56 protein-coding genes (2 of these 56 running past the window's edge) are annotated in these 55,959 nt (G+C 63.0%); 30 read left to right on the top strand and 26 right to left on the bottom strand.

Annotated features, from left to right (window positions below; genetic code table 11):
* The 5 genes from araH to QEN71_RS16815 all read right to left on the bottom strand — a co-directional run.
* Positions 1–287: the beginning of an L-arabinose ABC transporter permease AraH gene (gene araH, locus QEN71_RS16835; protein WP_201648383.1), read on the bottom strand. The gene continues 730 nt to the left of window position 1, outside the view; the window shows 287 of its 1,017 coding nt (coding positions 1–287); the start codon lies at positions 285–287; its stop codon lies off the left edge, out of view.
* A gap of 77 nt (positions 288–364) precedes the next feature.
* Positions 365–1,915, bottom strand: a complete 1,551-nt coding sequence (araG, locus tag QEN71_RS16830) for an L-arabinose ABC transporter ATP-binding protein AraG (protein WP_223960163.1) — start codon at positions 1,913–1,915, stop codon at positions 365–367.
* 25 nt (positions 1,916–1,940) lie between these two features.
* Positions 1,941–2,945, bottom strand: coding sequence for an arabinose ABC transporter substrate-binding protein (locus tag QEN71_RS16825; RefSeq protein ID WP_201648384.1), 1,005 nt, complete (start codon positions 2,943–2,945; stop codon positions 1,941–1,943).
* Between the two features lie 90 nt (positions 2,946–3,035).
* Positions 3,036–3,965 carry a Gfo/Idh/MocA family protein gene (locus tag QEN71_RS16820; RefSeq protein WP_201648385.1) on the bottom strand — a complete coding sequence of 310 codons (930 nt, stop codon included), beginning with the start codon at positions 3,963–3,965 and terminating at the stop codon, positions 3,036–3,038.
* A gap of 37 nt (positions 3,966–4,002) precedes the next feature.
* Positions 4,003–4,146 (bottom strand): hypothetical protein, encoded by a 144-nt coding sequence (locus tag QEN71_RS16815; RefSeq protein ID WP_201648386.1) that lies wholly within the window; start codon positions 4,144–4,146, stop codon positions 4,003–4,005.
* Between the two features lie 299 nt (positions 4,147–4,445).
* Here QEN71_RS16815 and QEN71_RS16810 point away from each other — a divergent pair, with 299 nt between their 5' ends.
* On the top strand, positions 4,446–6,188 hold the full coding sequence (locus QEN71_RS16810; protein WP_201648387.1) for an IlvD/Edd family dehydratase: 1,743 nt from the start codon (positions 4,446–4,448) through the stop codon (positions 6,186–6,188).
* Between the two features lie 27 nt (positions 6,189–6,215).
* Here QEN71_RS16810 and QEN71_RS16805 read toward each other — a convergent pair whose 3' ends face one another.
* Positions 6,216–6,944: a FadR/GntR family transcriptional regulator gene (locus QEN71_RS16805; RefSeq protein WP_201648669.1), complete on the bottom strand. Its 729-nt coding sequence runs from the start codon at positions 6,942–6,944 to the stop codon at positions 6,216–6,218.
* A gap of 255 nt (positions 6,945–7,199) precedes the next feature.
* On the opposite strand from QEN71_RS16805, the gene QEN71_RS16800 reads away from it, so the two are divergent.
* Positions 7,200–7,439 carry a hypothetical protein gene (locus QEN71_RS16800; protein WP_201648388.1) on the top strand — a complete coding sequence of 80 codons (240 nt, stop codon included), beginning with the start codon at positions 7,200–7,202 and terminating at the stop codon, positions 7,437–7,439.
* On the opposite strand, the gene QEN71_RS16795 is transcribed toward QEN71_RS16800, so the two are convergent.
* On the bottom strand, positions 7,436–8,494 hold the full coding sequence (locus QEN71_RS16795; protein WP_201648389.1) for an asparaginase: 1,059 nt from the start codon (positions 8,492–8,494) through the stop codon (positions 7,436–7,438). The two genes, QEN71_RS16800 and QEN71_RS16795, sit on opposite strands and share 4 nt — an antisense overlap.
* Positions 8,495–8,698: 204 nt before the next feature.
* Here QEN71_RS16795 and QEN71_RS16790 point away from each other — a divergent pair, with 204 nt between their 5' ends.
* The 6 genes from QEN71_RS16790 (at position 8,699) to QEN71_RS16765 (ending at position 16,481) form a co-directional block, all read left to right on the top strand.
* Positions 8,699–9,013, top strand: a complete 315-nt coding sequence (locus QEN71_RS16790) for a DUF4148 domain-containing protein (protein ID WP_201648390.1) — start codon at positions 8,699–8,701, stop codon at positions 9,011–9,013.
* Positions 9,014–9,317: 304 nt separating this feature from the next.
* Positions 9,318–12,797, top strand: a complete 3,480-nt coding sequence (locus QEN71_RS16785) for a response regulator (RefSeq protein ID WP_201648391.1) — start codon at positions 9,318–9,320, stop codon at positions 12,795–12,797.
* 19 nt (positions 12,798–12,816) lie between these two features.
* Positions 12,817–13,665 (top strand): CheR family methyltransferase, encoded by an 849-nt coding sequence (locus QEN71_RS16780; protein ID WP_201648392.1) that lies wholly within the window; start codon positions 12,817–12,819, stop codon positions 13,663–13,665.
* Between the two features lie 85 nt (positions 13,666–13,750).
* Positions 13,751–14,341 (top strand): chemotaxis protein CheB, encoded by a 591-nt coding sequence (locus QEN71_RS16775; protein ID WP_201648670.1) that lies wholly within the window; start codon positions 13,751–13,753, stop codon positions 14,339–14,341.
* Entirely contained in the window at positions 14,338–15,450 is a 1,113-nt protein-coding gene (locus tag QEN71_RS16770; RefSeq protein WP_201648393.1) for a hybrid sensor histidine kinase/response regulator, read from the top strand. The genes QEN71_RS16775 and QEN71_RS16770 overlap by 4 nt, the downstream gene beginning before the upstream one ends.
* A 176-nt stretch (positions 15,451–15,626) precedes the next feature.
* Positions 15,627–16,481, top strand: coding sequence for a DUF2242 domain-containing protein (locus QEN71_RS16765; RefSeq protein WP_201648394.1), 855 nt, complete (start codon positions 15,627–15,629; stop codon positions 16,479–16,481).
* Positions 16,482–16,518: 37 nt separating this feature from the next.
* Here QEN71_RS16765 and QEN71_RS16760 read toward each other — a convergent pair whose 3' ends face one another.
* The gene (locus QEN71_RS16760) at positions 16,519–17,691 is read right to left on the bottom strand and encodes a Fic family protein (protein WP_201648395.1); all 1,173 of its coding nucleotides are present in this window, start codon (positions 17,689–17,691) and stop codon (positions 16,519–16,521) included.
* A gap of 469 nt (positions 17,692–18,160) precedes the next feature.
* On the opposite strand from QEN71_RS16760, the gene motA reads away from it, so the two are divergent.
* From motA to QEN71_RS16745, 3 genes are all read left to right on the top strand, one after another.
* Positions 18,161–19,030 (top strand): flagellar motor stator protein MotA, encoded by an 870-nt coding sequence (gene motA / locus QEN71_RS16755; protein WP_201648396.1) that lies wholly within the window; start codon positions 18,161–18,163, stop codon positions 19,028–19,030.
* Between the two features lie 27 nt (positions 19,031–19,057).
* Positions 19,058–20,041, top strand: a complete 984-nt coding sequence (gene motB / locus QEN71_RS16750; protein WP_201648397.1) for a flagellar motor protein MotB — start codon at positions 19,058–19,060, stop codon at positions 20,039–20,041.
* A 334-nt stretch (positions 20,042–20,375) separates the two neighbouring features.
* A complete protein-coding gene (locus tag QEN71_RS16745) occupies positions 20,376–20,963 on the top strand; it encodes a BPSL1445 family SYLF domain-containing lipoprotein (protein ID WP_201648398.1) in 588 nt (195 codons plus the stop codon).
* A gap of 71 nt (positions 20,964–21,034) precedes the next feature.
* Here the strand turns inward: QEN71_RS16745 and QEN71_RS16740 are convergent, their stop codons facing one another.
* Positions 21,035–21,685, bottom strand: coding sequence for a hypothetical protein (locus QEN71_RS16740; protein ID WP_201648399.1), 651 nt, complete (start codon positions 21,683–21,685; stop codon positions 21,035–21,037).
* A 251-nt stretch (positions 21,686–21,936) separates the two neighbouring features.
* Positions 21,937–22,875 carry a GlxA family transcriptional regulator gene (locus QEN71_RS16735; RefSeq protein ID WP_201648400.1) on the bottom strand — a complete coding sequence of 313 codons (939 nt, stop codon included), beginning with the start codon at positions 22,873–22,875 and terminating at the stop codon, positions 21,937–21,939.
* Positions 22,876–23,002: 127 nt separating this feature from the next.
* On the opposite strand from QEN71_RS16735, the gene QEN71_RS16730 reads away from it, so the two are divergent.
* Positions 23,003–23,821: an SDR family NAD(P)-dependent oxidoreductase gene (locus QEN71_RS16730; protein ID WP_201648401.1), complete on the top strand. Its 819-nt coding sequence runs from the start codon at positions 23,003–23,005 to the stop codon at positions 23,819–23,821.
* A gap of 150 nt (positions 23,822–23,971) precedes the next feature.
* On the opposite strand, the gene QEN71_RS16725 is transcribed toward QEN71_RS16730, so the two are convergent.
* Both QEN71_RS16725 and QEN71_RS16720 read right to left on the bottom strand, forming a co-directional pair.
* Positions 23,972–25,087: a succinylglutamate desuccinylase/aspartoacylase family protein gene (locus tag QEN71_RS16725; protein WP_201648402.1), complete on the bottom strand. Its 1,116-nt coding sequence runs from the start codon at positions 25,085–25,087 to the stop codon at positions 23,972–23,974.
* A gap of 50 nt (positions 25,088–25,137) precedes the next feature.
* Positions 25,138–25,911 carry a transporter substrate-binding domain-containing protein gene (locus tag QEN71_RS16720; RefSeq protein WP_201648403.1) on the bottom strand — a complete coding sequence of 258 codons (774 nt, stop codon included), beginning with the start codon at positions 25,909–25,911 and terminating at the stop codon, positions 25,138–25,140.
* A gap of 137 nt (positions 25,912–26,048) precedes the next feature.
* Between QEN71_RS16720 and QEN71_RS16715 the strand changes: the two genes are divergently transcribed.
* Together QEN71_RS16715 and QEN71_RS16710 are read left to right on the top strand one after the other, a co-directional pair.
* Positions 26,049–26,981, top strand: a complete 933-nt coding sequence (locus tag QEN71_RS16715; RefSeq protein ID WP_201648404.1) for a LysR substrate-binding domain-containing protein — start codon at positions 26,049–26,051, stop codon at positions 26,979–26,981.
* Between the two features lie 199 nt (positions 26,982–27,180).
* A complete protein-coding gene (locus QEN71_RS16710) occupies positions 27,181–27,870 on the top strand; it encodes an HD domain-containing protein (RefSeq protein WP_201648405.1) in 690 nt (229 codons plus the stop codon).
* A gap of 140 nt (positions 27,871–28,010) precedes the next feature.
* Here QEN71_RS16710 and QEN71_RS16705 read toward each other — a convergent pair whose 3' ends face one another.
* Entirely contained in the window at positions 28,011–28,973 is a 963-nt protein-coding gene (locus QEN71_RS16705) for a helix-turn-helix domain-containing protein (protein WP_201648406.1), read from the bottom strand.
* 292 nt (positions 28,974–29,265) lie between these two features.
* Between QEN71_RS16705 and hpaR the strand changes: the two genes are divergently transcribed.
* Positions 29,266–29,739 (top strand): homoprotocatechuate degradation operon regulator HpaR, encoded by a 474-nt coding sequence (hpaR, locus tag QEN71_RS16700; RefSeq protein ID WP_201648407.1) that lies wholly within the window; start codon positions 29,266–29,268, stop codon positions 29,737–29,739.
* A gap of 8 nt (positions 29,740–29,747) precedes the next feature.
* Here hpaR and QEN71_RS16695 read toward each other — a convergent pair whose 3' ends face one another.
* The 4 genes from QEN71_RS16695 to QEN71_RS16680 all read right to left on the bottom strand — a co-directional run bounded on the left by QEN71_RS16695 (position 29,748) and on the right by QEN71_RS16680 (position 34,009).
* Positions 29,748–29,927: a DUF2783 domain-containing protein gene (locus tag QEN71_RS16695; protein ID WP_201648408.1), complete on the bottom strand. Its 180-nt coding sequence runs from the start codon at positions 29,925–29,927 to the stop codon at positions 29,748–29,750.
* A gap of 27 nt (positions 29,928–29,954) precedes the next feature.
* Positions 29,955–31,649 (bottom strand): FAD-dependent oxidoreductase, encoded by a 1,695-nt coding sequence (locus QEN71_RS16690; RefSeq protein ID WP_201648409.1) that lies wholly within the window; start codon positions 31,647–31,649, stop codon positions 29,955–29,957.
* Positions 31,650–31,672: 23 nt separating this feature from the next.
* A complete protein-coding gene (locus QEN71_RS16685; protein WP_201648410.1) occupies positions 31,673–33,034 on the bottom strand; it encodes an MFS transporter in 1,362 nt (453 codons plus the stop codon).
* 156 nt (positions 33,035–33,190) lie between these two features.
* Complete coding sequence (locus QEN71_RS16680; protein WP_201648411.1) at positions 33,191–34,009, bottom strand: helix-turn-helix transcriptional regulator; 819 nt, start codon at positions 34,007–34,009, stop codon at positions 33,191–33,193.
* A gap of 282 nt (positions 34,010–34,291) precedes the next feature.
* On the opposite strand from QEN71_RS16680, the gene QEN71_RS16675 reads away from it, so the two are divergent.
* From QEN71_RS16675 to QEN71_RS16655, 5 genes are all read left to right on the top strand, one after another.
* Positions 34,292–35,686 carry a selenium-binding family protein gene (locus tag QEN71_RS16675; protein ID WP_201648412.1) on the top strand — a complete coding sequence of 465 codons (1,395 nt, stop codon included), beginning with the start codon at positions 34,292–34,294 and terminating at the stop codon, positions 35,684–35,686.
* Between the two features lie 8 nt (positions 35,687–35,694).
* Positions 35,695–36,306 (top strand): hypothetical protein, encoded by a 612-nt coding sequence (locus tag QEN71_RS16670; RefSeq protein WP_201648413.1) that lies wholly within the window; start codon positions 35,695–35,697, stop codon positions 36,304–36,306.
* A 365-nt stretch (positions 36,307–36,671) separates the two neighbouring features.
* Positions 36,672–37,220, top strand: coding sequence for a cytochrome b (locus tag QEN71_RS16665; RefSeq protein WP_201648414.1), 549 nt, complete (start codon positions 36,672–36,674; stop codon positions 37,218–37,220).
* A gap of 42 nt (positions 37,221–37,262) precedes the next feature.
* Positions 37,263–37,826: a YceI family protein gene (locus QEN71_RS16660; RefSeq protein ID WP_201648415.1), complete on the top strand. Its 564-nt coding sequence runs from the start codon at positions 37,263–37,265 to the stop codon at positions 37,824–37,826.
* Positions 37,827–37,862: 36 nt separating this feature from the next.
* A complete protein-coding gene (locus QEN71_RS16655; protein WP_201648416.1) occupies positions 37,863–38,441 on the top strand; it encodes a YceI family protein in 579 nt (192 codons plus the stop codon).
* A gap of 102 nt (positions 38,442–38,543) precedes the next feature.
* On the opposite strand, the gene QEN71_RS16650 is transcribed toward QEN71_RS16655, so the two are convergent.
* Both QEN71_RS16650 and QEN71_RS16645 read right to left on the bottom strand, forming a co-directional pair.
* Positions 38,544–38,924, bottom strand: a complete 381-nt coding sequence (locus tag QEN71_RS16650) for a nucleotide pyrophosphohydrolase (protein ID WP_201648417.1) — start codon at positions 38,922–38,924, stop codon at positions 38,544–38,546.
* A 28-nt stretch (positions 38,925–38,952) separates the two neighbouring features.
* The gene (locus QEN71_RS16645; protein WP_201648418.1) at positions 38,953–41,445 is read right to left on the bottom strand and encodes a penicillin acylase family protein; all 2,493 of its coding nucleotides are present in this window, start codon (positions 41,443–41,445) and stop codon (positions 38,953–38,955) included.
* A 145-nt stretch (positions 41,446–41,590) separates the two neighbouring features.
* Between QEN71_RS16645 and QEN71_RS16640 the strand changes: the two genes are divergently transcribed.
* The 5 genes from QEN71_RS16640 to QEN71_RS16620 all read left to right on the top strand — a co-directional run bounded on the left by QEN71_RS16640 (position 41,591) and on the right by QEN71_RS16620 (position 44,889).
* On the top strand, positions 41,591–42,181 hold the full coding sequence (locus QEN71_RS16640; RefSeq protein WP_201648419.1) for a helix-turn-helix domain-containing protein: 591 nt from the start codon (positions 41,591–41,593) through the stop codon (positions 42,179–42,181).
* Positions 42,178–42,705: a GNAT family N-acetyltransferase gene (locus QEN71_RS16635; RefSeq protein ID WP_201648420.1), complete on the top strand. Its 528-nt coding sequence runs from the start codon at positions 42,178–42,180 to the stop codon at positions 42,703–42,705. The genes QEN71_RS16640 and QEN71_RS16635 overlap by 4 nt, the downstream gene beginning before the upstream one ends.
* 104 nt (positions 42,706–42,809) lie before the next feature.
* A complete protein-coding gene (locus tag QEN71_RS16630; protein WP_201648421.1) occupies positions 42,810–43,274 on the top strand; it encodes a hypothetical protein in 465 nt (154 codons plus the stop codon).
* 218 nt (positions 43,275–43,492) lie between these two features.
* A complete protein-coding gene (locus QEN71_RS16625; protein WP_201648422.1) occupies positions 43,493–44,020 on the top strand; it encodes an ankyrin repeat domain-containing protein in 528 nt (175 codons plus the stop codon).
* On the top strand, positions 44,017–44,889 hold the full coding sequence (locus tag QEN71_RS16620) for an LD-carboxypeptidase (protein ID WP_201648423.1): 873 nt from the start codon (positions 44,017–44,019) through the stop codon (positions 44,887–44,889). Before QEN71_RS16625 ends, QEN71_RS16620 begins: the two co-directional genes overlap by 4 nt.
* On the opposite strand, the gene QEN71_RS16615 is transcribed toward QEN71_RS16620, so the two are convergent.
* Positions 44,890–45,420: a hypothetical protein gene (locus tag QEN71_RS16615; RefSeq protein ID WP_201648424.1), complete on the bottom strand. Its 531-nt coding sequence runs from the start codon at positions 45,418–45,420 to the stop codon at positions 44,890–44,892. It abuts the gene before it with no gap.
* A gap of 231 nt (positions 45,421–45,651) precedes the next feature.
* Here QEN71_RS16615 and QEN71_RS16610 point away from each other — a divergent pair, with 231 nt between their 5' ends.
* Both QEN71_RS16610 and hpnR read left to right on the top strand, forming a co-directional pair.
* Entirely contained in the window at positions 45,652–46,953 is a 1,302-nt protein-coding gene (locus QEN71_RS16610) for a sugar efflux transporter (RefSeq protein ID WP_201648425.1), read from the top strand.
* A gap of 273 nt (positions 46,954–47,226) precedes the next feature.
* Positions 47,227–48,768 (top strand): hopanoid C-3 methylase HpnR, encoded by a 1,542-nt coding sequence (hpnR, locus tag QEN71_RS16605; RefSeq protein ID WP_201648426.1) that lies wholly within the window; start codon positions 47,227–47,229, stop codon positions 48,766–48,768.
* A gap of 22 nt (positions 48,769–48,790) precedes the next feature.
* Here the strand turns inward: hpnR and QEN71_RS16600 are convergent, their stop codons facing one another.
* The 3 genes from QEN71_RS16600 to QEN71_RS16590 form a co-directional block, all read right to left on the bottom strand.
* Entirely contained in the window at positions 48,791–49,531 is a 741-nt protein-coding gene (locus tag QEN71_RS16600; protein WP_201648427.1) for an SDR family NAD(P)-dependent oxidoreductase, read from the bottom strand.
* Between the two features lie 97 nt (positions 49,532–49,628).
* Entirely contained in the window at positions 49,629–49,910 is a 282-nt protein-coding gene (locus QEN71_RS16595; protein WP_201648428.1) for a DUF6723 family protein, read from the bottom strand.
* Between the two features lie 112 nt (positions 49,911–50,022).
* Positions 50,023–50,337, bottom strand: a complete 315-nt coding sequence (locus QEN71_RS16590) for a hypothetical protein (protein WP_201648429.1) — start codon at positions 50,335–50,337, stop codon at positions 50,023–50,025.
* Positions 50,338–50,575: 238 nt separating this feature from the next.
* Here QEN71_RS16590 and QEN71_RS16585 point away from each other — a divergent pair, with 238 nt between their 5' ends.
* Positions 50,576–50,728 carry a DUF6496 domain-containing protein gene (locus tag QEN71_RS16585; protein ID WP_167538882.1) on the top strand — a complete coding sequence of 51 codons (153 nt, stop codon included), beginning with the start codon at positions 50,576–50,578 and terminating at the stop codon, positions 50,726–50,728.
* A gap of 84 nt (positions 50,729–50,812) precedes the next feature.
* Here the strand turns inward: QEN71_RS16585 and QEN71_RS16580 are convergent, their stop codons facing one another.
* On the bottom strand, positions 50,813–51,214 hold the full coding sequence (locus QEN71_RS16580) for a GFA family protein (protein WP_201648430.1): 402 nt from the start codon (positions 51,212–51,214) through the stop codon (positions 50,813–50,815).
* Positions 51,215–51,392: 178 nt separating this feature from the next.
* Between QEN71_RS16580 and QEN71_RS16575 the strand changes: the two genes are divergently transcribed.
* Both QEN71_RS16575 and QEN71_RS16570 read left to right on the top strand, forming a co-directional pair.
* On the top strand, positions 51,393–53,171 hold the full coding sequence (locus QEN71_RS16575) for a hybrid sensor histidine kinase/response regulator (protein ID WP_201648431.1): 1,779 nt from the start codon (positions 51,393–51,395) through the stop codon (positions 53,169–53,171).
* A 383-nt stretch (positions 53,172–53,554) separates the two neighbouring features.
* On the top strand, positions 53,555–54,541 hold the full coding sequence (locus QEN71_RS16570; RefSeq protein ID WP_201648432.1) for a zinc-dependent alcohol dehydrogenase family protein: 987 nt from the start codon (positions 53,555–53,557) through the stop codon (positions 54,539–54,541).
* A gap of 15 nt (positions 54,542–54,556) precedes the next feature.
* Here the strand turns inward: QEN71_RS16570 and QEN71_RS16565 are convergent, their stop codons facing one another.
* Together QEN71_RS16565 and QEN71_RS16560 are read right to left on the bottom strand one after the other, a co-directional pair.
* Entirely contained in the window at positions 54,557–55,426 is an 870-nt protein-coding gene (locus QEN71_RS16565; RefSeq protein WP_201648433.1) for a LysR family transcriptional regulator, read from the bottom strand.
* Positions 55,427–55,783: 357 nt separating this feature from the next.
* Positions 55,784–55,959: the final stretch of a hypothetical protein gene (locus tag QEN71_RS16560; protein WP_201648434.1), read on the bottom strand. It continues 352 nt past the right edge of the window; 176 of the gene's 528 nt are visible here — the last part of the coding sequence; its start codon lies off the right edge, out of view — the gene reads right to left on this strand; the stop codon is at positions 55,784–55,786.

The raw sequence follows: 55,959 nt of genomic DNA, 5'->3' as shown, positions 1-55,959 counted from the left end.
ACGATCGACGCCACCGACAAATCCACTTCGCCGAGCGCGAGCACGAACATCATCGTCACGGAGATCGAGCCGATCAGGGTGACGGAGAGCAGCAGGCCCTGCATGTTGCGGCTCGTCAGAAAGTCGGGCACCGCGAACGACAGCACCGCGAACAGAATGACGAACACCATCACGATGCCCGACTTGTTGATCAGATCCCAAGTGCGTGCCGCGTGCGCGGCCGCGCCGGGCGATGCGGCGTGTTTGGCTGCCGGCTCGGTCGCCGGACGTGTGCTCGGTGTTTGCATGGTCTTCCAGTTCCGTGGTCTACGTGGTGCGTTGTTGCATCCGCCGTGGCTTCATTGCGCGCGCCAGAACGCGCGCTTCATTGCGGCAAAGCGAGTTTGATCAGTTGATCGGGCGTGGCCTGCGCCTTGGGCAGATCGCCGACGATGCGTCCTTCCTTCATCACCAGCACGCGATCCGCGACGCCGATCACTTCCGCCAGATCGCTCGATACGACGATCACCGTCCGTCCCGCTTCCGCGAGGTCGTACAGCAGGTCATAGATTTCCGCACGCGCGCCGACATCGATGCCGCGCGTCGGCTCGTCGAGCAGAAACACGTCGATGCGCTCGGCCAGCCAGCGCGACAGAATCACCTTCTGCTGATTGCCGCCCGACAACGTGCCGATCACCGTTTCGGTGTTGCGCGTCTTGATCGACAGCTTGTCGATGTATTCGCGCGTGAGGTCGCGTTCGCGCTTGCCGTTCAGCAGAAAACTCAACGGACTGAAGTGCCGGCGCGCGCTGATGTTCAGGTTGTCGGCCACCGACGCAATCGCGACGATGCCTTCCTGCTTGCGGTCTTCCGGGCACAGCGCGATGCCCGCGCGCACGGCGTCGCGCGGCGTCGAGAACGATACGGGCTTGCCGTTCAGTTCGACGTGACCTTGAGTCGGCTGCGTCGCGCCATACAGCAGCTTCATCAGCTCGGAACGCCCCGCGCCCACGAGTCCGAAGAAGCCGACAATTTCGCCCTTGCGCGCAGTGAAGGAGACCGGAGCGGAGAGCCCCGGCCCCATCAACTGCTTCGCTTCAAGCTGTACCTCGCCCGCTTCGCGCGGACGATACCCATACACATCGCGAATCGAGCGGCCGACCATGCAGCTGATCAGCCGGTCGCGATCGAGGTCCGCAACGGAGTCGAACGTTTCGATCCGGCGGCCGTCGCGGAACACGGTGACGCGGTCGCACAGTTCGTACACCTCGTCCATCCGGTGCGTGACGTAAATCACTGCGTGCCCTTGAGCGCGCAATGCATTGATGATCTTGAAGAGCCGTTCCGTTTCGCGCGCGGACAACGAACTGGTCGGTTCGTCGAACGCAATGACGCGCGCGTCGCGCATCAGCGCCTTGCCGATTTCGATCATCTGCCGCTGACCGATCGACAGGCTCTTCACCTGCGCGTTCGGATCGATCGATTCGCCGAGGCGCTCGAGTTCCGTCATCGCCCGCTTGACGAGCGCCTTCTCGTCGAGCACGCCGAAACGGTTCGGCAACTGCCCGAGCATCAGGTTTTCCGCGACCGTCAGCTCGGGCACGAGATGCAGTTCCTGATAGATGATCGCGATGCCCGCTTCGATCGCGGCCTTCGTCGTCGTGAACTTGTGTTCGACGCCGGCGAGACGCAACGCGCCCGACTGCGTCTGGTTCACGCCCGACAGCACCTTCAGCAGCGTCGATTTGCCTGCGCCGTTCTCGCCCATCAGGCCGTGCACTTCACCGCCGCGCACTTCGAACGACACGTTATCGAGCGCCACCACGCCCGGGAACGCGACGGTGATGCCGTCGAGTTCGAGATGCGTGGCGGCCGCCGTCAACGGCTGTTCAGGAGGCGCCACGTAGGCTGCCGTCGTGGCGTCATTCGCGTTCATCGTGTTTTGCATCCGTTCTACCGCGTCAGATTCCGAGTTCCGTACGCACGTCCTTCCAGTTTTCGCGCGTCATCAGCTTGCCCGTCGTCTGCGTATCGGCGGGCGGCTGCTTGCCTTGCTTGATCCAGTCGACGAGGTTCTGCGTGCTCTGCTTGCCGTGGTTCGTCGAGCTGACGGCGATCGTGCCGTAGAAGCCCGTCGGTTCCTTCTTCTGGAACTCGGCGAACGCTTCGCCTGCGCCGTTGATGCCGACGCCGATCACGTCCGAACCGGGGATATGCAGCTGCTCGGTAGCGCGCACGCCGCCCAGCACGGTTTCTTCGTTCAGCGCGAAGATCACCCACTTCTTGATGTTCGGGTGCTTCGACAGCACGGGCGACGCTGCGTTGAAGCCGCCTTCGTCGTCGGTGGTCTTTTGCGGCGCGTCGAAAATGTTGTCCTTCTTGAAGCCGTTCGCGAGCAGCGTTTCCGTCGCGCCGTCGGTGCGCAGCTTGGCCGTCGGCAGTTCGTAGTCGGTGATGCGGATCGCGCCGACTTCTTCCGGCTTCCAGCCGCGCTTCTTCATTTCATCGGAGATTGCCTGACCGACCTGATTGCCGATCTTGAACGCCGACATGCCCAGGTGCGGCACGCCCGACAGCGGCTTGCCCGTCGAGTCGACCAGCTGGTCATCCACAGTGACGAACTTCATGTTGTAGCGCTTCGCGCGAGCCTGAATAGCCGGTCCGAGACGCACGTCCGGCGGGCAGATCACGAAGCCTTGCGCGCCTTGTGCGCCGAGGTTGTCGATCGCGGCCAGCACCTTCTCGCCGTCGGGCGCGCCGATGTTCACCACCGAGAAGCCTTCCTTCTGGCCCAGAGCCGTCGCCGCCTTCTGCTCGTTGATGAACCATGCCTGTTCGGGCATCTTCACGAGCACGCCGATTTTCAGCGGCGTGTCTGCGTGCGCGGTCATCTGCATGGCGAACGGGGTAGCCAGCAGTGCTGCGGCCATCGCGGACAAAGTAAGGCGTCGAAGCTTGCGGGTCATGCTTGTCTCCTTGAACAGTCGTTGCTTGTGGTTGTTCGAATCAGCGTTAATGGTCTGAATGGGCGACCAGGTCCGGGTGTCTCTCAGGCTCTAGTCGTGAAACGGCTCGACCTCATGACGACGGCCAAGCAGGAAAGCATCGGCCACCAGCCGCAGCGGGCGCACGTCGACATCGTGTTCGCCATGCGTGATCAGCCAGTGGAACCGCTCATATAGCGACGGATATTCGCGCTCGGGTCCGATTTCGACGGGCTTGCCCGCAATCGAGAGCTTCTTGCCGCCTTCGCTCAGATGCAGCACGCCGTCCGTCGTCTTCACTTCGATTTCCCATTGCTCGACGGGACCATGACGCCAGTCGAACTCGGCGCGCACGGGCACGCCCGCTTCGTCGATGAAATCCAGATCAGCGGCAATCGGCGTCTGCACGTTCGCGGGCACCGAGAGCGCTGCCTCGCGCAGCACGATTTCGCGCGGCAGCATGTGCGTGATGATCGACAGCGCATTGATGCCCGGATCGAACACGCCGAGGCCCCCCGGCGTCCAGATCCACGCCTGGCCCGGATGCCAGCGGCGCACGTCTTCCTTCCAGCGCACCTGCACTTCCTGCAGCGTGCGCGACGCGAGCCATTCGCGCGCCGTTTCGACTGCGGGCGCATAGCGCGAATGCCACGTCGCGAACAGCGTGCGGCCAGCGGCGCGCGCCATGGAACGCAACACTTCCACTTCATGCACGCTCGCGCCAGGCGGCTTTTCGAGCATCACGTGCTTGCCGGCCGCGAGCGCAGCGCGCGCCTGATCGAAGCGCACTTGCGGCGTCGCACACAGCGAAATTGCGTCGAGTTGCGGCTCGGCTGCGAGCATCTCTTCGATCGTCTTGTAGTTGCGCACGCCCTCGACCTGCGCATTGCGGCTCGCGCACGCAACGAGTTCGAAGCCGTCGAGCCCGGCGATAGCGGGCAGATGCTGGTCGCGCGCAATCTTGCCGACGCCGACGATGCCGATAGAAAGTTTGGTGTTCATATAGTGGGCGATATAGCTTCGAGGGACTAACGGATTGTTAGCGGCCCCAGCGTAACGCAAGCGCATGTGCTTCGCGCGTGAGTTCGCATGAATCGACGCGAGCGGTATCCGGCATCGTGTCGACCTGCAGACCGAGCCGCGCCGCGAGCGATCCGAAGAAGCTTGTGCCCGAATTTGCCACTATTTGAGACTCCTCAGTTTCACCGCGCAGCCGATACGCCAATCGACGAATTAGCCAAACTATATGCGTGCCGAAGAAACGTTGTGATTGGTGTTTTCCCCCATGCAAAGCGTCCAAAAGTCATTCTATTTGTCGTCCTCAGTGTCACGAACGGCTGATGACGGCGCACTACGTACCCGCTATTTAAGACATTCGCCGCGCGATAGGATTTTCAAAAGTTTGCTTGTAAGTCCCAATAGACATTGCCAGATGCGACGCATATAGTCTTACTATATTTGAACAAAACTGAACGAGACATCATGAGCGACCAACCCCGCAAGCTGCGCTCCGCCGCCTGGTTCGGCACCGCCGACAAGAACGGCTTCATGTACCGCAGCTGGATGAAGAATCAGGGCATCCCCGATCACGAATTCGCCGGCAAGCCGATCATCGGCATCTGCAACACGTGGTCCGAACTGACGCCGTGCAACGCGCACTTCCGCAAGCTCGCCGAGCATGTGAAGCGCGGCGTGTTCGAAGCGGGCGGCTTTCCCGTCGAATTCCCCGTGTTCTCGAACGGCGAATCGAATCTGCGACCCACGGCCATGTTCACGCGCAACCTCGCGAGCATGGACGTCGAGGAATCGATTCGCGGCAATCCGATCGATGCCGTCGTGCTGCTCGCCGGCTGCGACAAGACCACGCCCGCACTGCTGATGGGCGCGGCCAGTTGCGACGTGCCCGCGATCGTCGTGAGCGGCGGACCGATGCTCAACGGCAAGCACGAAGGGCGCGACATCGGCTCGGGCACCGTCGTGTGGCAGCTGAGCGAACAGGTGAAGGCGGGCAAGATTTCGATTCACGAGTTCATGTCGGCGGAAGCAGGCATGTCGCGTTCGGCGGGTACATGCAACACGATGGGCACGGCGTCAACGATGGCCTGCATGGCGGAAGCGCTCGGCGTCACGCTGCCGCACAACGCGGCGATTCCCGCCGTCGATTCGCGCCGCTACGTGCTCGCGCATCTGTCGGGTATGCGTATCGTCGAAATGGCGCTGCAAGACGTGCGGCTCTCGAAACTGCTCACGCGCGAAGCGTTCGAAAACGCGATCCGCGCGAATGCGGCGATCGGCGGTTCGACGAATGCGGCGATTCATTTGAAGGCGATTGCGGGGCGCATCGGCGTGAACCTCGAACTCGACGACTGGACGCGCATCGGGCGCGGCACGCCGACCATCGTCGATCTGCAGCCGTCGGGCCGCTTCCTGATGGAAGAGTTCTATTACGCGGGCGGTCTGCCCGCCGTGCTGCGCCGGCTCGGCGAAGCGGGGCTGCTGCCGCATCCCGATGCGCTGACGGCAAACGGCAAGTCGCTGTGGGAGAACTGCATCGACGCGCCACTCTACAACGACGAAGTGATCCGTCCGCTGGATAAACCGCTGCGCGAAGACGGCGGCCTGTGCGTGCTGCGCGGTAATCTCGCGCCGAACGGCGCGGTGCTCAAGCCGTCGGCGGCGACGCCTGCGCTGTTGAAGCATCGCGGCCGCGCCGTCGTGTTCGAGAACTTCGACGACTACAAGAAGCGCATCGCGGATCCCGAACTCGACGTCACGGCCGATTCCGTGCTCGTGATGAAGAACTGCGGCCCGAAGGGTTATCCCGGCATGGCCGAAGTCGGCAACATGGGGTTGCCGCCGAAGCTGCTCGCGCAAGGCGTGACGGACATGGTGCGCGTGTCGGACGCGCGCATGAGCGGCACGGCTTACGGCACGGTGGTGCTGCACGTGGCGCCCGAAGCGCGCGCAGGCGGACCGCTCGCTGTCGTGCGCAACGGCGACTGGATCGAGCTGGATTGCGACTCAGGCCGCCTGCACGTCGATATCGACGAGAAGGAAATGACAGCGCGTCTCGCCGAATGGAAGGAAGCGCAGCAGCGCAATCCCGCCGACGCGAGCGGCTATCGCAACCTCTACATCGACCATGTGATGCAGGCCGATCAGGGCTGCGACTTCGACTTTCTGGTGGGTTGCCGCGGCGCGGAAGTGCCGCCGCATTCGCACTGAACGCGAGGCCGTTTTAGACGCGGCCGATCAGGTCAGACTGTGCGAGCCGATGCCGAGAATCGTATCGGCGTCGGCTCGCGCGTGTTCGAGCTGCACGAGGCTTGCCTGACGCGCCGCTAGCGCATCGCGATTCAGGATCGCGGTGAGAATGGCCTTATGGCGCGGCAGCGACAGCGCGTGCGTGTCGGGATGGCGGCTGGTCAGTTTGATCGACTCCGATAGCGCCAGCGACATCATGTTGCCGATATACGCGAGCATGTCGTTATGCGTCGCGGCCATGATCGCGCGGTGAAATTCCAGGTCCGGTTCGAGCAGATCGCCGGCGCTTTGCGCGTGCTCCATGCGGTCGTACGCGGAGCCGATGCGCGCGAGGTCTTCATCCGTTGCCGCCGTTGCGGCAAGCGCGGCCGCCGCCGGTTCGATGATGCGGCGCACCGTCATCAGCGACAGAAAGAACTCGCCTTCGGGAATGCTGTTGAGCGTCCAGTAGAGCACATCGGGATCGAGCATGTGCCACTCTTCCCGCGGCCGCACGACACTGCCCACGCGCGGCTTCGACACCACCAGCCCTTTTGCCACCAGCACGCGCGTCGCTTCGCGCAACACGGGACGGCTTACACCATACTTTTCGCACAGCGTCGCTTCGGCGGGCAGACGCTCGCCCGGCATCAGCCTGCCGCTGACGATTTCGATACCGAGTTCCTGCACGATCCGCGCATGCAGGCTTTTGCGTTTCTGAAGATGCCGGTAGTCCATGATGTATTTGTTGTGGCCGTGCGAATGCGGATAGCTGTACCGTTGCGGGCTGTGCAAGCATAGCATGTGGCGCACGCGCCGCCTCGCCCTTTAGCGCAGCACCCAACGCCGGCATTATCGCGCTTGTCTCATGTCGCAAAGGGTGCGCTGCGCCGCAATGGGTTCGCTTTTTGCTTGATCGCCGACGAGTTGGCTGCTTTACTCGAAACGAACCCGGAACACCCCGCGCATTCACTTCGACATGGACCAACGGCAATGAAGCTCAAACCGCTACTTTTGCTGGTCGTATGCGTGGCGGCGGTGAACGTCGGAACGGCCGCCACGCGCGACGAACAGACCAGGGCGTGCAAGCACGACGCGATCAAGTTCTGCGCGATCCATATCCCGAACAAGGAGAAGATCGAAGCCTGCATGAAAGAACACTACGACAAGCTGTCGCCGAAGTGTCAGGCGATGTTCGATCCTCCCGACAGCGACAGCCAGTCGTCCAGCTAGCGCGCCTCGTTCACCTTGACGAGCGGCACGGCGACGTCGACGCGGCCGGTTTTCAGGCCGACCGTGTTGCGCATGTCACGCAGACGGAAGGCATCGAGCGCGCGATGCTCGGCTTCTCCGCCGATACCGAGTTGCGTCAGCAGTTGCGAAACGATCGCATAGAGGATCGACGTGTTGCCGTCTTCCACCTTCACCGCAATCCCGAGCGCGCCCCGCGCGCCGAGCTTCGCAGTCTGCGCCGACGCGCGCACGCCGATCGCGTAGCTCGCATCTGCGCCGAGCTTGCCCACCAGCGCGCCTTTGTATGCGCTCATCAGCGCCGTGCAGAAGCGCCCTTCGCCCGCGACCATCTCGGGATGCGCCGTCATCGCGCGATAGATGCGCGCGAGCGCAGCGTCTCGTTGCGCGTCGGCGGAAGCGTGTCCGTCGGCGGCACGCGCGAGCTTCATGTAGAGGCGCGCGAGACGATCGAGCGGGAAGGCGGGCGTCGGCAGATTGCAGCCGTCGACGGCCCATTGCACGTCGTCGGCGGGCAGATCGCAGGCTTCTGCGACCGCGCGCTTCACGCGCTGCTGCAACGGATGCTCCGGCAGATGATAGTCGGCGAGCGTCACGCCGAGCGCTCGCGCACCCGCCAGCATTCCCGCATGCTTGCCCGAGCAGTTGCTGCACACAGGGCCCGGCAGGAAATCGCGTTTGATCCACTCGCGGTAGACGGCATCGGAGATGGGCGGATGACCGCCGCAACGCAGATCGCCTTCAGTAGACTGGGACTTCGCGAGCATGCTGCGCGCGCGTTCGATATGCCGCGCTTCGCTGCTATGCGAGGCGCACATCAGCGCGAGATCTGCGTCGTCGAAACCGAAACGTTCGAGCGCGCCCGTCTCGACGACGGCGAGCGCCTGCGCCGGCTTGGCCGCCGATCTGACCAGCGTGACGCGCGACGGCTCGCCGCACGCGTACAGCAGCCGCCCCTCCGTATCGACGACGGCCACGTGCGCGATATGCGTGTTCTCGACGACATCGCCGCGATAAACGGTTGCAGCAACGGACATCCGAGTCTCCTTTCCAGTCGTGTTTCGATTCTGTATGCGGAAATTGCAGTACATGTCCGCCGGATTCTACAACCCTGGCAGGCGCGATCCGTGCGTGTCGGGTACATTGGACTTCCCGGCACAGTTTGCAGAAAGCCGGGTTGAATCCGACTCAGGCCGCGCAAGCGGAATCGATCGCAAAGCTTCTACGACAGGAGAACGGAAATGCATATCGCCAGAAAACTGATCGTCCTTCTCGCCGCGGCCTCGCTAGGCATCGGCGCGGCTGCGCCGGCGTTTGCGCAGAACTCGGACACGTCAGGCGGTACGGACGCAACGGGCGCCGCCACGACGCCCGCAAAGCCGACCAAGCAGCAGAAAAAGCAGGCCCGCAAGGAAGCACGTGCGAAGAAGAACGCCGAGTTGAAGAAGCTCGAAGACGCGGGCTATCAGCCTGGTCGCTCGAATGACCCGAACTACCCGCAGGATTTGCAAAACGCGCAGAAAAAGGCAGGCGTCGGACAAGGCGCGAGCCAGTAAAGCATCGTTCGATTTTCGGTTCGACCGGCCGCACGCAGGCATTTTCGGCGTGCGGCTTTTTGTTGTTTGCTGCTTTTTCTCCGCGCGTCTTCGTCGCTGCTCACAGCCCGCTACTTCAGCGTCCATTTACACGAATCCATGACGCTGTGTGATACTTCCAACGCTTGTCCATACAACGAATTGCAGCGCCACGTATGGACATCGCCGTGCAATCGCACATTCCGGCTACAACTACAGACGCCAACGCTTTTTCAAGTCAAAAATGCCGAATCCATCGCTTGATTCACGCGACAGCGCAGAAAAAATGACCGCTGTCGCCGCTGTCGATCAGATCAGTTTTCGCCGCATCATTCGCCGCAATATCGCGTTGCCGCTGACGCTCGGTGTCGTCACGATGGCAGTGTTCGTCGGCTTGATTGCGTATCTCGTCAACACGATGAGCTGGGTCGAGCACTCGGAGCGCGTGATCGGCAACGCGAACGAAATGCTGCGCCTGGCCGTCGACCGCGAGTCCGCGCTGCGCGGCTTTCTGATCACGGGCGACGAGACGTTCCTCGCGCCGTATCAGCTTGGCCAGCCGCGTTTCGAAACGGAAGTCGATACGCTGATGGAGCTGGTCTCCGATAACCCCTCGCAGGCCGATCAGCTCAAGCGAATTCGCGGCGTGCAGCAGCGCTGGGACCAGTTCGCGCAGGAGATGATCGATCTGCGCCGGCGCAATCTCGACTACACCGACGCAGTGAAGAGCGGGCGCGGCAAGATCGAATTCGACGAAACGCGGCGGCTGTTCGGGCAGTTTCTGACCGTCGAAGAATCGCTGCGCCAACAGCGCTCCAGCGACACGCGCAACGTCACGGCCATTCTTGTCGGCGTGTTTCTGCTCGTCAGTCTGTCGATCAGCGGTGTGATCGCGTGGCGCGGCCGGCGCGATCTGCTGAACCTGTCCGAATCGTATGACGGCGTGCTCGGGCGTCAGGCCGAGCACACGGAAGTGCTGCAGCAGCAGGTGTGGCTGCGCTCGGGGCAACGCCTGCTGGCAGAGAAGATTGTCGGCCAGTCGAGCCCGCCTCTCGTCGGCCGCGCGATCCTCGATTTTCTCGCGCAATATCTCGACGTCGTGGTCGCGGCTCTGTACGTGCGCGACCGTGCGACGAGCAGCCTGAAGCGCATCGCCACCTATGGCTTCAGCGAGGAAAGCGAACAGGCCACACGTTCGTTTCGCGAAGCCGAAAGCCTGGTCGGCCAGGCAGCCGCATCGCGCCGCACGCTCGTGTTGCACGACGTCCCCGACGACTACGTGAAAGTCGTGTCGGGCACGGGCATGAGCCCGCCGCGCAATCTCGTCGTGCTGCCCATCGAAAACGACGGCATCGTGAACGGTGTCGTCGAAATGGGCTTCATGCGCAATATCGCGCCGCGCGATCACGAGTTCCTGCAACTGGTCGCCAACAGCATGGGCGACTTCATCGAAGCGGCGCTGTATCGCGAGCGCCTGCAGGATGCGCTCTCCGAAACGCAGCAATTGAATGAAGAGCTTCAGGTGCAGCAGGAAGAACTGCGTGTATCGAACGAAGGTCTCGAAGAACGCGGGCGCGCGCTCGTCGAATCGCAATCGCGCCTCGAAGCGCAACAGGCCGAACTCGAACAGACGAACGTGCAGCTCGAAGACTACGCGAAGCGTCTGGAGCGTCAGAAGTCCGACCTGATCACCGCGCAGAACGAACTCGAAGCGAATGCCGCGCGGCTGGAGCAGTCGAGCCGCTACAAGTCCGAGTTTCTTGCGAACATGTCGCACGAACTGCGCACGCCGCTGAACAGTTCGCTGATCCTCGCGCGTTTGTTGCAGGAGAACCGCACGGGCAATCTGAGCGACGAGCAGGTGCGCTACGCGGAAACGATTCACGCGTCGAACAGCGATCTGCTGGTGCTGATCAACGACATTCTCGATCTGTCGAAAGTGGAAGCCGGACAGATCACGATCGACAGCGAACTGGTGCCCGTCGATTCGATGCTGCAATCGTTGCGCGAAATGTTCGAGCCAATGGCCGCGACGAAGCATTTGCAATTTACGGTTGAACGCGCGCCCGGCGTGCCCGAGACGATTTTCACCGATGGTCAGCGCGTCGCGCAGATCCTGCGCAATCTGCTGTCGAATGCGCTGAAGTTCACCGAGCACGGCGAAGTCGCGCTGACGGTTGCAGCCAGCGACGCCGACACGCTGCGCTTCGACGTGCGCGATACGGGCATCGGCATCGCCGCCGACAAGCTCGAACTGATCTTCGAAGCGTTCCAGCAGGCCGACGGTTCGACGAGCCGCCACTACGGCGGCAGCGGCCTCGGCCTGTCGATCTCGCGCGAATTCGCGCGGCTGCTCGGCGGCCGCGTGAGCGTGGCGAGCGAACCCGGCAAGGGCAGCGTGTTCACGCTCTGGCTGCCGTTGCAAGGCATCACTGAAGCACCTGTGCACACGCCGCCGGCACAGACACATTCGCATGCGCCGCTGACGCAACCCGCGCGCACGCCGTCGCCCGTGATCGAACCCATGCCCGCGGCTACGGGCAGCGCGCCCGCTTCGATCGCCGACGACCGCGACACGCGCAGCCACGAAAACCGCCTGATTCTCGCGATCGAAGACGACATCGCCTTCGCCGAAATCCTGCGCGATCTCACGCATGAACTCGACTTCGATTTCGTCCATGCCGCCGACGGCACGACGGGTCTGACGCTCGTGCGCGACATGCAGCCGACGGCCGTGCTGCTCGACGTCGGCCTGCCCGACCGTTCGGGGCTGACGGTGCTCGAATGGCTGAAGAACGATCCCGCGACGCGCCACATCCCGATTCACATCGTCTCCGCGACGGACCACGCCGAAAAGGCGCTGCATCTGGGCGCCGTCGGCTACACGCTGAAACCGACCGCGCGCACCACGCTCGAAGCGGCGATCCGGCGGCTCGAAAGCCGTCTGCAGCAGCGCATGAAGCGCGTACTGGTGATCGAGGACGACGCCGCGATGCGCGAGAGCATCCGCGCGCTGCTGCAAGGCGAGACCACGGAGATCGTCGCCGTCGCGACGCTCGCGGGCGCGCTCGAACAGCTATCGTCGACGCTCTTCGACTGCGTCGTGACGGACCTCGCGCTGCCCGATGGCACGGGTTACGATCTGCTCGAACAGCTTGCCGCCGACGTCACGCATCAGGCGATGCCCGTCATCGTCTACACGGGCCGCATGTTGTCGGGCGACGAAGAGCACCGGCTGCGCCGCTACTCGAAATCGATCATCATCAAGGGGGCGAAGTCGCCGGAACGTCTGCTCGATGAAGTGACGCTGTTCCTGCATAGCGTCGAGTCGTCGCTCGCGCCCGAACAGCAGCGCATGCTGCGCACGGTACGACAACGCGACAACCAGTTCGAAGGGCGCACCATCCTGCTCGCGGAAGACGACGTGCGCAATATCTTCGCGCTGTCGCACGTGATCGAGCCGCTCGGTGCGACGCTCGAAATCGCGCGCAACGGGCGCGAGGCGCTCGAAACGCTGAACAGCGGACGTGAGGTGGATCTCGTGCTGATGGACATCATGATGCCGGAGATGGACGGCCTGACGGCAATCTCGCACATTCGCCGCGACCCGAGCTTTGCGCATCTGCCCATCATCGCGCTGACGGCGAAGGCGATGGCGCAGGACCGCATGCGCTGCCTCGAAGCGGGTGCCGACGACTACATCTCGAAGCCGATCGACGTCGACAAGCTGATCTCGCTGTGCCGCGTCTGGCTGCGGCAGCGCTAGCCGCGAGGAACCGCACGTCATGGGCCGTTTCACGTACGACGATTCGCCGCAACGTCTGCACGATTTCGACATCGAGCTGAAGCTGCTGCTGGAAGCGATCTACCTGAAGTACCAGCACGACTTCCGCCATTACTCGATGTCGTCGTTGCGGCGGCGTCTCGGGCAGGCGCTCGAAGAATTCAGCGTCACGACGCTGTCGCAACTTCAGGACAGGATCATGCGCAACGAGACGGACTTCGTGCGCCTGTTCCACTACCTGACGGTGCAGGTCAGCGACATGTTCCGCGATCCGGCTTACTTTCTCGCGCTGCGCACGCATGTGCTGCCCGTGCTGCAAACCTATCCGTCGATCAAGGTATGGGTGGCGGGATGCAGCACGGGCGAAGAACTGTGGTCGCTGAAAATCCTGTTCGACGAAGCAGGTCTCACCGAACGCACGCTGTTCTACGCCACCGACATCAATCCCGACGCGCTCGCGCGCGCCGAAGCGGGCATTTACGCGCTCGACCGGATCGCGGGCTTCACGCGCAACTATCTGGCCGCGGGCGGCACGCGTTCGCTCGCGGATTACTATCACGCGGCGTATAGCGGCGCGCGTTTTGCGGGCTCGCTGAAAGAGCGTGTGGTGTTCGCGGATCACAGCCTGTCGACAGACGAAGTGTTTCTCGAAGCGCATCTCGTGTCGTGCCGCAATGTTCTGATCTATTTCGACCGCGGCTTGCAGGACCGCGCGCTGGGACTGTTCAAAGACACGCTGGTGCGGCGCGGCTTTTTGGGGCTCGGCAGCAAGGAGAGCCTGCGTTTTTCGACGCAATACGATGCGTTCGACGAGTTTCGCGAGCGCGAGCGCATTTACCAGAAACGCTAGACTGCACGCACTTTCAACATCGAACGATCGATCGACGCGTATGGACACATCCAGCCGACCTTCTCCAACGGGCGACGTCACGCCGATGGAAGCGCGCGCGTTCGAAGCGATCGCGATCGGTGCGTCGGCGGGCGGCATCGAATCGTTGAGCGTGCTGCTGCCCGCGCTGCCCGCGTCGTTCGACATCGCCGTGCTGATCGTTACGCACGTTCCGCCCCATTCGCCAAGCTGTCTCGCCGAAACGCTCGGCTATCGCTGCGCGCTGACCGTCGCCGAGCCGGATGCGGGCGAGCCCGTCTTGCCGGGCCGCGTGCATCTCGCGCCGCCCGGCTATCACATGCTGATCGACGACGACCGCACGATCGCGCTGTCGATCGACACGTCGGTGCGCTATTCGCGGCCGTCCATCGATGTGCTGTTCGCATCGGCGGCGCACGTCTACCGCGAGCGGCTGCTCGGCATTCTGCTGTCGGGCGCCAACGGCGACGGCGCGCACGGCCTCGAAGTGATCCGCGCGCTGGGCGGCCTCGCGTGGGTGCAGGATCCGCAAACCGCTATCTCCGCGACGATGCCGCGCGCGGCCATCGCACGCGGCGCCGCCGATGAAGTGCTTTCTCCAACCCAGATGGCCCGGCGCCTCGCCGGTTTGCCGCCTCACACTAGAACCATGACATGAGGAATTCACCCGTCAACATTCTGATCGTCGACGACATCGCGCATAACATCACGGCGCTCGAAGCGCTGCTGGCGCGCCCCGGTGTCGAACTGCTGGTCGCGAACTCTGGGACGGCCGCGCTCGACCTGCTGCTAAAGCACGAAGCCGCGCTCGCGATTCTCGACGTCAACATGCCCGGCATGAACGGCTTCGAACTCGCGTCGCTGATGCGCGGCAGTCCGCGCACGTCGCACGTGCCCATCATCTTTCTGACGGCCACGACGGAAGACTCGTCGCGCACGTTTCGCGGTTACGAAGCGGGCGCGGTCGACTTCCTGCACAAGCCGTTCGATCCGCGCATCCTGCAATCGAAGGTCGATGTGTTCGTGCAGCTCGAACAGCACAAGCGGCAACTCGCCGATCAGCTGCTGACCACGCGCCAGCTGCTCGAAGCGAACGAAATGCTGATGGCCGTGCTCGGCCACGATCTGCGCACGCCGCTCGGCACGGTGCTCGCGTCGGCGGAATATCTGGTGCGCAATGCACCCGACGACCAGGCCGCGACCGTCGCGGGACGCATCAGAAACAGTTCGCTGCGCATGTCGCGGATGGTGCATCAGCTGCTCAATCTCGCGCGGCTGCAAGGCGGCCGCATGCAATTGCAGCCGCGCGCCAGCGAACTCGCTACGCTCTGCCGCGGCGTGATCGAAGAGTTCGCCACGCACGATCGCGCGGGCCAGATTGCGTTCACGTCGCGCGGCAATACGACGGGCAACTGGGACACGGATCTGCTGTGGCAGGCCATTTCGAATCTGATCAGCAACGCGCTGCATCACGGCGAGCACGACAGCCCGATCGCCGTCGACGTCAACGCCGAGGAATCGAACCGGCTCAAATTGACGGTCAGCAATCGCGGCGCGATTCCGCCCGCCGTGCTGCCGCATCTGTTCCAGCCGTTCGGATCGAACAATGCGGGCGAACGGTCGCGCGAAGGGCTCGGCCTCGGGCTGCACATCGTGCACAAGATCGTGCACATGCACGGCGGCAAGGTGTCGGGCAAATCGGACGATGTCACTGGCACCGTGTTCACCGTCGAACTGCCGCGCACGGCGCAAAGCTGGGTGAGTTGAAATAGTTCGTAAGAGACGGTGCAGCGGCGCGCGCGCCTTGTGCGGCATGGGCGCGTGTCCGCGCCCCGTTTTGCGCGCCGCCTTGCTGCACAACGGTGTCTGTCGATGTAATAACGGCTTGCCATCAAACCGCACTACAATGCTTGCCGTCCGATCCCGTTGTCCGCCTCTTCATCATGTTCAGCCGCTCCTCCCGTGCCGCTCTCGCGTTGACCCTGCCTGTGCTTGCCGCGCTCGGCGCGTGCTCGACGCCGCCGAAAGCCAAACTGCAGGAAGACTTCGTCAGCAGCAGCGCGAGCCCGTACACGCGCACGTTTCAGGTGACGAGCACGGAAGCCTGCGAAGGCGCGCGCCGCGCGCTGCTGAGCCAGGGCTACATGACGACGCTGGTGCGTCCCGATACCGTCGACGCCAGCAAGAATTTCCAGCCCGCCAGCGACTCGCATTTCACGGTCGAATTCCACATCGTCTGCACGGCGGGCGACGATGCGACCAATAGCAGCATCGTCTACGCGAACGCGGTGCAGAGCGGCTACGCGCTGAAGAAAAGCGATACGTCGGCAAGCGTCGGGCTTAGCGTGCTCGGCTCGCTGTCATTGCCGATTCGCCAGAACAACGACGCGATGGTGAAGGTTTCCAGCGAAACCATTCAGTCGGGCAAGTTCTACGACGGCTTCTTCAATCTGATCGGCCATTATCTGGAGAACGTGGTGCGCAGCGCGCCCGTGCCGGGCAACAGCGTCGAGACGACGCAACTGCCTGCACCTGCTCCCGCGCCGTCGCTGGTGGTCTCGCCGATGACGACGACGCCCGGCGGTAATCCCGCGCCTGTGATCATGCCAGCGCCTACGCCTGCGAAAGAACAGGCCGCTCCCGTTGCTGCGCCGACGCCGATTGCATCGGTTGCGCCTGTTTCAGGCGCAACGACTGCACACGACCAGGCTGCTGCTGCAGCCGCGGCGGCGCTGCTCGACGATGTGCCTGCCGTTGCCGCATCGCCGGCGTCGGGGGCGGCTGCTGTGTCGCAGTGATCGGCGTGCATTGAACCGTCCTCGACGCGTCAGCAAATCAGTCGTCGTGAGGCGGGCTTTCGGCGTGGTCCGTGTCGGCCGGTCCCCAACCGGAAATGTTCAGGTAGTAGCGGGTCGAGCGGCCGCCGCCGACCTTGCGCAGCAGCGCCATATCTTCGAGTTCGATGAGCTCACGCGACGCCGTCGCCCGCGACGTACCGCCAATGCTTTCGTACTTCCGGGTGCTCATGCCGCCTTCGAAGCCGTTTGGACCGGCATCGAGCAGAAGGTTGACGACCTTGCGCTGTCGCGCCGTCAGCACCTTGTCCTGATGGCTCATCCAGAACATGGCTTTCTCGAGTGACGCGTCGATCACCTGGGACGCTTCTTCGCACGACACGCGCACCTGTTCGACGAACCACAGAACCCACTCCGTCACATCCAGTCCACCGTGCTGCGCGCGCTCCATCTGCTCGTAGTAGTCGCGCCGCTTGTCCAGCAGGCGCTGCGAGGTGCGGATCAGGCGGCTGGTCTCACCGTTGTCGCGCGCCAGTACCAGGTCGATGAGCACCCGACCGACCCGGCCATTGCCGTCTTCGAATGGATGAATCGTCTCGAACCACAAATGAGCCAGCGCGGCTTTGACCAGATTGTCGTGCTCGGTTTCCGCGTTGAACCAGTCCAGGAACGCCTGCATCTCGGCCGGGACCTGCGCGGATGACGGCGCCTCGTAATGCACCCGCTCGCGTCCGACACGCCCGCTGACGATCTGCATCGGCTCCGCATGCTCGCGGTAAGCCCCGACGAGAATTTTCGTCATGCCGGAATAGCCCGTCGGAAAGAGCGCTGCCTGCCACGCAAACAGACGCTCGTGCGTGAGCGGCGCCTCGCGTTGCTGTACCGCGTCGTCCATGATGTCGAGCAGACCCTCGACGCTTCGCGGCGCGTTCGGGCCGTCATGATCCCCGACACCGAGTCGTCGCGCCACGGACGAACGCACAGCGGTGAGATCGATGCGTTCGCCTTCGATAGCCGCCGTCGCTACGGCATCCTGACTCCACGCCTCGGCGGCGAGTTCGAGGCGTTGCTCGAAGCCGAGCCCTGCCAGCTTGCCTTCCACGATCCCGTGAGCGCGATGCGCACGGGCCAGTTCGCCGCCGACGCGAACCGCGTCGTAGTGCATGCCGGGCCATGAAGGCGCTTTCCAGATGAGCGATGTGGTAGGCGGCATGGTGTTGAAGGCGCGTTGAGGCGTTTGTGGGATCATTCGACTCATACGATGAGTCGAATGACAGTGTATCCGACTCTGAGTCGAATGCGCACCTAATCGCCTCAAACCATGAGTCGATTGGACGAACAATCGCCTCACCGCACGACCTACCCGACGTTCGGTCGACGTAGAAACAACCGACACATTCATTTTCCCCAAACGCTAAAGATTTCAGTGATTTTGCCGATCGCGAGCGATTATCTGGTTTAAATCGATACCGGTAAAAACATCGCGGGTAAAAATGTCCGAATCATCGATCGAAATCGAATCGATAAAAATATTTTCCTGATTGGGCTTTGCCCGCACTTCAGCGCAGCGTCTCTCCAGCCGTTACCACCTTCACGGAATTAACAAAACGGTACGCAATTCGTGCAGTAAAACCTGCCGATTCATCCGCGTGCCGTAAGTGCTCAAAATTGGAGAGAAGTCCATGTTTGTCGCTATTGGTTGGCTGCTGGTTATCGGCTCGGTGATCGGGAGCTTTATTGGCGTTGGCGGCCATTTGCCCGCGCTGGTGCAGCCGTTCGAACTGCTGTGCATTTTCGGCGCGGCAATCGGCGCGTTCGTCGTCAGTAATCCCGTTTCGGTGCTGAAGAAAACCATCAAGGCTTTGCCCGCATGTTTCAAAGGCGGCGCGTATTCGAAAGAGATTTATCTGGAACTGATTGCGCTGCTTTATGAGCTGCTTCAAAAAGCGCGTAAGGAAGGCATGATGGCGCTCGAAGCCGACGTGAATGCGCCGGAAGAAAGCGCGCTGTTCCAGAAGTATTCGCACGTTCTGAAAGATCATCATCTGCTCGATTTCATCGTCGATTATCTGCGGATGATGTCGACGGGCAATGTCAACGTGCTCGAAATGCAGGATCTGATGGACGAAGAGCTGGAAACGCATCATGCCGAGTCGTCGGTGCCCGCGAACGCGATCCAGAAGATGGCTGACGGCCTGCCCGCATTCGGCATCGTCGCGGCCGTGATGGGCGTCGTGCACACGATGGGCTCCGTCGGCGCGCCGCCTGCCGTGCTCGGCGAGATGATCGCGGGCGCGCTGGTCGGCACGTTCCTCGGCATTCTGCTCGCGTACGGCTTCATCGGCCCGGTCGCCGATCTGCTCAATGCAAAGGGCCGCGCGGAAGCCAAGCCGTATCAGTGCGTGAAGGCTGTGCTGCTCGCGTCGCTGTCCGGCTACGCGCCGCCCGTCGCCGTCGAATTCGGCCGCAAGGTGCTGTTCACGGCAGACCGTCCGAGCTTCCAGGAGCTCGACGACGCCGTGCGCGCCACCAAGATGCCGAAGTCGGCCTGACGTTAGCGAGCCAGGAAGGAGAACGGCATGGCCGAAAGACGACCCCGTGGCGAAGAGGCGAGCGAGAAAGCCGCGCCCGTGATAGTTCGTCGCTCGAAGAAAGGCGACGGACACGGCGGGCACCACGGCGGCGCATGGAAGATCGCCTACGCGGACTTCGTGACCGCGATGATGGCCTTCTTCCTGCTGATGTGGCTGCTCGGCTCGACGTCGAAGTACGACAAGCAGGGCATCGAGGATTACTTCAACACGCCGCTGTCGAGTCTGCTCGGCGGCAACGAAGGCACGGCGGCTGCGCGTCCGAACGTGATCCAGGGCGGCGGCCGCGACATCTCCGACACGCGCCCCGGCGACGGCAAGAAGTCGCAGCAGGAACCCGCACGGCCGACGCTCACGCAGGCGACGATGGCGCCCAACGATACCGCGGGTCTCGAGCAGCTGAAAGCGAAGCTGTCGGCGCTGATCGAAGAGACGCCTGCGCTGAAGGCGTTCAAGGATCAGATCCGCATCTCGATCACGAACGAAGGCCTGCGCATCGAGATCGTCGATTCGCTGAAGCGTCCGATGTTCGCCACGGGCAGCGCGAAGCTGCAAACCTACGCGGTGTCGATTCTCACGCAGATCGGCGCGGCGCTGAACGATGTCGACAACCGCATTTCAATTGCGGGCCACACGGACGCCGTCACCTACGCGAACGGTCCGGCGGGCTATTCGAACTGGGAGCTGTCGTCGGAACGCGCGAACGCGGCGCGGCGCGCGCTGGTCGCGGGCGGCATGCGCGAAGACAAGCTATTGCAGGTGCGCGGTCTCGCGGACGTGCTGCCGCTCAACGCAAACGTCGCCGACGAACCGACTAACCGCCGCATCAGCGTGCTCGTGCTGAACAAGGCCGCCGAGCAGGCGTTCTTCCGCGACGGCGGACGCACGTCGATCGACGAAGCGCTGCCCGCCAGCGACGCGATCCCCGGCATGGTGTCGAAAATGAAGGTAAGCACGCGCAGCGCGTATTGATGCGTTGTAGTGTGTTCGGCCGCATGCTTCGAAAGGGCATGCGGCCTTTTTTTGTTCTGAGCAAACGCGCTATATGTGCCGCGACTCGCCGCCGCGAACTCACGCCGCACTTCGCAACGATGCCGCGCGCCGTTTCGCCCGGCGACACATTCGCGTCATCCGATGCCGCAGCCGCGTTCCGCGCCGGCTTCGCGCAAAAACAAATTGGGCGCCGCACTTCACAAGCGCAACACGTTTCTGATATTGGTTGAGAAAGCGTAGCTGTTGCGCTTGCGCGAGATCACGCGTGCAAACGTGCATTTCCCTTCCAATGCTTCACAGACGGAGAACGACAATGCAAAGAAGACACTTCGTGACAGCAAGTGTTGCTGCACTCGCATATGGCGGTCTGCTGATGTCGGGCTGCACGACGACCAAGAGCAGCGGAGAATCGGCCGCGACGGACATGTCCAAACGGCAGTCGATCGATGCCAGCGTCGATGGCGCGCTCGCGAAACTCTATACGTCGGTGCAGGGTTCGCGCGAACTGGTCGGCAAGGCGCGCGGCGTGCTCGTGTTTCCTTCCGTGCTGCAGGTCGGTTTCATCGTCGGTGGACAGTACGGCGAAGGCTCGCTGCGCGTCGGCGGCGCCACGGCGGGCTACTACAGCACGGTCTCCGGATCGTTCGGCCTCACGGCGGGGGCGCAGTCGAAGGCCGTCATCTTCCTCTTCATGACGCAGGACGCGCTCGATACCTTCCAGAACGCGAAGGGCTGGTCGGCAGGCGCCGATGCATCGGTGGCGCTCATCAAGGTCGGCGCCAATGGTGCAATCGATACGTCGACGGCCACTGCGCCAGTCGAAGCAATCGTCATGACGAACTCGGGGCTGATGGGCGATGTGTCGCTGTCGGGCACCAAGGTGTCGAAGCTGAACATCTGAGGTCGCGCGACATAAAAAAACGGCTCGCCATGACCAATGGCGAGCCGTTTCTGTCTGCGACTACGTAACGATCAGAAGCGATACGTCACGCCGACCTTCACGATCGGATACCAGCGCCATTTGTCGGCCTTGTCCTGCAGCGCCTGGCGTTCCGCGTCGACGTTCGCCTGTCCGGCTTCGGCGACGATGTCCGCGGGGACGTCAAGCGTCACGTCCGGGCGTCCATACGTGACGCCTGCATCGAAGAATGCCGAGAAGCCCTTCTGCGCGATGGGCGTGTGACCAAAGCCGATGCCGATGTACGGACGCACGGTCGGATACTTCGCCTTCGCATGAACGGTCTCGCCGTTCGTCGCATAGCTGGTGCCGTTGATGTCGACAGTGCCGCTCGGGCTGTTCGCATCGCCCGACACGTTGTCGCCGCCGATGATCATGCCCGCCGTGATGCGGAACGGCACCGTGGCGGGCGCCGGGAAGAAGTCGAGGTACAGGCCGCCGTGATAGATCTTGGCCTTGCCATCGTAGTTCAGGCCGCCGGCGCTGAAGTTGTGCGAGAGCGCGAAGCCGTTGAATTCGGCGCGGATGTTGTCGCGCGTGCCGAGCGGTTCAGAAAAGCCGATACCGACGCCTTCCGTACCGACCTGACCATAAATTTCGTGAGCGTGAACGACGGGCGCGGACAGCGCGAAGCCCGCCGCAAGGGTGACCAACAGCCTTTTCATCTGTGAGATTTTCCTTCGGGGTTCTGGAGGGCGCCTGACCTTGACGCCGCGTTATCGGGAAGAATTGCCCGACTCACGCAATGACCATTGCGGTGCGCCGGCGTCCCAGACCTGTCCTATTACGGACCACTCACGGAAAATCTTTAATGAATATTTAATTCGTTTCCTGGACGCTTTTCGAAAGCCTTTTAGTTCTGGGCTCCTCAACGAAAATCGGTAAATTACACACCCTTACCGAAGCTTTAAATCTTTCATTCGATACCGCGCGTCATCCGCTGCACCGCTTGCGGCGGCTGGCCGAATGCACGTAAAAAAGCCCGGCGCATCCGCTCGCGATCACCGAAGCCGACGTCGCGTGCGACGACATCGACACCGTGCCGTCCCGTCTCGAGCATCAGCCGCGCGGCTTCAACGCGTAGCCGCTCGACGGCCTTCGCGGGCGTCTGTCCCGTTTCTTCCCTGAATGCGCGCGTGAACTGACGCGGACTCAGATGCGCGGCGTCGGCGAGCTGCTCGACGGAAAGCGGCGTGTTGAGATTGCGCCTCGCGTAAGACAGCGCCGTCTGGATGCGATCGGATTTCGGCTCGAGTTCGAGCAGCGCCGAAAACTGCGATTGCCCGCCCGCGCGCCGGTGATAGACAACGAGCTTGCGCGCGACGTGGCGCGCGAGTTCGACGCCCGCATCCTTCTCGACGAACGCGAGCGCGAGATCGATGCACGCCGTCATGCCCGCCGACGTCCACACGTCGTTGTCGATGATGAAGATGCGGTCTTCTTCCACTTTCACCTGCGGATACTGCTTGCGCATGTCGGCGGCGTAGTACCAGTGCGTCGTCGCGCGGCGACCGTCGAGCAAACCCGCCTCGGCCAGATGAAACGCGCCCGTGCAGGCTGCCGCGACACGCCGCGCTTCCGGCGACGCGCGCTTCAGGAATTCGATCAGCGATGGCGGTGACGGCAGCAGATCGTTATCGCCGACGACCAGAATCGTGTCGAAGCGGCTGTCGTCGAACGGTTGCGTCGACACCTCGAATCCGGACGAGCACGGCACGGGGCCGCCATGCTCGGACAGCAGCACAAAGTCGTACAGCGGCTCGGTCATCTCGCGGTTCGCGAACTCCAGCACGCTCGTCATGCCGAGATTCATCACCTGAAAACCCGGGAACAGAACGATTCCGACGCGCAGCATGGCCTGGCTCCTGTGATGTCCGAAAAAGTGGCATCTATGACATTGAGGCCAAGTGAGTATGCACCTAATCTGACGTTCATGCAGACGACGGGAAGTCACCTGCGCCACTTATCTCAGGAGCGTGAATATGTCGAACTCTTCCAATTCCGCAGCAGCGAACCGCGGCACGGCCGTCGTGACGGGCGCCTCGTCGGGCATCGGTGCAATCTACGCGGACCGCCTCGCGCGCCGTGGCTACGATCTGATCCTCGTTGCCCGCAACCGCGCACGTCTCGAACAACTGGCGACGCGTATTTCGAACGAAACGGGCCGCTCGGTGGAAATCGTCGCCGCCGATCTGAACGACGATGCCGATATCCGCCGCGTCGAAAACGTATTGCGCACCGACGCGAGCATCACGATGCTGGTGAACAACGCGGGCGTCGGCGCAGGTGCGCCGTTGCTGGATTCGAACGTCGACAAGATGGAATCGATGATCAAGCTGAACGTGGTCGCGCTGACGCGGCTCACGTATGCGATCGCGCCGGGATTCGTCGCGCGCGGTGGCGGAAGCATCGTCAACATCGCGTCGATCGTGGCGATCGCGCCGGAACTGCTGAACGGCGTGTACGGCGGCACGAAGGCATTCGTGCTCGCATTCACGCAATCGCTGCATCACGAACTGGCGAGCAAGGGCGTGAAAGTGCAAGCCGTGCTGCCGGGCGCGACGCGCACCGAGTTCTGGGACGCAGCGGGCGTGCCGATCGCAATGGTCGAAGAGCGCGGCATCGTGATGGACGCGGAAGAGATGGTGGATGCGTCGCTGGTCGGCTTCGATCAAGGCGAACTCGCGACGATTCCGTCGCTGCCCGATTACGCCGACTGGCAGTCGTTCGAATCGGCGCGTACGGCGCTCGGACCGAACCTGTCGCGCAGCACTCCGGCGGCTCGTTTCAACGTGGCTTGATGTAGCGAGAAGATTTGCGGCGCGACGGCGGGTTTGCGTCGCGCCGCTGGGCTCGGTGAGTTTATGCGCCTAAACCGGCATGCTTGAGCGGCGGCCGTCCGCAGAGTTTATGCGCGCAAACTCGCCGCCCCGGCCCCGGCGAACGCCACTTCACGCGCCCAGCAACACGCCAGTACGAATCGGCTTATTGCCCGTCACGCGGCCCAGCGGCGCACCCGCCGTCACGAAACGAATCGCGCGCCGCATATAAAGCACGCCTTCCGTGTTGCTCGTGATCGTCGTCGTTTCGTCCGTCAACGGATCGATGATGTCGAACAACGCATCGCCGGCGCGAATCCAGTCGCCGATCTTCACGCGATGCACGAGGATGCCGCTGACAGGCGCATAGAACTGCTCGCTGCCCGCGAGCGGCGTGGCAGGCGTCGGCAGTTCCGGCAGCGGCTTCGCGCTGCCCTCGATCGCCTTGCGATAGGTCAGATAGTCGGTGAGCGCATCGGCATCCTGCTGCGCGACTTCATACGAAACATCACGCTGTCCGCGACATTCGATCGTCACGGCAACCGTGCCCGTCGGCACCGGCTTGCCTGCGGGCATGTTCTGCTGGAGGTGCCACCACAACAGGCTATGCGTTTCGTCGAACGCCTGGCCGCCCGAATCCGTCGCGAGCAACGATGCTTCCGAGCGCAGATAGCGCGCGAGCGGCTCGACTTCCGGCCAGCCCGCTTCGCTGGTATACACATGCATCACGGCTTCGAGCGAACAATGCAGATCGATCACGACGTCGGCGTCATGCGACAGCTTCAGCAACGCCAGTTGCAGCGACTCGTATTCGGTGAGCGGCTTTTGCGCATCGATCTGTTCGCGCACAAGCTCGCGGATCAGATTGCGGTTTTCGTGCGCGTCGGAACCGAGCCGATCTTTCGCGCGATCCAGCAGCCGCGTGAACTGCATGAAATGCCGGTTGAAGTTCTTGCCGCTTGCCGCCTCGAAGCGCCCGAGGAACTGGCCCAGCACGTTCTGCGCGAGGCCGACGGGATTCGCCACAGGCACGAGCACGATTTCGGCTTTCAGCAAGCCTTGCGCTTCGAGTTCGACGAGACGCCGCTTGAGCAGCACCGTGGTCAGCATTGCGGGCGTTTCGTCGGCGTGCAGCGACGCCTGGATATAAATCTTTTGTCCGCTGTTTTGCGGGCCGAAATGAAACGCGACGAGTTCGCGTGACGTGCCGACGGCGGGCGAGAGAAGCGGAATCGATTGCCTGTTCATGTGACTCTTCTGGATAACGTTCGAATGGGTAACGCGATCAGACAAGCCAATCAGTTACCGTACGGATCGAAGTCGAAATATTTGTGCGCGATCTGCGCGTAGGTGCCGTCTTTGCGCATCGAGGCGATAGCCGTATTGATCGACGTCTGCAATGCGGCTTCGTCCTTGCGCAGACCGATGCCCACGCCGCGATCGCCCATGTCGAGCGGCTCGCCGACGAACGAATAGCCCTTGCCTTGCGGCGTGCGCAGGAAGCCGTAGTCGGCTTCGACCGTACCGAGCAGCGCGCCGTCCAGGCGTCCGTTGACCAGATCGCTGAACACTTCGTCCTGGCCTTTGTACGCGACCACATGCACGCCTGCGGGCGCCCAGTGCGACTGTGCGAACGACTCGAACTGCGTGCCCGTCTGTACGCCGATCTGCTTGCCGGCAAGCGTTGCAGGCGCGCTGCCGTTCAGCCCCGAGCCCTGTTTTGCGACGAGCCGCGACTTGAACTGAAACAGCTTCGACGAAAACAGAATCTGCTGCTCGCGCTTCGCGGTAATCGCCATCGACGACATGATCGCGTCGATCTTGCGCGCCTGAAGCGCCGGAATCATCCCGGAGAACTCCAGCTCGACCCACTCGCAGCGCGCGTGAATGCGCTTGCAGATTTCATTGCCGAGATCGACGTCGAAGCCTTTGAGACTGCCATCGGGCGATTTCGCATCCATCGGCGGATAAGTCGGGTCGATGCCTAGACGAACCGTATCGGTGTTGCGCGCGAACGCGCCGTGGCTGGCAAAACCCAAGGCGGCAAGGAGAAGGATCAGCGGAGTCTTCATGGCTAACGGGCTCAATTGGTCGGCTGTGACAGGAGCATTCCCGACTGATCCTACGATGCGCTAGTGATCCAAAAAAGTGCAAATCTGTCTATCATGATCACTTTTCCAGATCACCCGCCCGCGCGCCGCCCTTGACGATGGCCCTGACCATTTCACAACTCCGCGTCTTCACCGCCGTCGCCGAGCACGGCAGTATCCGCGCCGCGTCGCGGGCACTCGGCATCGCGCAAAGCGGCGTCACGCAGCAATTGCAGAATCTCGAGGCGATGCTCGGCGCGACGCTTTTCACGCGCACGAATCGCGGCATCGCGCTCACCGCGCTCGGGCAGCGCATGCTGCAACGTGCGGCGACGATCCTCGGCGAATGCGCGCGCGCCGAACACGAAGCGCAGCAACTGCGCGGCGAATACACGGGACAGGTCACGTTCGGCATGACGACCGAGCCGCTGATCGACGCCGGCGCGCCCGTGCTGACGGAGTTTCGCGAGCGCTTTCCGCGCGTCGACGTGCATATGCGCACGGGCACGTCGCGGATGATGATTCAGTGGATCCGCGAAGGCACGCTCGATTTCGCCGTCGCGCTCGTCTCGAAGCACACGGACACGACCGATCTCTTCGTCACGAAGCTATATCCGTCCGATCCCGTCGTCGTATGCAGGCGCGGACATCCGATGGCGCATGCGAAGTCGCTGGCCGAACTCGCGGACTGCTCGTGGATCGCGACGCGCTCGCCGAATCTCACCGACGACCCGCACGCGCATCGTCTCAACGATCTGTTCAAGAGCCATCGTCTTGCGCCGCCGCGCATCGTGTCGACGGTCGAAGGGCTGTTCGAGTCGCTGCATCTGGTGAGCGAGTCGGATTGTCTGTCGCTCGAAGCGGCTGTCGTGACGAAGCGCGGGCCGTTCGCGCGCGTGCTGACCGCGATCGACGTGCGCGAACGCGTCGCCGCACAGGACGTCTGCGTATTGCAGCGCGCCGCCGCGCCGCTCACGCCTGCCGCGCAGGAACTCGCGACGATGATCGCGTCGTACACGCGCACGGTGCGCGCACGAAACGTTCAGGCATAAGTCACATACGCGAGTCTCCCGAAAACCCTCACCTCAGCGCTTCTCCGCGGCGTTGGCAGAAAACCGCGCGCGGTTGGCAGCATCTCGCGTATCAATGCTTTTGCCGCGCGCAAGGGCTCTCCCTACACTTTGATCACCCGCCGATCGCACACTTCGAAACAGCGAACGGCCACCGTCGATCACGTTCTGGAGAACCGAAATGAGCGAAATCATCGCAGGCATCAAGATCCCCGACAGCAAGATGGCGCGCGAAGCGACGCAACTCGTGCGCGACACCGAAACCGATCTGCTCTATCACCACTCGCGTCGAGTGTTTCTGTTCGGCGCGCTGACGGGCGAGCGCAAGCAGCTGAAGTACGACCCGGAGTTGCTGTACATCGGCGCGATGTTCCATGACATGGGCCTGATGCAGAAATACAGCAGCGCACACGATCGCTTCGAAGTGGACGGCGCAAATGCCGCGCGCAATTTTCTGCAGGGCTATGGCATCGGCGAAAACGACATCGACATGGTGTGGGACGCGATCGCGCTGCATACGACGCCGGGCATCCCGCAGTACAAGAAGCCGGTCGTCGCGCTGGTGACGGCGGGCGTCGAAATGGACGTGCTGGGTCTCGCCTACGACGAGTTCTCGACCGACGACCGCAAGCTCGTTGTCGCGGCGCATCCGCGTGGCGAGAACTTCAAGGAAAACATCATCGATGCCTTCGCGAACGGCACGAAGCACAAGCCGCTGACGACGTTCGGCAACGTCAAGGCCGACGTGCTCGCGCTGAAAGACCCCGAATACAAGCGCCTGAACTTCTGCAGCATCATCCTCGGTTCGGCATGGAACGATTCGAACGTGCAAGCGGGCGTGTGCCGCAATCCGGCGCACAACCACGCGTAAGCGCAATCCTGGCTACCTCCTCGTCACGGGTGTGACGATCAAGCCGCTTGCAGTCTCCGCTCAAGCGTGCCTTTAGATCCGCGTTCTCGCGAACGCGGATTTTTTTCTTTTTGCCGATTGAATGCCGCGGTTCTGACGATTCAGCGCGCGATGCTCACACGCGATGTTCTGCGCGCCGTATGCGAAGGCAACTCGCCGAACTGCGCCTTGTACGCATTGGCGAAATGGCCGAGATGCACGAAGCCCCACTGCGCGGCGGCATCGCTGACGGACAGATCCGACTGTCGCGTATCGAGCAGCAGACGCCGCACCTGTGCAAGCCGCAACGAGCGCACGTATGTCAGCGGATTGGTTTGCACGACTGCCTGAAAGCTGTTCTGCACCGTGCGACGACTCACGCGTAACTGCGTGCAGAGACTCTGAATATCGAACGGCTCTTCGGGATGATTGATCACGAAGTCATGAATGCGTCGCACGATATCGGCCTGACACGCATACGTCAGCCGGTTCGATGACGCGGGCACGTGATACGCGAGCAGATCGACGAGCGCCTCATTCACCTGATTGCGCACCGCGCGCTGCGCGTGCAGGTCGTCGAAACCGGCGGGTTGCGCGAGCACGCGCTCGATCAGCGTCGCGAGTTGCACGCCCGCGCGCGTGCACGCGGCGTTCGGAATGTCGATCACGGTCCGGCGAAACAGACTGTCGTCGAGATCGACGCCCGCGCAATCGGCGACACCTTGCAGCATGTCGGAATCGATGACGACGCCGATCAGCGCCATGTCATCGGGCGAATGGAATTCGAACGGCATGCCGCCCTGCGCCATCACGAAGCCGCCGCGATCGATCCGCACGCCGCCGAACGAAAACGCGCCGCCGCCCGTGAGCGGAATGCCGAAAATCACGTGCTTCTCGGGTAGTTGCCCACGCTGCACGACGCGCAAATTGGCCGACTCGTGGAAGATCTGCACGCCGTCCAGCGCGATTTGCTTCACCGCGCTGCGAAACGCGCCGGAGCCGATCTGGTCGTAACGCTGATCCCAACCCCGCAGCGCGGCCGCGTGGGCATCGGCATCGTCGAAGAACTGGTGATGGACGTACACGGGTGTCCTCAATCTCAAAAAAATACGCCGGGGTGCGTAGGATAAACCGACCGAGCGGTCGGGAAAATGCTTCCGAGGGTTTCTCCTGGGCACTTTCGTCGGCTGCACGCGACAGTCGACCTGTTTTCCCGAGATGCCGTCTCCTGACAGCTTTCTCATTCTAGCCAGCGTCAAAATTCCGCCGAAGCCTTCGGAAACACCAGGCGCACTAAAGAAAAGCCGTAGTGCGCGACTGTCGTCGGAGGCGATTTGCTTATATGCTAGCGAATCGCTTTTTTCAGGCTTCGATTCGATGGTGACGTCCCGCTCCCGCACTGCCATTCCCGCGATGCATCGCAATCTGCCGATGCTGCTGCTGCGCGCGCGCGAACTCATGATGGCGCGCTTTCGTCCGCTGCTGACGGCGCAAGGGCTCACCGAACAGCAGTGGCGCATCATTCGCGCGCTGCATGAAAACGGTCCGCTGGAACCGCGGCAGTTGTGCGCGCTGTGCACGATTTCGAGTCCGAGTCTCGCTGGCGTGCTCGCGCGGATGGAAGATCTCGGCCACGTGACGAAAGAACGCTTCGAAGACGACCAGCGACGCGTGCGCGTGTCGCTGACGGCGCAGAGCGCGGAAGTCGTCGAGCGGATGAAGCCGCTGCTGGAGGCGGAGTATCAGGCGCTGGAAAAGCAGGTCGGCGCGAAGGTCGTCGAGGATCTGTATGTTGCTGTTGATGCGTTGATCAGGGAACTCGCGGCCGGCGAAAACCGCGATTCCGAGTAACGCGAGCGCTACTCGCCAGCGCCATCTCTCGCCGCATCGACCAATCCTAACGACACATCGGCATCGCCAATCTTCTCGATCGCGAGCAGCGCGAAGCGCGCAAGAAACAGCGGCGCGCTCGCCTCGCCGAGTTCAGTCATCGTCTTGCATAGCCGCGTGTAGACGGCGTCGAGTTCTGCATCGGTCATTGCGTTCTCCATTCGTAGATTCGTTCGTCAAGCGAGCGCGCGCGTGATCGCCGCTTCGATATCCGCTGCACTGGCATCACGCCAGCGCCCGAGCACATGCCCATCCGGGCGCACCAGATACACGGTGCCCGGCTTTGCGTCGTATCGTTCGAAGATGCGGCCCGTGTGATCCCACGCGTGCACGCCCTTCGCTTGCGGATTCAGACGCGCGCTCAGCGGCACCATCTTGAACGGCACATCGCGCTCGCGCATCGCGGGGACGAGCGCGTTGAAACTGTCGGGCACCTCGGCCTCTTCACTGAAATACAGTGCGGTAAAGCGCACGCCGACTAGATCCGTCAGATGCGCTTCGCGCGCATGCCCGCCTTCGGCGATCGTCAACGGATACTCGGCGAGTACCGCGCCCGGCATCGGCCCCGACGCAAACACATCGCTATCGGCGACATTCAGCGGCGAATGTACATACGTGATCGCCGACGTCTGCCGCGGATTGATCAGCGAGCGCACGCCCGGATGCTTCACGGCCAGGCTCAACACGGCCTTGCGCATCAGATCGAATGCGAACGACGGCGGCGCCATGAATTCGGTACTCTTCGTGCCGTAGCTCAGGTTCTCGTGCGTGGCCGCGACGCGCTCGTCGGAATAGCTGTCGAGCAGCGACGCCGACGCCAGCCCTTTGACGACGAACGCGAGTTTCCACGCGATGTTGTCCGCGTCGTCGATACCCGAATTCGCGCCGCGCACGCCGAAGATGGGGACGAGATGCGCGGCGTCGCCCGCGAACATCACGCGGTCGTGTCGATAACGTTCGAGCGTCAGCGCATTCGCCTTGTAGATCGTGATCCAGATGGGCGACCATTCGCCCTTCTCACCCATCATGTCGAGCAGGCTTTGCACGCGCGGCATCACGTTTTCGGGCTTCACGGCCTGTTCCGCGTCCTCGCCGTCGCGCAGCTGATAGTCGATGCGCCACACGTTATCCGGCTGTTTATGCACGAGCACCGTCGAACCCGGATTCGACGAAGGATCGAAATACGCGAGACGTTCCGTCGGCCGATCGCTTTGCAGTTCGATATCGACGATCACATAGCGGCCTTCGTAACTCGTGCCCTGCAACTGCAAACCGAGCGCTTCGCGGATCGCGCTGCGGCCGCCGTCGGCGGCCACGACCCAATCGGTTTCGAGCGCGTAGTCGCCGTCGGGCGTGGTGAGTTGCAGCGTCGCGCCGTCGTCGCGCGAATCGATCGACGTCACGCGCGTTTGCCATCTGATATCGATCAGATCGGCGCGCTTTTCCGCTGCATCGAGCAGAAACTGTTCGATGTGATATTGCGCGAGGTTCACCATCGGCGGCAGCTTCTGGTTTTCGTCTTGCGGCATCGTGAAGTGCAGCACTTCCGTGTCGCGATAGAAGCTGCGTCCGCCCGTCCACGGCAAGCCCGTCTTTAGAAAACCATCGACGGCGCCAAGGCGTTCGATGATCTCCAGACTGCGGCGCGAAATGCAGATCGCGCGGCTGCCGTAGCAGACGGAATCGTCCGCTTCGATCAGCACGCACGGCACGCCGTGATTCGCGAGACCGAGCGCGACCGCGAGACCGACCGGCCCGCCGCCGACGATCGTCACCGCATGGCGCTTCGCATCGACGCCCTGCTTCAGTTGCGGCACGCGCGCTGCGTAGTGCTTCGCCGTGAACGGATACGGTTTGAATTGCCTGTTCATCCAATGCTCCTGAATCGATACCTTCAAGCGGCGCGTACGCGCGGCGCTTCGCGTTTGTCCATCGGCAGCAGCGTCACGACGATCACGCCGATCACCAGCAGCACCGCCGAATACAGCAGCCCCGACGTAAAGCTATGCGTCGCGTCCTTCAACCAGCCGACGATCAGCGGATTCAGCGCCGAACTGATATTGCCCGTCGCGTTGATCACGGCAATGCCGATGGCCCGTGCGCGGAAACTCAATGCGTGATCGGGCGTGGTCCAGAAGATCGACATCGCCGTGTACGAGCCCGCCGACGCGAGGCACACGCCGAGCATCCGCACAGCCGGGTTCGTCGAATAAGCAGTGCACAGCCAGCCGGCGGCGGAGAACAGCATCGGCAGCATCAGATGCCATTTGCGTTCCTGCTTGCGGTCCGAGCGGCGTCCCCACCAGATCATCGCGACGATCGTGCAAATCTGCGGAATCGCGGCGAGCAGGCCGATCGTGCGATTGCTCGCGTCCGCGCTGAAGCTTTTCACGATCAGCGGCGTCCACACGGCAACCATCGCCAGCGTGTTCACGAGACAAAAGTACGCAATCGCGAACTTCACGACAACAGGCGACAGCAATTCGCTGACGATGCCTTGCGCGCTGCCGTTTTTCGTCTGCACCGTGACGTCCTGCTTATGTTCGGCCGCAAGCGTCGCGGCAAGCGTGCGCTTTTCTTCTTCGTCGAGCCAGCGTGCCTGCTGCGGACCGTCGTCGAGATATGCATACACCACGAGACCGAGAATCGCCGACGGCAAGCCTTCGAGCAAGAAGAGCCATTGCCAGCCCTTCAAACCCATCGTGCCGTCGAGCCCGAGAATGAAGCCCGACAACGCGGAACCGACAGCCGCCGTCACGGGCATCGCGATCATGAAGAGCGCGTTGGCGCGCGCCCGATACGCGGCCGGAAACCAGTAAGTCAGATACAGCAGAATGCCCGGCAAAAAGCCCGCTTCCGTCACGCCGACCAGCACGCGCAGCACGTACAGCGTGCCGGGGCTGGTCGCGAACATCGTCGCCGTCGACGCAATGCCCCACGCGATCATGATCGTGCCGATCCACTTGCGTGCGCCGATGCGCGCCAGCACGACATTGCCCGGAATGCCGAACGCGATGTACGCGACGTAGAAGAGCGTCGTCGCGAGCCCGAACTGCGTGCTCGTGAGGCCGAGGTCCTTCATCATCGTCAGGCCGGCGAAACCGATGTTGATGCGGTCGAGGAACGAGAAGAAGAACAGCACGAACAGAAACCACAGCAGATGCCGCGATACTTTGGCGATCACAGGCTGTTCGTGTGTTTGCGGCGCGGTGGCGGGCGCCGCATGCAGCGCGCCGGCTTGCGAAGAGGATTCCATACCGTTGTCTCCGATGTTTGCGTCGGAGTATGGAGCGCGACGGCGCGCCGCCTGTCCTCATTTTGGGTACAAACCGAAGGTCGTTCGGGCCTGGGGAAAACGCGGATAAATCGGGGAAATGAGCAGCGAAATGAGCAACGAAATGAGCGGCGCGCGTCAGACCTTGCCCGGCCCGATGCACAGCGCGAACAGTTGACGCTGGCTCGAAATGCCGAGCCGCCGGAACGCGCGCTTCTGATACGTGACGACGCTCGTCGCCTTGATGCCCATCGTGTCGCCGATTTCCTGAGCGGTGCGTCCTTCGAGTACGCCCGTCAGCACGTCGAGTTCGCGCTTCGACAGTTCGGGACAGAGGCCGCGCACGCGCGCGAGCATCAGATGCGAAATCGCCATGTCGCGCTGGCCGCAGATCGCGTAGTGATGCTTCGCCGCGTGCGCGATCAACGGCGCCATCGCTTCGATCAGCGCGATTTCGCGCGGATGGTAATTGCCGAAACGGCGATCGCGATACAGGTTCACCGAGAGCCAGACATCGGCTGTCGGCTGCACGAGCAGTGACACGCGGTCCGACACGTTCGGCTGCTGATAGCACGCCGCGCGATACGCTTCGTTGAGGATGTCGTCGCTGGTCTGCTGATGCAGCACGAGCGTCGAGCCGGGCTTGTCGTTGCGCGCCGATGAAACGATCTTCTGGTTGCCGTCGAGCGCATAGAAATGACGCGCGTAGGTATCGGCGACATCGCGCAGAAAGCGCCCGCCGCGATGATCCGCCACCGATACCGTGCGCGGCCGGTTGCCGAACTCGTACGCGAAGATCGTGCACTGCGAAATCGCGGCGATGTCGCCGAGCAGTTTCAGCACTTCGGCGGCGAGCGCGTTCGAGTCGTCGCTGCCGATCGACGACACGAGTCCCGTCGCGCGGCTGAGATCCAGCTGCCCTTGCGAAACGGGACGGTCGAGACGCCATGAACGCATGATCGAAGTGCGGCTATGTGGCAAAAATAGGGCGAAAAAAAAGCGGCGAAAAAAAGCGGCGGAATTGCGCCATTTTAAGCTGCATGGTGCACATGCATGATGAATCGACGCTAACGCAGCCAAACCGGCGCGAGCGCATATGTACCGCTTCGCAAAGGCTCATCAATCCCGCAAGCCGCCGCGAAATTGCCTACAGTAAAAAGCTCAAACGCACGCATCGTCCTTCGTGAACGATGCGCGTGATTCGCGTGCCGCATCGCAACATCTTCCGGAGACTGAGCTATGGCGACATGGAAACCCGATCCGACCTTCTATCCTTCCGCGCGCATGGCCGGCAGCGCGCCGAAGGAAACCGTCGCGTATGTGGCGAGCTTCGATCCGTCGCGCGAATCGCCCGATGAACTCGCTGTCGTCGATGTCGATCCGGGCTCGGCGGAATATGGCCGCATCGTCGGCCGCGTGCCGATGCCGAATACGGGCGACGAGCTGCATCACTTCGGGTGGAACGCGTGCAGTTCGTGTCTGTGTCCGAACGCGCCGCATCCACATACGGAGCGCCGCTATCTCGTCGTGCCTGGGCTGCGTTCGTCGCGCATCCATATTCTCGATACGAAGCCCGACAAGCGGAAGCCGCAGATCGTGCGCGTGCTCGAACCATCGGAAGTCGCGGAAAAAGCGGGCTATTCGCGCCCGCACACGGTTCACTGCGGACCGCAGGGCATTTACGTGGTGTCGCTCGCGAACGCGCAAGGCGAAGCGCCCGGCGGCATCTTTCTGATGGATCACGAAACGTTCGACATTCGCGGCCAATGGGAAATCGACCGCGGCCCGCAGGAACTGTCGTACGACGGCTGGTGGCACCTCGGCTACGACACCGTCGTGACAAGCGAATGGGGCCTGCCCGCGACGTTCGAGAACGGGCTCGTGCCGGAAGTGCTGCTCGGGGGGAAGTATGGGCATCGGCTGCACTTCTGGGACATGAACACGCGCAAGCACAAGCAGGTCGTCGATTTCGGCGCGGAGAATCAACTGGTGTTCGAACTGCGTCCCGCGCACGATCCGACCAAAGCGTACGGCTTCGTCAATTCGGTGATCAGTCTCAAGGATCTGTCCGCGTCGATCTGGACGTGGTATCGCGACGGCGACCAGTGGGCCGCGCGCAAGATAATCGAGATTCCCGCCGAGCCCGCCGACGCCTCCGTGCTCCCGCCGATGCTCAAAGGCTTCGGCGCGGTTCCGCCGCTCGTCACCGATATCGCGCTGTCGCTCGACGACCGCTTCCTGTACGTGTCGTGCTGGGGCACGGGCGATCTGCGGCAATACGACGTGTCCGATCCGACGAAGCCCGAACTGACGGGCACGGTGCGCATCGGCGGGATTGCCGCGCGCGCGACGCATCCGGCGGCGGGCGAGCGTCCGCTGAACGGCGGCCCGCAGATGGTCGAAGTGAGCCGCGACGGCAGCCGTGTGTACTTCACCAACTCGCTCTACGGCGCGATCGACGATCAGTTCTACACGGAAGGCCTCGACGGCTGGATGGTCAGTCTCAACGCGGACAAGAGCGGCGGCCTCAACGTTGCGAAGGACTTTTTCGTCGACTGGCCGAAGTCGCATCGTCCGCATCAGATCCGGCTCGAAGGTGGCGATGCGTCGTCGGATTCGTATTGCTATCCGTGAACGTTGAAATGAACGGCGTGTGGGCGACGGTGATCGGCAGCGGGATTTTTCACGGCGTGAATCCCGCGATGGGCTGGCTGTTCGCAGCCGCGCTCGGGCTTCAGCAGCGCAGCCGCAAGGCCGTGCTGCTGGCGCTGCCGCCGCTCGCGCTCGGGCACGCGGTCGCCGTGATGTTCGTGACGACGTCGGCCGTCGCACTCGGGCTGTTCACGCGTACCGAGCATCTGCGGACGTTCATGGGCGTGCTGCTGATTGCGTGGGCCGCGTATCACCATTTCTATGGGCATCGGCAGCGTGTGCGCGTCGGCATGACGGCGGGTTTCGTCGGACTCGCGCTGTGGTCGGCGGCGATGGCGACGATGCACGGCGCGGGCCTCATGCTGCTGCCCGCGCTGCTGCCGCTGTGCGGCGCGGGCATGCCTGTCGGCAGTTCGCTTGAATCGGTCGGTCAGGTGACGGCCGTGCATACCCTCGTCACGCTCGCGACGGCGGGCGCAATCGCGCTGCTCGCTTATCAGTATCTCGGACTCGGCATGCTGCGCCGTGGCTGGATCAATTTCGACTGGCTCTGGTGCGGCGCGCTGACCGTCACGGGCGTGCTGCTGATCGTCACCGGCTAGCCGCGCGCAACGACGGACGCGGCTCCCGGATAACCTCACCTTTCGCTACAGTGCCGTGCGGGTTGCAAGGCGACTCACCGTTAACGCGATCCCGAATAGTCTCACCTGAAGCGCATTCGTGAGTGCATCGGCGGTGGATCAACTCACCGTTACGGAGACTCGCGAGGACGATTTCGAACATCACGTTCGATGCGCAATCGCGCGTGAAATTGTTAAACGATTGCTCACATCGTCGCAACGATCTGTTCCCTGTCGCATAGCTATTCATAGGCATATTCGCCCACTACCATTCGCGTTCAATCAAGGGCGGCGTCATTGCGTCGCGCTCCACAGCGAACCGATTACGCGAAGGTCATCGATTGCCTATGACGTCTCATGTTCCATCCCGAAGCTATAGCCGCACAGCAATTGCACTGCACTGGCTGATCGCGCTGCTGATGATCTGCGGCTTCTACCTCGGCTGGATCATGACGGACATTCCGGGCTTCACGCCGACGAAGCTCAAATACGTGTCGTGGCACAAGTGGATCGGCGTGACGGTGTTCGCGCTGGCAGTGCTGCGACTCATCTGGCGCGCAACGCATCAAGCGCCGCCGATGCCCGCGATGCCTGCATGGCAGAAAGCCGCCGCCCACGCGACGCACGCGCTGCTCTACGTGCTGATGCTCGCGATTCCGTTCACCGGCTACTTCTTCAGTTCGGCTGCGGGCGTGCAGGTGGTGTATCTCGGCGTACTGCCGCTGCCGACCATCATCGGTCCCGATCACGCGCTGAAGGCCGTTTTGCGCACCGCGCATATCGCGTTGAATTACACGCTGCTCGCGCTCTTTGCGATGCATGTGCTGGCGGCGCTCAAGCATCAGTTCGTCGAACGCGACGGACTGCTCGCACGCATGATTCCCTTCCTCAAATGAGCGCGTGTTTCAAGGCGCTTTCACGTTGATCATCGAATGAACATGAAGAACAACTCTTATCGCCGCGTGTTGGCCGGTGCCGCCGCCGTTCTGTTCGCTGCCGCGTTGCCCGCTTTCGCACAGGTCGATGCCAGCAAGAGCACCGTCGTCGCGACATCGAAACAGATGAACGTGCCCGTCGACGGCACCTTCAAGAAGTTCTCCGCGCAACTGACTTTCGACCCCGCGAAGCCGACGGCAGGCAGCGCGAATCTGTCGATCGACACGGGCAGCTACGACCTCGGCGACGACGAATACAACAAGCAGGTGCGCGGCAAGGAATGGTTCGACAGCACGACGTTCCCGAAGGCCACGTTCGTGTCGACGGCCATCGCGCCCGCGGGCGGCAACCAGTACAAGGTGACGGGCAAACTGACCATCAAGGGCAAATCGCAGACCGTCACCGTGCCCGTCGCGATCACGCAGCAAGGCGCGACGCAAACCTTCGACGGCTCACTGCCCATCAAGCGCACGCAGTACGACGTCGGCACGGGCGAATGGAAAGACACGTCGGTGGTCGCCGACGATGTCGTCATCAAGTTTCACATCGTCGCCGCAAAGCATTGAGCGCGCGGGGCACACTCATCAACTCTGGAGAATAACGTGAAGAAACAACTGTTGATCGCAGCGGGCGCGCTGATCGCGGGCATGTCGTTCAATGCAATGGCCGCCGACACGTATCAGCTCGATCCGAACCACACCTACCCGAGCTTCGAAGCGGACCACTTCGGCGGCATCTCGGTGTGGCGCGGCAAGTTCAAGAAGTCGAGCGGCACGGTGACGCTCGATCGCGCGGCGAAGACGGGCACCGTCGACGTGACCATCGACGCGACGTCGATCGACACCGGCAACGACAAGCTCGACAAGCACCTGCAAACGCCCGAGTTCTTCGACGCAGCGAAGTACCCGACGGCGACCTACAAGGGCACGCAGATCCGTTTCGACGGCGACACGCCCGTCGAAGTGATCGGCACGCTGACGCTGCACGGCGTGACGAAGCCGCTGAACCTGAAGATCGAATCGTTCAAGTGCTTCATCAACCCGATGCTCAAGCGCGAAGTGTGCGGCACGGAATCGACGGCGACGTTCGACCGCGCGGACTTCGGTATCGACTGGGGCAAGTCGTACGGCTTCAACACGAAGACCGTGCTGCATATCCAGGCTGAAGGCGTGAAGCAGTAAGCTTCTTGCACATTGCCGGTTTGACGCAAAAGCCGCCTTCGGGCGGCTTTTTTGCTTCTGGAAGCGCCTGCTTTATTGCTCCCGAAAACCCTCACCTATCGATCAATCTTCGTGACCCGAACCGTATTCCGAGTACTTGCGTGAATCGCCGCGCACCTTCTCCGCGGGATATTTCGCGCGATTCAATTCGATCTTTTCCAGCACGGCCGCATACAGATCGACATCGAGCCGATCAGCGAGCATCACCAGATACGCGAGCACGTCGGCCATCTCGTGACGGATCGCGGTGAGCTTGTCTTCAGCGAGTTCGCTCTTCTCGCCGGACTGCAACCATTGAAACGGCTCCAGCAGTTCGCTTGCTTCGACGCTCAGCGCCGTCGCGAGATTTTTCGGCGAATGAAAGCGCGACCAGTCGCGCTCGCTGACGAATTGCCGCAGCAGATCGCGCACCGCAACCAGATCGCTGCTCCGTTCCTTCTCCATACCGTCACTCCACTCCTTCAAGACTGAATCATTGCGCCGCGCGGCCAAGCGTCAGCCGATGCACAGGCGCGCCCGGCAGGAACGACGTCTTCTCGCCGCGCACCCACGCTTCGTGGCCGGCGAGAAAGTACGGCGACAACGGATGCCCCGACTGTCCGCCCGGCATTTCGAAGATGCCGCTCTGCTCGCGCCCCGGCGACACGATCATCCGCTCCGACGCGCCGAAGTTCGGCGTCTGCACGCGCGGCATGTTGATATCGCCGGGCAATCGATCATGCGGCGCACCGAGCCAGCCGCGCACCCACGGCAGCCACGACGGCACGATGCGCGCGAACGGATGCTCGATGGCCGCGCGATTGCGATCGCCCCAGCGCGCTTCTTCGATGGGCGTATCGGCCGGCAACTGCGCGATGGTCCGGTCGATACGGTCGAGCACGAACGAGTGCCAGTCGCGGAAGCCTTCCGGCACCCACGCGTGATGCTCGGCGAGCGTCTCCATCACGGCTTCGTAACGCGAATTCGCCACGCGCAGACCGAGCGGCGGATTGCTGCTGCCGCCGCCCGGCATCGCGCCCGCGAGGTCCGCGTCGAGCCTGCCGAACCACGCGTCGTACAGCGAGAAAAAGAAGCCGCGCACGAGACGGTAGCCGACGGCATCGACATCCGCGCGCCCGTTCAACGCGACCAGTTGCTGACGGAACGCCGCGCGCTGCGGATGTCCGTCGAGCGCGCTTGCGTCGAGCGCTTCGAGCGCCACGCGCCGCCAGGCGTCGATCCATTGCGCGCGGTCGTCGGTCTGGATCGACAGCATCGCGTGTTCGTCGGGACTCGGCGCGGCGAGCAGATCGTCGCGAATCTGCGAGGCGCGCGCGCCGAGGTCCGCGCCCGCGTCGCCGATCAGCGCGGCGTCGCCCGACATCACCACGCGATTGTTCGCCGTCCACAAGCGGCCGAGCGGCGGATCGACACGCTTCGGATACTTCTCGGGCGGCAGATAGTGCGTCCAGCCTTTATAGGTCGCCGAGTCGTAGGGCACGTCGCTGTCGGGGCCGCTTTGAACGTCGTTGCGATCGCGCTGCGGCAACGGACCGGCGAGCGTCCAGCCGATCTTGCCGCGCGAGTCGGCGACCATGATGTTCTGCGTCGGCAGGCCGCTGGTTTGCGCGACGTGCAGCGCTTCGTCGATCGTCTTCGCGTCTTCGAGTTTTTGCAGATTGAGGTTCACGGCTTCGCGATCGTGCGCGACCCAGCGCAACGCGTATGCGCGCGCGCCGACCGTCAGCTCCGGTCCCCAGCGTGTTTCGGCGACAGGAAAATCGACGCTCGCGCCGCCCTTTACATCGATGCGTTCGTGATAAACGGTAGCGCGTGTCCACTTGCCATCGGGCGCGCGGTATTGCAACGGATCGGCGGAATTGCGATGCAGCTCGATCAGGTCGATGTAACGGCCATAGCTGTTCGTGAAGCCCCACGCGATCTTGCCGTTGCTGCCCGCGATGACGAGCGGCGCGCCGGGCAGGCTGACGCCCGTCAGCGCGTGCATCGGCTGGCCGTCGCTCGCAGGCCACATCAGCGACACGCGATACCAGATGTTCGGCAGCGAAAGGCCGAGGTGCATGTCGCTCGCGAGAATCGCGCCGCCATGCGCGCTGTGCGCGCCGTTGACGACCCAGCCATTGCTGCCGATCGCCGACTGGCTCACGTCCTCTTGTGCGTCGCGATGCGCGGTGCTGACGGGCTTCGGCGCGGCGAGCCAGTCGGGGCGCGTCGACGGAATATGCGCGGGCTCGATGGAAGGCGTCGACGCGCTGTCGAATGGCGCATCCCAGTGGCTCGCGGCGGGCAGCAGGAACGCGTACAGATCGGCGGGCACGCGATCGCGCAGCACGGCGCGCGCGAGAATCCGCCGCGTTTCGAACGATTGCAGATCGAAATACATCGCGTAGACGACGAGCAGCGAGTCTTCGGCGCGCCACGGCTCGGGCTGCGTGCGCAGCATCCAGTATTCGAACGGACGCGACGACAGCGCGGCCAGCCCGGCATTGACGCCCGCCGTGTAGCGTTCGAGCAATTGCCGCTGATCGGCGGGCATGGCTTCGACGGCGGCATGCGCGCGGGCGCGAAAGCGATGCAGTCGGTTGCGCCGGTCCAGTTCCAGCGCGTTCGGACCGACCAGCGCCGACATCTCGCCCGCCGCGACGCGCCGCAGCAGGTCCATCTGCAGATAGCGATCCTGCGCGTGCAGAAAGCCCGTCGCGTAGGCGACGTCATCGCGCGACGCGCCGTGGATGGTCGGCACGCCGAGCGCGTCGCGCTCGATCGTCACCGCCGACGACAACGACGGCGCGCGCTGCGTGCCGTCGAGTTGCGCGAGGCTGCCGCGCAGCAGCAGCCAGCCGCCGAGCAGCGCCGCGCACAGCAACGCGACCACGATGCCCGCCAGCACGAGCGCGGCAAGGCCGACGGTTCGACCGATCGACCTGCTAGGCGGCTGACTTGAGACGGCTTGGCGACGGCTCATCGTTCGGGTTCGCTGGGTTCGCGTGGTTCAGGAAGTCGGGACGTCCGGGCATTGTGCCCGAAGCCGTTTGCACTCTCCCATTCGAATGTGACGCGACGCACCTCTATCCACCATACTGGAATTTTGATCCAGTATTATGGATTTCATGGACATCAACTCGCTGATTGCGCGCCGCGTGCGCGAACTGCGCGACGGCCACGGCCTGTCGCTGGAAGCGCTCGCCGAACGCAGCGGCGTGAGCCGCTCGAATATCTCGCTGATCGAGCGCGCGCAGAGCAGTCCGACGGCAGCCGTGCTCGACAAACTCGCCACCGCGCTCGGCGTCACGCTCGCGTCGTTGTTCGAGGCGCCCGCGCCGTCCGAACAGGCGCCCTCGCCCGTCGCGCGCGCCGCGACGCAGGCTGTCTGGACCGATCCCGAATCGGGCTACACGCGGCGCAACCTGTCGCCCGCGCAGCCGTCGCCGCTTCAGTTAGTGGAGGTTCACTTTCCTGCCGGGCAGCGTGTCGCCTACGAGACGGGCGCCCGCGACGCCGAGATCCATCAGCAGATATGGCTGATCGAAGGCGCGATGGAAATCAGCGCGGGCGACGAAACCTGGCGGCTCGAAGCGGGCGATTGCGTGACGATGCGGCTCGATTGCCCGGTCGTGTATCGGAACCCGACGCGCAAACCGGCGCGCTATCTGGTGGCGCTGACCACGCTGCCGCCCTCACCTTTACGGAGAAACACATGACGGAAACGATCCGCGTAAGACGGCTCGCCGCGCACGAAGCCGCGCAAAGCATCGACGGTCTTGCCGATGTGCTGATCGATTGCGTCGCGGGCGGCGCATCGGTGAGCTTCATGTGGCCGCTCGAACGCACCAAAGCGGTTGCTTTCTGGCAGATGGTGGCAAGCGCCGTGGAAAGCGGCGAACGCGCGCTGCTCGTCGCGGAAGACGCGGACGGCTGCATCGCCGGCACGGTTCAACTGGTGCTCGCGCAACCCGACAACCAGCCGCATCGCGCCGATGTCGCGAAGATGCTCGTGCATCGTCGCGCGCGCCGGCGCGGCGTCGCCCAACAGTTGATGGCAGCCGCCGATGCCGTGGCCCGCGACGAAGGCAAAACCGTGCTCGTGCTCGACACCGTGACGGGTGGCGACGCCGAGCGCGTCTACGCACGCGCGGGCTGGCAGCGCGTCGGCGCGGTGCCCAATTACGCGTTGATGCCGGATGGATCGTTTTGCGGCACGACCTTCTATTTCAAGCACCTGTAACTTTCCGATCGTCGACAAACGTTTGCGGTTTACCCAAATCAGCCCTTAATCTTTTCCGGCTTGCGCCGTTATCGCTAGAGCATTCCCAATTTTTCTCGAGCGACATGGCCAAGACCATTCCGTTTCCCGGCAGCAATCAGTCAGCGCGCGCGCGGCAGGCCAAGGCATTGTTGCTGCCGATCCCGCGCAGCATGGCCGTCGAGCTGATCCTGCCCGTGCATATCGCACTCGACGCGCTGCGGCGCGGCGCCGGCAGCATGAGCGCTGCGCAAACACTCACGCAGACGATGCTGCTGACCGGCTTCCTGTGCGATCTCGGCTACGGTGAGATGACCTACGATCAGCTGCGCACCGCAGATCAGGCGCTCGCCATCACCTTCGATCGCGGCCGTACGAGCGACGACTGGCGTCTCGACGACGCGCATGTCGAGTTGTTTTCGCACATCGTCAGTACCTACGACGCGCAATTGCAGCGCGCGCCGCTTAGCGCGCTGACGGACGCGAGCGCGCGGCTCGACCGCATCATGGCCAACGGCGACATCCAGCCGACGATGCGCAAGCAGGCGTAATTGCCGGGCGCTTTCTTCTCCCGAAAACGCTCACCATTGTGGTTTCCGAAGCGCCTGACTGAGCGCTTCCAGTCGATTTTCCTCTCCGTTCACGGCTGTCCCGTGAGCGTCCTGCGCATCCTGGGCGAGCGCAGCGTCAGCCATGCATTGCCTGTATCCTCTGCTGTACCCGACGCGCCGTGCACACGGCGAATATCGTTCGACAGCGGAGAAGCTTCATGACAGACGACAAGCGCAGCCCCGAAGACATCGATCCTGATTTGCTCGAAGTGGCGCGCGAAATTTTCGACGCAGCCCGGCGCGGCGAAGCGAACATGCTCGCGGCCGTCATCGAAAAAGGTGCGCCGCCGAATCTGCGCAACGAGAAAGGCGACAGCCTCGTGATGCTCGCCGCGTACCACGGCCACGCCGACGCCGTGCGCGTGCTGCTTGAACGCGGCGCGGACCCGAACCTGCGTAACGACAACGGGCAGACGCCCATCGCGGGCGCGGCGTTCAAAGGCTTCAAGGATGTCGTCCAGACCTTGCTCGCGCATGGCGCGGATGTCGAAGGCGCATCGCCGGATGGACGCACGGCGCTGATGATCGCCGCGATGTTCAATCGCACCGAAATGGTCGAACTGCTGCTCGCGCATGGCGCGGACCCGCACGCGCGCGACGCGAACGGCGTGTCGGCCGCCGATGCCGCGAGCCGCATGGGCGCGCCCGACACGGCCGCGCTGCTCGCGAAGAAGGCGGGCGCATGAAGCTCGACGGCAAGACGGTTGCAGTCGTCGCGCCGGCGGGCGTGCCGGATATGACGCATGTCGAGCAGAGCATTGCGCTGCTCGAAAGCTGGGGCCTGCGCGTGCAGGTCGGCGCGCACGTGCGCGACCGCTATCGCTATCACGCGGGCAAACATGAAGACCGTGCCGCCGATCTGCATCGCGCATTGACCGATCCTTCCGTCGATATCGTGTGGGTGGCGCGCGGCGGTTACGGCAGCATCTACACGTTGCGCGCGGTGCCGGAATCGGTGCCTTGCGCGAAGACTTTAGTGGGCTTTTCCGATGCGACTGCGCTCTTCAGCGCGCTGCATGGCATGCCCAATGTGCGTGTGATCCACGGTCCGACGTTGAACGGACTCGCGACGAAACACGACGATGCATCGCGCGAAAGCATGCTCGCCGAGTTGCGCGAGGAGCGCGCGGCGCCTGTGCCGCTGCAGCTTTTGTATCGTCCTTCAAAGGATATGAGCCGCGTCGAAGGACACCTTGCGGGTGGCAACATTACGACGCTCGCGAGTATTTCCGGCACGCAGTGGCAGGCGAGTTGCGACGGCGCGATCGTGCTGCTCGAAGACGTGACCGAGCTTGCTTACCGCATTGATCGCAATGTCATGCAGTTGCGCGAAGCGGGCGTGTTCGACGGCGCGCGCGCGTTCGTGCTCGGCGATTTCATCCGCTGTCCGCTGCCTGAAAACGCGGACTTCACGCTGCACGACATGCTCGTCAATCTGTTGAAACCGTATGACGTGCCGATTTACGCAGGCTTTCCGATCGGCCACGGCACGCGCAATCATGCGTGGACGTATGGCGCGAAAGCCGCGCTCGAAGGCGATCAGCTGGTGCGTTGATCAGCGCGTCAATTGAGCGATGATGCGCTGGACGGTGGCGTTGTCCGGCGCGTCGTTGTTTAGCACAGCGCGCTCGCACCACGGATACGGCAAGCGGCTCGCCCAACGCAATATGCTGTCGGCGGATGTGGCGGGCAGCGTGTCCATCTCTTCGATCGTGATGTGCAAACGCGCTACGTGCGACGTTTGTTCATCAGCTGTCCAGTCATATCGCCCATAACCGACGCGCGCCGCGCCCGTCGCCTTCTCGGTCATGCAAACGAGCCAGTCGCACGAGAATGCGCGCTGATCTTCGGCCGGTATAGCGCCGACGCAAAACGTGTACACGTTCTCGTACTTCAGCGCGAAATCGCTCACCAATACCGATGCAATCGCATCACGTCCCTGCGTCTCTTGCGGAAACGCGATTGCGTTCGTCTTCACGGTCATCGCCAGCGAAGCATCGAGTGCGAATGCATCCGTCAGCAGATGCGGACGGTTGCCGTCCTTCGCCAATATGTAGGATTCGATCGAGTCTTTGAGCGTCGTCATGGTCAACATATCCAACGTAATGTGCCCTGCAGTCTAAGCGTTTCGCGCCATCGCGCTCCGCTTGTCCTTGACGCGAAGCGGGCTTCTCGCGTTTTCGTGAATGCGTCGAGCATTCTTTGCACAACATGACGAAACTGCGTTGCGCGCAATGCGCATTGCGTTCGACAATGCCTGCTGCGTGCGCTGCTTTTCATCCGAGCACGCATCCCACAGTTCGAACACGCGCCCTCGATGAACTCCCGCTTCGCCAGTCTCACGCGCATTCATTCCTTCACGCCGCTTGCCAGCGCGACGCTGATGCTGGGCATCGCGATGTCGTTCACCGCGCCGTATCTGTCGCTGTTCGGCGTCGAGCAGGCGGGCATGTCGCCGTTGCAGCTCGGTCTATTCATGACGCTGATCGCGGCGAGCGGTGTGGTCGCGAGTGCGTGGGCGGGCAAATGGTCCGATAAACACGGACATCATCGCGGACTCTTGCTGGCGGCATTGATCGCCGCGGCGCTCGGCTTTTTGCTGCTCTGTTTCGTGCGCAACTATCCGGCGCTGCTCGCAATCGGCGTCGCGTTTCTCGGCGCGGGCGGCTCGGCGATGTCGCTGGTGTTTTCGTTCGGACGCTCGGCACTGCCTGTGCACGACGAAGCCGAGCGCTCATTTGCGCTGGCGACGCTGCGCACGGTCCTGTCGATGGCGTGGGTGTTCGGGCCATCCGTCGGCGCGCTGGTGCTCGCGGGCGCGGGCTATTACGGGCTCTTTCTGTTCGCGGCCGCGTGCTTCGCGGCGTGCGCCGTGATCGTGTGGCGCATGCGCGAGTCGCCCGCCGGCGATCCACACAGCGCGCCCGCGCATTACGCTGGTGACCCCGCCTCGTCGCTCGAAGTAACGACGGTCACCGAACCTGCCGAACCGCCTCCGCCCTCGCCGCCTCACGCGCCCGGCACGCAGCGCCAAATCTGGCGCTCCGTCGTCGCGTTGACGCTGATCGGCCTCGCCGCGAACGCGACGATGATCGTGTTGCCGCTCTATGTCGTGCACGGCCTGAAGGGCACGCGGCTCGATGTGTCGATCATGCTCGGCCTCGGCGCCTTCCTCGAAATTCCGATGATGCTCGCGCTCGGCGCACGCGGCTCGACGCTGAACAAGCTGAATTGGCTCGCGGCGTGCGCAGCGGTGCACGTCGTGTATTTCGTGGCCGTCGCGGCGTCGGGCACCATCAATGTGCTGATCCCGATGCAGGCGTTCAACGCGTTCGTCGTCGCCGTCACGTCGTGTCTCGGCATGACGTACATGCAGGATCTGATGCCACGTTCACCGGGCGCGGCGACGGCACTGTTCTTCAACGCGTCGCGCGTCGGCTCGATTTTGTCGGGCGTGCTGTCGGGCGTGCTGGTTGCAGGACTCGGCTATCGCGGCACGTTTCTCGTCTGCGGATGCCTCGCGCTCGGCGCACTGATCCTGTTCGCCGATCCGCCGTGGAAGCGCATCGCGCTGCGCATTCGCGACCGCTGGGACGACTGGCGACATCCTGCGCGGTAAGCGCGTTCCGCCTTCGTCTGCCGACATGCTGCGGCGCGGCGACACGCCCTCGCGCGCCACTTCAATGTCTCCCGAAAACTCTCACCTTTGCGTCATGCGCCCGCCCGTGAGCAAGTCCATCCGATGACAAGTAGAATCGGATCGAGCCCATCGCGGTGAGGTCCGGCAGGACGCACAGGCTCAGCAGTCGAACCGTACCAGGGATACCAGCACGAAAGCCCGGCACGCCGCGTGTAGCCACGCGAGCGCGCCCTTCGGACGCAAGGAGATCTCATGAAGGTGCTCGCTGTTCACCCAAGTGGCCTGATGTACACGCGCGTGTATCTGCGGCTCGAGCCGCTCGGACTCGAAACCGTCGCCGCCGTGATACGCGAAGCCGGCCACGATATCCGCCTGATCGACCTGCAGGTCGAATCCCATCGCGCTCTGCACAATCTCGTCCGAACATGCCGGCCTGACGTCGTGTGTTTCTCCGGCAACTATCTCGCCAACATTCCCGAAATCATCGATCTGTCGAAGGCGATCAAGGCGCAATTGCCGGGCTGCTTCGTGTTCGTCGGCGGACATAGCGCGTCGTTCACGGCAGTCGACATGCTGAGACACGCGGACGGCGCGATCGATTGCGTGATGAAGGGCGAAGGCGAAGCGAAGATCGTCGAGCTGCTCGCGGCGATTGCAGGCAAAGAGAATCTGCTGCGCATTCCCGGCGTCGTCACGCGCGACGGCGAAGGTCCGCCGCCCGGTTTTGCAGAAAGCCTCGATCAGATTCGTCCCGCGCGCGATCTGCTGCGGCATCGGCGCAAATACTTCATCGGCGTGCTGGATCCGTGCGCATCGATCGAATTCGCGCGCGGCTGTCCGTGGGACTGCACGTTCTGCAGCGCGTGGACATTCTATGGACGCAGCTATCGTTCGCGCAGTCCCGAAGTCGTCGCCGAAGAACTGGCGTCGATCCGTGAGCCGGGCGTGTTTATCGTCGACGATGTCGCCTTCGTTCACGCCGATCACGGCATGGCGATCGGCCGCGAAGTGGAACGGCGCGGCATCCACAAGAAGTACTACCTCGAAACGCGCGGCGACGTGCTGCTGCGTAACAAGGAAGTGTTCGAGTACTGGCGCAAGCTCGGTCTCCAGTACATGTTCATCGGGCTCGAAGCGATCGACGCCGAAGGTCTCAAGGCGTTTCGCAAGCGCGTCAATCTCGACAAGAACTTCGAGGCGCTCGCGTTTGCGCGCTCGCTGGGCATCACGGTCGCCGTCAATCTGATCGCCGATCCCGACTGGGATCACGACCGCTTCGAAACGATCCGGCAATGGTGCCTGGAGATTCCGGAGATCGTGAATATCAGCGTGAACACGCCGTATCCGGGCACCGAAATCTGGTTGCGCGAGCAGCGCACTCTGACGAGCCTCGATTACCGGCTCTACGACATCCAGCACGCCGTGCTGCCGACGAAGCTGCCCTTACCCGAGTTCTATGGCGAACTGGTGCGCACGCAGCAGGTGCTCAATCGCAAGCATCTCGGCTGGGGCGCGCTGTATCGCGCGGCGGGCGAAGCGGCATCGCTATTGATGCGCGGGCAGACTAACTTCGTGCGCATGCTGTGGCGCTTCAACTCGGTGTTCAATCCGAATCTGCAACTGAGCGATCACGCGCGCGAAGTGCGCTACGAGATGACGCCGCCGCCCGCGCAGCGGCCCGAGCAAAGCAACGTCAAGGTGCTCTACGTGCATGGTCCGATGGGACGCAAGAGCCGCAAGATCGACGACGCGACTGAAACGTTCGTCGACGAAAGCCGTATGGGTGCGGGCTGAATTCACACGCTGAACGCGGCGATCAGAACGGTTCCTTGAACGGACGCAGATCGATTTCGTGCGTCCATGCGGACGGATGCTGAAGATGAAGCTGCCAGTACGCTTCGGCGATGGCGTCGACGTTCAGCAGTCCGTTTTCGCCGCGCTCGGCGGCAGCTTGCGGACGCGAGCTATGCAGACGCTCGCCGTCGATGCCGCCGTCGATCACCACATGCGCGACGTGCAGCCCGAGCGGCCCGAACTCGCGTGCCATGCTCTGTGCGACCATCCGCAGACCGGCCTTTGCCGCCGAGAAATGCGCGAAGCCCGGCTTGCCGCGAAGGCTCGCCGACGCGCCCGTAAAAAGCACCGTACCGCGGCCCAGCGGCGCAAGCCGCCGCGCAGCCTCGCGTCCGACGAGGAATCCGCCGATCGGCCCCGAGCGCAAGAAGTCCTGCATCTGCGCTTCCGTCAGATCGCGAAACGGCACATGCCGGTTATTGCCGACGTTGTAGACGACGAGCGAAGGCACGTCGATATCGTCGGGCGGAGACATCGCCTTGTCGAACAGACGCACGATGTCGGCTTCCGACGTGCCGTCCATCGCAAACGACTCCGCCGACTCACCGCGCGACGCGATGCCGTTCGTCACGGCGTCGAGCTTCGCTTGCGTGCGCCCCGCGACATACACGTGATAGCCGTTCGCGGCGATCTTCCTGCACAGCGCCGCGCCGAGACCGAGTTCGGCGCCGACGCCGATCACCAATGCGCTTTTACGCTTCATCGTCTGCCTCCGTTATCCGTTCGCGATTATAGGCAGCGGTATCGGGAAGTTGCCCGTGAAATGCACAGCATCAAAGGGTCGATTGACTCAAAGCGACTCAAGGCTCGGGATTGTCGAGATCCGATTGCACGATCGTTTCGCCGTGACGGTGCGCGGCTTCGCGCGCCTGATCGCCATCGGTATACGGGCCGATGTCGGGCGCGCCTGTGAACGGAAACAGCAGACGGCCATCCGTCTTGCGCACGACCTTTAGCTGTCCCATATACGACCCCTCCGTCGTGCGTCGGTAGGTGGCGTAGATCTGATAGTCGCTCTGCGACTCGGGTTTCGAGGCCACAGCATTGCGCGCTTTCGGGAAAATCATCCGTGGCCTTGTCATCTTGCAACTCCCGTACTGTGCATGCCGGACCCGGCGTTTTTGCCGACATGCAGGTTGAAATGGCGCATCCGCTGGCGCATTGAACGCGCGCGATTGCGAAGGGCGGCGAAGGTCAATGCACGTTGCCTTCGCCCGAATTGGGCTTCGTCGCGGGCTTGCCGTTGCTGTGCGTGCCGTGCGCGCCCTGGAGGCTGCGCGTGCGGCCCGTGTCCGGAATGCCCGGGTCGGACGCAGCCGCGCCGGACATGCCTGGCGTCGACGACTGGCTCGGTCGCGGCGTCTTGAGCTCACCCGATGTCGCGCCCGGCGCCGCCATCGGTTTGTCGCTCTGCGTCGCGGGATGCCAGCCCGTTTGCGCGTAGCCGACGCCCGCTGCCGCGGCAAAAATTGCCGCTGTCGCGCTGCGCGCAATCGAAACGGTGTTCACGAGATGCTCCTGAAATCAACGTGCCAGGCACTCTTTCAGCAAGCGACGTACCGCTTTTCGCGCAACGCTTCATGGATGGGCGGAAACGCTGACGCCAGGTGGATTCAAGCGCTTTGCCGCCCGAAGAAAACGCATGCGGGAACAGCACATGCTTTCATTCGATGCACGTCGCCGCAATTCGACGCGGCGCACATGCGGCGCAATGTCATGCGCCATTGCAATGGGAAAGGAGAGCGACATGCCACTGAAACGAGGCACATCGAAGGAAACCATCGGTCACAACATCAAGACCGAAAAGAAGGCGGGCAAATCGCAAAAACAGTCCGTCGCGATCGCGTTGAATCAGGCACGCAAGTCAGGCGCGAAGATTCCGAAGAAGCATCATCAGTAAAGGCTACGCGGGCCGTACGCGGGACGCCGCCCGCTCAGGCAGCGACCGGCGTAACGGCCCGCGTTCTCTCACCGCGCTTGCGAGCTAGTGCTCGCGCTCCTCGTCGTATTCGGGCCGCACGCCCTTCGGCAACCACGGCTCCTTGCGCTTGCACCACAGTTCATAGGCGGGCTCGAAGAGTCCCGTTTGATCGAACGCGCCAATGGGCAGATCGATTTCGTCGTGGTCGGCGTACACCATGAATGCCACCGATCCGCACAGCGGACAGAAGTGACGCCGGCCCTGCTCCGAGCTTCGCCATTCGCGCGTGTTACCCGATAAGGTCACGGCGTCGCGAGCGAAAATCGCGTACGAACCGAATGCCGATCCGTGCACCCGCCGACACGTCATGCAGTGACACATTCCGACGCGGCTAGGCGCGCCGCTCGCACGAAAACGCACGGCGCCGCACGCGCATCCGCCTTCATAAATCGTTTGCTGGTTCATTGCTCTTCTCCACGAGGCTGAGCCTGATCGGCACGCAGGGAACATACCAATACCGGCGCCGCGAAATCCGGCGCAATCATCCGATCACAACGCCTATACTTCTTCGATAATGACGGGCCTGCTGTTTGCAGGGGCGCAGAAGCGCCGGAACGTTGCACACCACACTTCATCGAACACCATGAGCGACGGCATCGAAAGCGCCCGGCAGGCGGGCGTATTGCGCACGGACGATCTGAAAGACCGGCCGGCGCGCGCACCCGATCATGCCGCCGAAGTCCGCACGCTGGTCACCGTCGCCGGCGCGCAAACGGGCCGCCGCGACACCCTGCTTCAAGCCATCGCCGATGCGGCGCTCGGTGCCTGCCGCGCCGGCAGCGCAGGTATCAGCCTGCTCGAAACCACCGCCGAAGGCAATGCCGTGTTCCGCTGGCGCGCGGTCGCTGGTGCATGCGCGGGGTTCGAAGGCAAGACAACCGAGTGGGCCGAATGCCCGTGCGGCATGACGCTCGAACTCGGCGCGCCGCAACTCTTCGTCGAGCCGCACACGTTCTTCAAGAGTCTGCGCGATGCGGGTGCCGTCATGACGGAAGGCATCATCACGCCCATTCCGATTCGCGGGCAGGAGTCGAAGCAACTGGGCGCGATCTGGGTCGCTTCGCACGACGAGCATCGCTTCGACCGCGAAGACGTGCGCCTTCTCGGCAATCTTGCCGTGCTCGCGGGTGCCGCGCTGACCCTGCTCGACGCGCAACAGGCCGCCGAAGCGGAAGCCGCCGCCGCGCAACAGGCACGGCGCGCGCTCGAAGACGCAGCGCACCGGCGCGACGAATTCATCGCGATGCTCGGGCATGAACTGCGCAATCCGATGGCGCCCATCGACAGTTCGATCGCCGCGCTCAAGCTGCTGTGCGCAGGCGAAGACCAGGCCACCGACGTGCTCGCCATCGCGCAACGGCAGATGCGCCAGCTACGCACGCTCGTCGACGATCTGCTCGATGCCGCGCGTCTGCGGCACGGCAAGCTGGCAATCAAATACAGCCGCACGTCGCTGAACGAAATCATCTACGACGCGATTACCGCGCTCAAGCATCACATCGACGCGCGCAAGCATCGGCTCGAAATCGAAGGACTCGACCAGCCCGTTCATGTGCGCGCCGATCATGTGCGCCTGAGTCAGGTGATCGGCAATCTGCTGTCGAACGCGGCGAAGTACACGCCAGTCGGCGGCACGTTGAAGCTGCGCGTGGAGCTGGAACCCGATCCCGCAACGGATGGCGCCGAGCGAGGCGGCATGGTGTCGATCGTCATCGAGGACAACGGCGTCGGCATGAGCCGCGAAGCGCTCGACCACGTTTTCGAGCTGTTCGCGCAGTCGCAGGCGAACATGCGCCGCTCGGAAGGCGGACTCGGCATCGGCCTCGCGGTCGCGAAGCGGCTGATCGAACTGCACGACGGGACGATCACGCTCGACAGTCAGGGCGTCGGCCACGGCACGCGCGTCACGCTCGAACTGCCGATACTCGATCGCGAGCCGCAGATCACGCACGATCAGATGACGGCGGTGAACGCCGCGCCGAGCCGCATCATGCTCGTCGACGACAACGTCGACGCGCTCGATGCGCTGCATCTTCTGCTCGAACTGGAAGGGCATCAGGTGATCGTTGCGCGCAGCGGCCACGATGCCGTGAAGCTCGCCGCGAAAGAGTTGCCGGAAGTCGGCATCATCGATATCGGCATGCCAGAGATGGACGGCTTCGAAGTCGCGCGCACGATCCGTTCGAACAAGGCGCTCACGCATATGTTCCTGATCGCGCTGACGGGCTACTCATCGGAATCCGACAAGTCGCGCGCGCTCGCTGCCGGCTTCGATTACCACCTCACGAAGCCTGTTTCGATGGAACGGCTCGCCGATGTGCTCTCGCATCGCGACGGCCGGAACATCGCCGGTCTTGTCTGACGTAAGCACAGGCAAGCGTTAAAGGTGAGCCGTGTGGTGTTCGGCGGCGTCACTTTTCCTGGGTCCCGCAAAGCCTCACCATTGATCGCACTTCACGTTTCGCGCGACTTTTGAGGCCGCTCGCAAAGCCTTATCCAGCAATGGTTTGCGGCTGCTCATGGTGCGGCGTTCCAAAGCCTTTTGCTCACTCCCGAAGGTTCTCACCTTTAAGCCGCAGGGCCTGTGTTTTGCACGCTTCCATTCGCATACCCAGGTATACGCGTGGGTCCGTTCGGGCCATGCATTTCTGTTTGGACGTCGTGCTAAATCGTTGATTTACCAGGCTTCTGCATTCGCCGATGATGTTTTCCATCAACCGAATTCATCTTCTGCCGGAGTTCATCATGTCCATGCAAGCCCTCGTTCTCAGCCAGTACAAAGGTCCGCTCGAACCGACCACGCTTCCGATTCCCGAACCCGCGCGCGGCGAAGTGCTCGTGCAGATCAAGGCGAGCGGGCTCAATCCGCTCGACACGAAGATTCGCGCAGGGAGCGCCGCGCATGCGCGCCATCCGTTGCCGCTCGTGCTCGGCATCGATCTCGCGGGTGTGGTCGTCGCGGTCGGTGCGGACGTGACGCGCTTCAAGGCCGGCGACGAGGTGTATGGGATGACGGGCGGCGTCGGCGGTATTCAGGGTTCGCTCGCGCAATACGCAGCCGTCGACGCGCAGCTGCTCGCGCACAAGCCGTCCAATCTGTCGATGCGCGAAGCCGCCGCGCTGCCGCTCGCGTTCATCACGTCGTATGCGGGAATCGTCGACCGCGCGCGCTTGCAGGCCGGTCAAACCGTGCTGGTGCAAGGCGGAGCGGGCGGCGTCGGGCATGTCTCCGTGCAGCTTGCGCGTGCACTCGGCGCGCAGGTCTTCGCGACGGCGAGTGCGCGCGATCAGGATCTCGTCACGCGCTTCGGCGCGACGCCGATCGATTACGCAGCGCGCGGCGTCGAACAATACGTTTTCGAACTGACAGCGGGCGAAGGCTTCGATCTGGTCGTCGATACGGTTGGTGGAGCGACGCTCGATGCGTCATTCGCCGCCGTCAAACATTTCGGCCATGTGGTGAGCGCGCTCGGTTGGGGCACGCATGCGCTTGCGCCGTTGTCGTTTCGCGAGGCCACGTATTCCGGTGTGTTCACGCTGCATCCGCTGCTCACCGGCAAGCATCGTGCGCATCACGGCGAGATGCTGGCCGAAGCGACGCGTCTCGTCGAGCAAGGCAAGCTGACGCCGCATCTCGATCCGCGCCGCTTCGATCTCGCATCGGCCGAACGTGCGTACGACGCGATCACGGAGCACACCGCACGCGGCAAGATCGTCGTCGAGATCGATTGATAAAGCTGTATCGGCTCACACGTTCGCGAGACGTTCGATCGCGACATCGAGCAACGCACGCAAACGCGCGAGACGTTTCAGGTCGCGATGGTAGCCGAGCCATACGTCGCGGCCCGGCGGCGCTTCGCCGAGATCGATGCGCCGCAAGCCCGGCGTGTTGTCGCCGAGCGGACACGGCAGCACCGCGAAACCGCCGCCTTCCGCGCACATGCGCGCCTGCACGCCGCGGTTGTTGCTGGCGTACGCGATGTGCGCGTTCGGCAGCATCTGACGGATCCACGCGACGTCGGGCAGTTCGCCGAACGCGCTATCCATCGTGATCAGCGCCTGGCCCGCGCCGTCGCCGCGCACGGGCGCAACGAGATCGATGCGCCCGTACAGCGCGTAATCCATGTGCATCAGCTTGCGCTGAATGACGTCCGGTTCGTCGAACGGCGTGATGCGAAACACCAGATCAGCTTCGCGCCGCGCGAGGTTGTAGCGCCGCGAATCGGTGATCAACTCGATCGACATCTGCGGATGACGCGCGAGAAACGCAGCGAACACGGGCGTCAGCACATGAATGCCGTACCAGTCCGACGACGACACGCGCAAACTGCCCGTCAACTGCTGCTCGTTGCCCGCGAGCGAACGCATGAACGCGTGCGCTTCTTCTTCCATGCGCTCGGCGTAGGTCAGCACGGCGTGGCCTTCGTCGGTCAGCACGAAGCCTTCGGCCGTGCGCTGAAAGAGCGTGTGACCGACGGCTTCCTCGAGCGCGCGCAGACGCCGGCCCATGGTCGGCTGGGTCTGTCCGAGCTGGCGCGCAGCCGCGCCCAGCGTGCCGCAGCGGGCGATCGCGAGGAAGATCCGCACGTCGCTCCAGTCCAGGTTCGAATCGTTCATAGACGCCTTCCGCTGCATGCGATGGGTCGCGTTGCCTGCGATTATGAACGGCGTCGGCGGGCTTGCGGTGATCGTCGTGTTCGATCCGTTCGCACGCTTGCGCCGTATAGGTGAGAGGTTTCGGGAGGCAGTTGACTTGGCATTCGATGCCCCGTAAACGCTCACCTTTGATATCGATGCGGTCTGCTCGCCCGGTTGTTAGCGTGAGCCGCGTGCGCTAAAAGTGCCTGTTTTTAGGGGTTTTTTGTGTTTCAGGTGAAGCGTGAATCGCATCAGCACTTCACCGTAAACTCATCTCCCGAAAAGCCTCACCCTTTACGTTCGAACTCAAAAAATGGACCGTTCAGTGAGCGATATTCAGAACTTGTACTTCACCTGAAAGCCGAGCGTGAACGGCAGATTATCGGAAGGAATAGGCGGAATGACGATGATGTTCGCGCCGACGCGTTTGTACTCGAGCATCACGATGGGCGCGACGACGGGTCCGATCGTGTGATCGTGGCCGAGGCCCCAGTTGCCATAGTTGTAGCCGG

This window comes from Paraburkholderia sabiae, from assembly GCF_030412785.1.
Taxonomy (GTDB): domain Bacteria; phylum Pseudomonadota; class Gammaproteobacteria; order Burkholderiales; family Burkholderiaceae; genus Paraburkholderia; species Paraburkholderia sabiae.
The sequence above is the reverse complement of the archived record's forward strand: the minus strand, read 5'-3'. Positions and strand labels throughout refer to the sequence as shown.

Bases quoted from the DNA above. Each gene is read 5' to 3' on its own strand.
- QEN71_RS16680 (WP_201648411.1), bottom strand. From the start codon at position 34,009: ATGCGTTCATGGCGTCTCGACCGTCCCGTTTCGCAAGGGCAGCTGGAT.
- QEN71_RS16625 (WP_201648422.1), top strand. From the start codon at position 43,493: ATGACAGACGACAAGCGCAGCCCCGAAGACATCGATCCTGATTTGCTC.
- QEN71_RS16810 (WP_201648387.1), top strand. From the start codon at position 4,446: ATGAGCGACCAACCCCGCAAGCTGCGCTCCGCCGCCTGGTTCGGCACC.
- QEN71_RS16795 (WP_201648389.1), bottom strand. From the start codon at position 8,494: ATGTCCGTTGCTGCAACCGTTTATCGCGGCGATGTCGTCGAGAACACG.
- QEN71_RS16565 (WP_201648433.1), bottom strand. From the start codon at position 55,426: ATGAACGATTCGAACCTGGACTGGAGCGACGTGCGGATCTTCCTCGCG.
- QEN71_RS16715 (WP_201648404.1), top strand. From the start codon at position 26,049: ATGGCCCTGACCATTTCACAACTCCGCGTCTTCACCGCCGTCGCCGAG.
- QEN71_RS16820 (WP_201648385.1), bottom strand. From the start codon at position 3,965: ATGAACACCAAACTTTCTATCGGCATCGTCGGCGTCGGCAAGATTGCG.
- QEN71_RS16640 (WP_201648419.1), top strand. From the start codon at position 41,591: ATGGACATCAACTCGCTGATTGCGCGCCGCGTGCGCGAACTGCGCGAC.
- QEN71_RS16690 (WP_201648409.1), bottom strand. From the start codon at position 31,649: ATGAACAGGCAATTCAAACCGTATCCGTTCACGGCGAAGCACTACGCA.
- QEN71_RS16620 (WP_201648423.1), top strand. From the start codon at position 44,017: ATGAAGCTCGACGGCAAGACGGTTGCAGTCGTCGCGCCGGCGGGCGTG.
- QEN71_RS16805 (WP_201648669.1), bottom strand. From the start codon at position 6,944: ATGGACTACCGGCATCTTCAGAAACGCAAAAGCCTGCATGCGCGGATC.
- QEN71_RS16595 (WP_201648428.1), bottom strand. From the start codon at position 49,910: ATGACAAGGCCACGGATGATTTTCCCGAAAGCGCGCAATGCTGTGGCC.
- QEN71_RS16585 (WP_167538882.1), top strand. From the start codon at position 50,576: ATGCCACTGAAACGAGGCACATCGAAGGAAACCATCGGTCACAACATC.
- QEN71_RS16775 (WP_201648670.1), top strand. From the start codon at position 13,751: ATGGAAGCGCGCGCGTTCGAAGCGATCGCGATCGGTGCGTCGGCGGGC.
- QEN71_RS16670 (WP_201648413.1), top strand. From the start codon at position 35,695: ATGAACGGCGTGTGGGCGACGGTGATCGGCAGCGGGATTTTTCACGGC.
- QEN71_RS16685 (WP_201648410.1), bottom strand. From the start codon at position 33,034: ATGGAATCCTCTTCGCAAGCCGGCGCGCTGCATGCGGCGCCCGCCACC.
- motA (WP_201648396.1), top strand. From the start codon at position 18,161: ATGTTTGTCGCTATTGGTTGGCTGCTGGTTATCGGCTCGGTGATCGGG.
- QEN71_RS16770 (WP_201648393.1), top strand. From the start codon at position 14,338: ATGAGGAATTCACCCGTCAACATTCTGATCGTCGACGACATCGCGCAT.
- QEN71_RS16735 (WP_201648400.1), bottom strand. From the start codon at position 22,875: ATGCTGCGCGTCGGAATCGTTCTGTTCCCGGGTTTTCAGGTGATGAAT.
- QEN71_RS16675 (WP_201648412.1), top strand. From the start codon at position 34,292: ATGGCGACATGGAAACCCGATCCGACCTTCTATCCTTCCGCGCGCATG.
- QEN71_RS16610 (WP_201648425.1), top strand. From the start codon at position 45,652: ATGAACTCCCGCTTCGCCAGTCTCACGCGCATTCATTCCTTCACGCCG.
- QEN71_RS16740 (WP_201648399.1), bottom strand. From the start codon at position 21,685: ATGAAAAGGCTGTTGGTCACCCTTGCGGCGGGCTTCGCGCTGTCCGCG.
- hpaR (WP_201648407.1), top strand. From the start codon at position 29,266: ATGGTGACGTCCCGCTCCCGCACTGCCATTCCCGCGATGCATCGCAAT.
- QEN71_RS16825 (WP_201648384.1), bottom strand. From the start codon at position 2,945: ATGACCCGCAAGCTTCGACGCCTTACTTTGTCCGCGATGGCCGCAGCA.
- QEN71_RS16660 (WP_201648415.1), top strand. From the start codon at position 37,263: ATGAAGAACAACTCTTATCGCCGCGTGTTGGCCGGTGCCGCCGCCGTT.
- QEN71_RS16720 (WP_201648403.1), bottom strand. From the start codon at position 25,911: ATGAAGACTCCGCTGATCCTTCTCCTTGCCGCCTTGGGTTTTGCCAGC.
- QEN71_RS16745 (WP_201648398.1), top strand. From the start codon at position 20,376: ATGCAAAGAAGACACTTCGTGACAGCAAGTGTTGCTGCACTCGCATAT.
- QEN71_RS16760 (WP_201648395.1), bottom strand. From the start codon at position 17,691: ATGCCGCCTACCACATCGCTCATCTGGAAAGCGCCTTCATGGCCCGGC.
- QEN71_RS16780 (WP_201648392.1), top strand. From the start codon at position 12,817: ATGGGCCGTTTCACGTACGACGATTCGCCGCAACGTCTGCACGATTTC.
- QEN71_RS16570 (WP_201648432.1), top strand. From the start codon at position 53,555: ATGTCCATGCAAGCCCTCGTTCTCAGCCAGTACAAAGGTCCGCTCGAA.
- QEN71_RS16730 (WP_201648401.1), top strand. From the start codon at position 23,003: ATGTCGAACTCTTCCAATTCCGCAGCAGCGAACCGCGGCACGGCCGTC.
- QEN71_RS16765 (WP_201648394.1), top strand. From the start codon at position 15,627: ATGTTCAGCCGCTCCTCCCGTGCCGCTCTCGCGTTGACCCTGCCTGTG.
- hpnR (WP_201648426.1), top strand. From the start codon at position 47,227: ATGAAGGTGCTCGCTGTTCACCCAAGTGGCCTGATGTACACGCGCGTG.
- QEN71_RS16635 (WP_201648420.1), top strand. From the start codon at position 42,178: ATGACGGAAACGATCCGCGTAAGACGGCTCGCCGCGCACGAAGCCGCG.
- araG (WP_223960163.1), bottom strand. From the start codon at position 1,915: ATGAACGCGAATGACGCCACGACGGCAGCCTACGTGGCGCCTCCTGAA.
- QEN71_RS16645 (WP_201648418.1), bottom strand. From the start codon at position 41,445: ATGAGCCGTCGCCAAGCCGTCTCAAGTCAGCCGCCTAGCAGGTCGATC.
- motB (WP_201648397.1), top strand. From the start codon at position 19,058: ATGGCCGAAAGACGACCCCGTGGCGAAGAGGCGAGCGAGAAAGCCGCG.
- QEN71_RS16630 (WP_201648421.1), top strand. From the start codon at position 42,810: ATGGCCAAGACCATTCCGTTTCCCGGCAGCAATCAGTCAGCGCGCGCG.
- QEN71_RS16600 (WP_201648427.1), bottom strand. From the start codon at position 49,531: ATGAAGCGTAAAAGCGCATTGGTGATCGGCGTCGGCGCCGAACTCGGT.
- QEN71_RS16650 (WP_201648417.1), bottom strand. From the start codon at position 38,924: ATGGAGAAGGAACGGAGCAGCGATCTGGTTGCGGTGCGCGATCTGCTG.
- QEN71_RS16580 (WP_201648430.1), bottom strand. From the start codon at position 51,214: ATGAACCAGCAAACGATTTATGAAGGCGGATGCGCGTGCGGCGCCGTG.
- QEN71_RS16575 (WP_201648431.1), top strand. From the start codon at position 51,393: ATGAGCGACGGCATCGAAAGCGCCCGGCAGGCGGGCGTATTGCGCACG.
- QEN71_RS16800 (WP_201648388.1), top strand. From the start codon at position 7,200: ATGAAGCTCAAACCGCTACTTTTGCTGGTCGTATGCGTGGCGGCGGTG.
- QEN71_RS16725 (WP_201648402.1), bottom strand. From the start codon at position 25,087: ATGAACAGGCAATCGATTCCGCTTCTCTCGCCCGCCGTCGGCACGTCA.
- QEN71_RS16710 (WP_201648405.1), top strand. From the start codon at position 27,181: ATGAGCGAAATCATCGCAGGCATCAAGATCCCCGACAGCAAGATGGCG.
- QEN71_RS16785 (WP_201648391.1), top strand. From the start codon at position 9,318: ATGACCGCTGTCGCCGCTGTCGATCAGATCAGTTTTCGCCGCATCATT.
- QEN71_RS16615 (WP_201648424.1), bottom strand. From the start codon at position 45,420: ATGACGACGCTCAAAGACTCGATCGAATCCTACATATTGGCGAAGGAC.
- QEN71_RS16665 (WP_201648414.1), top strand. From the start codon at position 36,672: ATGACGTCTCATGTTCCATCCCGAAGCTATAGCCGCACAGCAATTGCA.
- QEN71_RS16695 (WP_201648408.1), bottom strand. From the start codon at position 29,927: ATGACCGATGCAGAACTCGACGCCGTCTACACGCGGCTATGCAAGACG.
- QEN71_RS16790 (WP_201648390.1), top strand. From the start codon at position 8,699: ATGCATATCGCCAGAAAACTGATCGTCCTTCTCGCCGCGGCCTCGCTA.